Source organism: Enterobacter cloacae complex sp. S1 (assembly GCF_014930525.1).
Taxonomy (GTDB): domain Bacteria; phylum Pseudomonadota; class Gammaproteobacteria; order Enterobacterales; family Enterobacteriaceae; genus Enterobacter; species Enterobacter hormaechei_C.
The window spans coordinates 56,843-114,513 of sequence record NZ_JADBRE010000009.1 but is presented as its reverse complement, the minus strand read 5'-3'; the positions used below and the strand labels follow the sequence as shown (position 1 = coordinate 114,513).

The window sequence follows — 57,671 nt, the reverse complement described above, 5'->3', positions numbered from 1 at the left end:
GCTGCCGATCGTCGTATACACGCCGGAAAACGTGGATGTGAAATATCGCGTATGGAAGGCGGATGAGACGGTAGGACAAGCGGTAGTTCGTTAATAATAAGTCGGGTGGCGCTCTCGCTTACCCGACCAGGAAAGGGTGCGTTCTGGTGCCCTCACCCCAGCCCTCTCCCTCAAGGGAGAGGGGGCCGTCTTTGTGGGGAACCCTCAGCCCACCGGGAGAGGGAGAAAACACTAAAAACGGTAACGGATGTTACCGTTTTGCGTTTACCTTACAGCGCGATATCCGCTACCGGCTTGCTTTCCGCCTGAGGCTTCAGCTCTGCCTTTGGCGCAGAATCCGCAGCCTGCGGTTTGACGTATTGCAGTTGCAGAACGCGGCTGGTGTATTCCAGCTCTTGTTCCGTGGCTTCAACGTTACCGTTCAGCTTCGTACCGTAGGATGGAATAATGGTTTTCAGCTTCGCCTGCCATTCCGGGCTGGATACTTTATCCTTAAACACTTTTTCCATCAGGTGCAGCATGATTGGCGCAGCGGTAGACGCCCCCGGAGATGCCCCCAGCAGCGCGGCAATGGTGCCATCCTTATCGCTTACCACTTCGGTGCCCAGACGCAGCACGCCGCCCTCTTTCGGATCGCGTTTGATAATCTGCACGCGCTGACCCGCCTGCCACAGACGCCAGTCTTCTTTCTTCGCCTGCGGATAGTACTCTTTCAGCGCCTCGAAGCGTTCTTCATCAGAGAGCATCACCTGGCTAATCAGGTATTTCACCAGATCGAAGTTATCCAGCCCCACGTCCATCATTGGCTTGACGTTTGACGTCGTGGTCGCGCTCAGCAGATCCCACAGGGAACCGTTTTTCAGGAATTTGGTGGAGAATGTGGCGAACGGCCCGAACAGCACTACGCGCTTACCGTCCAGCATGCGGGTGTCGATATGCGGAACGGACATCGGTGGTGCGCCCACAGAGGCCTGACCGTACACTTTAGCCAGATGACGGTTAACCACTTCCGGGTTTTCCGACACCAGGAACTGGCCGCCGACCGGGAAGCCCGCGTAGTCGTCCGCTTCCGGAATACCGGACTCCTGCAACAGTTTCAGCGCCGCGCCGCCCGCACCGATAAACACGAACTTCGCCTTAATCACATGCTCGGCTTCGTTATTTTTCAGATCGGCAACGGTCACGCTCCAGCTGTTATCCGCGTTGCGCTTGAAACCACGCACTTCGGAGCTGAGTTGCAGGTTAAAGTTCTCTTTTTTCTTCAGAGAGGACACCAGCTGACGGGTGATTTCACCGTAGTTAACGTCAGTACCAATTTCAGTGCGGGTCGCCGCTACTTTCTGGTTCGGATCGCGGCCTTCCATGACCAGCGGCGCCCACTCTTTGATTTGAGCGTGATCTTCAGAGTATTTCATCCCGCGGAAAAGCGTGCTCTGTTGCAGGGCAGCGTAGCGCGCGCGCAGGAAGTTGACGTTTTGATCGCCCCACACAAAGCTCATGTGCGGTACGGTGTTGATGAAGGAGTGCGGATTGTGCAACACACCGCTGTTCACCTGGTGAGACCAGAACTGACGTGAGATCTGGAACGCTTCGTTGATCTCTACCGCCTTCTCGATACTAATGGAACCGTCCTTTTTCTGCGGCGTATAGTTCAGTTCCATGAGTGCCGAGTGCCCCGTCCCGGCGTTGTTCCAGCCGTTAGAGCTTTCCTGTGCCACGCCATCGAGGCGCTCGACCATGGTCATGGACCAGTTCGGCTCTAATTCCTGAAGATACGTTCCCAGCGTGGCGCTCATGATGCCGCCACCAATTAAAAGGACATCCGTTTCCTGCTCTTTTGGTGCGTCAGCCTTCGCCGCCAGCGAGACGACGTTCAGCCCCACGGCCAGAGAAAAGAGCACGGCAGTCATTTTTTTCATCATTTATGCCTTAGTTGAATAATGCTTGATGCGTGGAAATTACAGGTGAAACACGCTGCGGTGGCACGGTAGCAACTTTTAAATATTGTTTAAAGGTTACGAAATTATTGTAATTGTGAAATTTAATGATGGATTGTTTGTAGGGTTTTGGCAGACAGGCTGGCACCCGGCGATTTTCCTGGCTATCATGCTGCACTTTGTGATCGCGCGCACGGAAGCCTGCCCCTACCAGCGAATTGTTATGTCATTACCCCACTCGTCTGTACCTCAAGAAGGCCATGTCGCCACTGTTTTACGTTCGCCTCACCGTCTGATGCGCGAAACCCTGGCCGGTGTGATTACCGCGCTGGCGCTGATCCCGGAAGTGATTTCGTTTTCCGTGGTCGCGGGCGTGGATCCGAAAGTGAGCCTTATCGCCTCCGTAGTGCTCTGTTTCGCCCTTTCCCTGCTCGGCGGGCGTCCGGCCATGGTGACGGCGGCGGCAGGTTCCGTCGCGCTGGTGATTGGGCCGATGGTCCATCAACACGGCGTACAGTACATTCTGCCCGCGGTGGTGATGGCAGGCATGATTCAGATCCTGTTCGGCGCGCTGGGTATGGCGCGGCTGATGCGCTTTATTCCCCAGTCGGTGATGACCGGGTTTGTTAACGCCCTTGGCATTTTGATTTTCTTTGCCCAGGTGCCCCATTTCTGGAGCCGAAGCCCGCTGATTGTGGGCCTGTTCGTGCTGACGCTGCTGATTGTGCTCTGGGTGCCACGCTATATCAAAAGCGTGCCCTCCCCGCTGATTGCCATTGTGCTGCTGACTTTGTTCACCGTCACCAGCGGGCAAATCCTGCCGACGGTAGGGGATGAAGGTTCCATGGGCGGCGGTTTGCCGGGCTTTACGCAACTGCTGGTGCCGCTCAATCTGGAAACCCTGAGCATCATCTGGCCGTGCGCGCTAAGTATCGCTTTCGTTGGCCTGCTGGAATCCTTGTTGACGGCAAAACTGGTGGACGAGCTGACCGCTACCCCCTCCAGTAAGCGCCGCGAGAGCATCGGGCTGGGCGTGGGCAATATTATGGCCGGGTTCTACGGCGGCATTGCGGGCTGCGCGATGATTGGGCAGACCATCGTTAACGTGGAGATGGGGAAAGGCAGAAGCCGTATCTCCACCCTTGCGGCAGGCATCGTACTGCTGGTGCTGGTTACGGCGCTCAGCGAGGTGATGGCCAAAATTCCGATGGCGGTACTGGCGGGAATTATGGCCATTGTGGCCGTCAAGACCTTTAGCTGGCATAGCGTTCAGCCCGGAACGCTGAAAAACGCGCCGGTGGCTGAAACCGTAGTGATGCTGGTGACGGTTGTGGCAACGGTTTTCACCGGCAACCTGGCGATTGGCGTGCTGGGCGGGATTGTGATGATGTTCATCCTCCCTGCCCGACTTAAGCAAAAAGCGCTGGCTACAGAAGAAAAATCGTCGCCAGTCCAAGAAAAATAAAGAAACCGCCGGTATCGGTAATGGCGGTGATCATCACGCTCGACCCCACCGCGGGGTCGCGCCCCAGCCGGGTCATGGTCAACGGGATAATCACGCCCATCATCGCCGCCACCAGCAGATTCAGCACCATCGCCAGCATCATGACCCCGCCCAGCGCCATATCATCATACAGCCACCAGGTAATGCCGCCCATGATGCCGCCCCAGACCAGGCCATTAATAAGCGCGACGCCCATCTCCCTGAAAATCAGCCACGAGAAATTACCCGGCTGAATGTTTTCCAGCGCCAGGGCGCGAACGATCATGGTGATAGTCTGGTTACCGGTGTTCCCGCCGATCCCCGCCACAATCGGCATCAGCGACGCCAGGGCCACCAGCTGGGAAATGGTATGTTCGAAGCCGTCAATAACGCGGGACGCCACGAACGCGGTGCATAAATTGATGGCGAGCCACGCCCAGCGCGTTTTGACGGCCTTGCCGACGGAGGCATGAACGTCATCTTCGGCACTGATCCCGCCAAGGGCACGCAGGTCGTTATCGGTCTCTTCATAGACCACGTCAACGATCTCATCGATGGTCAGACGCCCCATCAGCTTGCCCACCGAATCCACCACCGCCGCGCTCACCAGGTCATCACGTTCGAAGGTACGCGCCGCTTTTTCGGCATCGTCTTCCGGCGAGAAGACCATCGGCTCGGTTTCCATGACCTCACTCACCCGCTGCTGGGTGCTGTTCAGCAGGATCGTTTTCAGCTCCAGCTCCCCGAGCAGGGTTTTATCCCGCGAGGTGACGAACAGTTTATCGGTGTTGTCCGGCATACTGCCCAGGCGACGAAGATAGCGCTGCACCGTACCCAGGGTGACGTCCGGGCGCACGGTGATGACGCCAAACTCCATGATCGCGCCGACGCTGTTTTTCTCGTAGTGCATCACCTGACGCACGCGCGCCCGCTCTTCAGCAGGCAGGGAAGCCAGCAGGCGTCCGGTCAGGTTGCGCGGAAGATGCTGAACGAGGTAAATCTGCTCATCGATATCCAGCGTTTGCAGGGCGTCAAGAATGTCCCGGTCGCTCATCTCATCGATAAGGTCATCCCAGACGTTTTCCGAGGCTTCAAGCAATACCTGACCGCGCTCGTGATCCTGCACCAGCCGCCACAGGGCGTGGCGCTCCTCGGAAGGCAATGCCTCCAGGGTGTCCGCCAGGTCAGGGGGTGGTAAATGTGCAACCAGCGCACCTACCTCAGCAATATCGTCGGCCAACGTGCCGACATCATATTGCTCAGCCAGGGTTAGCTTACCCAATAACGTTGACGTGACCGCTTTATCGGTCGTCAGGAGCCAGATGAGCCGCGCACGCTCCTGGTCACGCTGCCTGGCGCTGTTTTTCTTTAATACCGACATCAATCATAAATCCATTAAATGAGTTGGCGTTAAGCATAGCGCGGGGATATGTAAATAAGAATAAACGGCGGGTCGGGATGGAGAAAAAAACGGCATATATGAAAAATTAGTGTGCCGGGCGCCACCCGGCACAATTGCAATCAGGCCGTACGCGCCACCGCGTCCCGTGACGCCGCATCGCGCTCATCGCCGGTCAGCTCGCTCAGCTTGCCGTCGCGCATCTCCAGCAGACGGTCGGCGTGAATGAAGTAGTGATCGTCATGGCTGATGGCAAAAATGGTTTTTCCCATCGCCTGCATCAGCGGCAGCAGGACCTGATAAAACTCGCGACGGAAGTGCGGGTCCTGATCGGCGGCCCACTCATCCAGCAGGATGATGTCACGCTCCTCGGCCAGGGCCAGCAGCAGCGCCACGCGCTTCTTCTGCCCTTTCGACAGCTTCAGATTCAGGATTTTACCATCCTGGAGCTCCAGCTTGTGCGACATTTGCAGGTGCGCAAGCCACTTCTCCACCAGCGCCGGATCCGCCTGCTGCCCTTCCGGTCCCAGCAGCCGGTCGAACAGCCAGACGTCGGTAAATACCGCCGAGAAGAGCTTGCGGTAGTCCTCCGGTTTCTCCGCGCTCAGCGCTTTACCATCCAGCAAAATTTCACCCGCCTGCGGCTGGTAGAGGCCCGTCAGCAGCATCGCCAGCGTAGATTTGCCGCTGCCGTTGCCGCCGATAAGGAACAGCAGTTCGCCGCGATGAATGGTCAGGTTTATCGGCCCTACGGAGAAGGCGTTATCCTGATAGCGGAAGGTAACGTTACGCAGCTCCAGCGTTTGCCAGTTCGGGAAGGCCTGCGGGCGCGGGAACTCAGCCTTAAACGGCGCAAGGTCGAATTTCTTCAGCTTGTTGAAGGCCACCTGAGCGCTCAGCAGCGTCGGCAGTGCGCCAACGGCCGACAGCAGCGGCGTGCGTAAAAACAGCAGCGTCAGGGAGTAGGTTGCCGCCACGTTGGTATCCGCCCACCCCAGGCTGTTCGCCATCCAGAACACCAGGCCAATGGCGCCCAGCATCATGATGTTGGACCAGTTCACGGCGCTCAGGTGGAACGTATCGGCGCGAATAATGTGATGACGATATTCGTGCGCATCCGGGATATAGAGATGGTTGAAGATATGCTCGGCACGCTCGCGGTTCAGCGTCAGCTCTTTGCGCCCTTCCAGCACCGTCTGATAATCGTTATAGAGCTTGTCTTCCGTTTCGCGCAGCACCGCCATGTGCTTATAGACGCGTGATACCAGCAGGAATCCGCCCCAGATGGTAATAACAATCCACAGCGCCGTTACCGCCAGCATTTTGCTGGAGAGCCAGGCGAGATAGGCTGCCGAGCCAAATGTCAGGATGATCCCCTGCACCAGCTCCGGCAGGCGCACAAAGGCGATGGTAATGGCGCGCACATCGCTGGTCAGCCCCGCCAGCAGAGAGGCACTTCCCAGCTGCTCGATGCGTTCCACCTGAGTATCAAGGATCCGTTTGATGAACTCACTGCGCAGACGGAAAACGAAATGGTGGCCGAGGGCGGTCAGCGCCAGCTGTGACCCGAGCGTGACTGCCATCAGCAGCAGCAGTAAACCCAGAAATTCCGGCAGGACGGAGAGTGACGTGTCGACCATTTCGATCAAACGCACGTTAATGAAGGCAATCAGGCCGATCCCCAGCGCCGCGCTGGCAAGGCTTAACGCCATCACCGCGATAAAAGGCCAGCGATACTGCCGCCAGACAAGAAGAAGTAGTTGCATGCAGAGCAATCCGGACAAGAAAAATCAGCCAGCAGTGTAAACTGCCTTTCACACACATCAAGAATAATTCTTATTTTTATTCTCTGTATGCCGCCTGACGGAACGTGAGGTTGTAGCGAAATGCCCCCGCCACCGGGTGATCGCCAGGTTTAAGCGGCTGAATACCGTGGTAAAAAAGCCGTGATTCACCGCCCCAGACCACCACATCACCATGCTCCAGCATCAGCCGTTTGAGCGGGTCGTTGCGCCGCAGGCCGCCAAACTGAAAGACAGCGGGCAGCCCAAGGGATACCGAGACGATCGGCGCGCGCAGGTCCGGCTCGTCCTTATCCTGATGCAAGGAGAGCTTTGCCCCAACGGCATAGCGGTTGATAAGACAGGCATCGGGTCGAAAATCAGGATAGCCGGCCGCCACGGCGGCGTCATGACACAGCGCCTGAAACGCCTCCGGCATCGGCGGCCACGGCTGATCCGTCAGCGGATCGTTCGCGGCATATACATAGCCCCGCTCATTCGTCGCCCATCCCAGTTCGCCGCAGTTGGTCATCGCCACGGACATGGTATACCCGCCCGGCGTAACCATATGGCGAAACGGCGAACAAGCGGTAACGGCATCAATACCGTCGAACAGCGCCGCCGCGCGGGAAAGCGCGAAGCGTCTCAGGATCGTCGCCCCCGGCGCGAGCGGCTCGTGCCAGGGTTCAGCATCAGCAAAAAGATCGAGCATTATCCCTCCGGGTTGTTCGCCTCACGTTTCAACAATAGCATCTTACGCGCTGCGCCCCAGCGATAACCCGACAGCGCACCGTCGTTACGCACCACGCGGTGACAGGGGATGACTATCGCCAGTTTGTTGGCACCGCAGGCCCCCGCCACGGCACGTACGGCATTGGGTTTACCAATGGCCTTCGCCACCTGCTGATAGCTTGCCGTTTCACCGCAGGGGATATCCCGCAGCGCCTGCCAGACCTGCTGCTGGAAGGCGGTACCACGGATATCCAGCGGCAGCGTCAGCGGCGTCGCGCGGCTGTCGACAGAGGCAATAACCTGTCGAACACGCCCGGCAAACGCGCCTTCCATCGGTTCACGGACGGCAAGCGGAAACAGTGACAGCAGCTCAGCCGTCAGCCCGGCGTCGTCATCACCCAGCAGTATTGCGCAGATCCCGCGCTCGCTTTCCGCCACCAGACAGCGGCCCAGCGAGCAGTCACTGATGGCATAGCGGACCGCAGCCTCTCCGTTGCGGTACTGTTTTGCCGTCATGCCCAGCGCGCCGTTGGCTTTACGGTAGTAACTGCTGCCGTCCGGAAAGCCAGCGGCCAGTACGGCGTCGGTGATTTTACCGCCCTGTGCAAGCAGGCTGCGCAGGCGTTGTTCACGCGCGGCCTGCTGCCATGCTTTCGGCGTCATGCCGGTGACGGATTTAAACAAGCGGTGGAAATGGAACGGACTCATGGCAACCTGCTGCGCCAGTGCCTCCAGGTTCAGCGCGGCATCCTGTTCAAGCAGTCGACAGGCCAGCGCAATGTTGGCCTTTTTCTGCGCCATAGGGTCGACCTGGTCCGGCCTACAGCGCTTACAGGGGCGGAAACCCGCCTGCGCGGCCTGGTGAGCATCAGGATAAAAGCAGACATTTTTACGCAGCGCGTGGCGGGCGCGGCAGGACGGACGACAATAAATGCCGGTCGTCTGCACGGCAAAGACAAACTGGTTATCCGCACGCGGATCGCGGGCCAGTACGGCCTGCCAGCGATCCTCATCGGTAAGATAGGTTGTGTTTTTCATTATCGGCTCCTCTTACAAGCATACGCTCAGCTTGCCTGAACGCCACCGAACAAAAACCCGCAACCTTGCTTTTTAATTTTTTTCGCTCACCAGGAAGCTGTTGAACTGCGGCGAACTCCAGGTTTTAAATCCGTCAGCCTCTTTGGTGATCATATAGACGGCCAGCCCTTCCTGACGCACCACCTCTTTGGCCTTCTCCGTGCCGAGCACCATCAATCCGGTATCCCAGGCATCCGCTTCCAGCGCGGTTGGGGCTATCACCGTTACGGACACCAGGTTGTGGGTAATCGGGCGTCCGGTTTGCGGATCAATCACGTGCGAGATACGTTTGCCATCCAGCTCGTAATAGTTGCGGTAGCTTCCGGAGGTGCTTATACCGTGCCCGTTGATGTCGACAATCGCCTGCACCGCGTTCTGCTGATCGGTTGGTTTTTGGATGGCCACTCGCCACGGCCTGCCGCTGGCGTTCATGCCCCGGCTGACGAGCGCGCCCCCGACGGAAACCAGATAACGCGGAATACCTTCCTGCGCCATCAGGGCCGCGAGATGATCCGCAGCATACCCCTCGCCTACCGTGGAGAGATCCACAAACAGGTCGGGAATATCTTTTTGCAGGTATTGCTGACCGTACTGGGAGATCACCGCCAGATGCTGTAACCCCGTACGGGCGCGGGCGTCGTCGATGGCGGCTTGATCGGGTGTAGTCACCGGCTGCTTGTTGGGGCCAAATCCCCACAGGTTCACCAGCGGCCCCACGGTCACATCCATTGCGCCGTTGGTTTTGTAGCCCACGCGCATGGATTCCGTGACGATATCGGCCATCGCTTCGCTCACCGGCCACAGCGAGGTGCTGCTGGAGCGATTGAAACGCATCAGCGCTGAGTCATTTTTATAGGTAGAGAGTAGCTGATCGTCGGCATCCAGCTGCGCCTGAATTTTACCGTGTAATTCTTCAGCGCGGGATTTATCAATATCAATCACGCTGACGCGCCAGAAGGTCCCCATGGTTTTCCCTTCCAGCACCGTCGCGGCGGGTGCGTCGATTTTTGTGGGCTGTGTGGAAGAGTCACACGCGGTCAGGAGTAAAAAAGTCGCCAGAACGCTGGCGCGTAAAAAAGTCATATCCATTGGTTATTATCCTCATGCCAGGGCGGCAAGAGTACACTAAAACAGCGTATTTGTAAGACCCTAAAAAAGCATGAAAAAAGGGGCCTGTCGGCCCCTTTGTCGCTGTATGAGCAATTAGAACTGGTAAACCAGACCCAGCGCGACGATATCGTCAGTACCGATACCTGCTGCGCGAGTGAAGTCGTTCTCATCAACCAGGTTGATTTTGTAATCAACGTAGGTGGACATGTTTTTGTTGAAGTAGTAAGTCGCGCCAACATCAACATATTTCAGCAGATCCTGGTCGCCGTAGCCGTTTTCCAGGTCCTTACCTTTAGATTGCAGGTACGCCACGGATGGACGCAGACCGAAGTCGAACTGATACTGCGCAACCACTTCGAAGTTCTGCGCTTTGTTAGCCCAGCCCAGGTCGCCCGCACGGGTCGCGTTGTAAGTCTGAGTATACTGTGCAGCCAGGTAGATGTTGTTCGCGTCGTATTTCAGACCACCGGTATAGGTCTCTGCGCGATCGCCTTCACCGTAGTAGCCCGCAGCGTTCTGGTCAGCAGTACGTTTAGAACTGGTGACTGCCGTACCGATAGCGAAGCCTTCGCCCAGATCGTAGGTCAGAGAGCCGCCGTAGCCATCACCGTTCTGACGCAGCGCGTCACGACCGTTGTTGGTCTGGCCTTCGCCGCTTGGGCTGCCGTTTTTACCCTGGTACTGCAACGCGAAGTTCAGACCATCAACCAGACCGAAGAAGTCCTGGTTACGGTAGGTCGCGAAGCCGTTACCACGCTGCTGCATGAAGTTGTCAGAACCGTAGGTATCGCCGCCGAATTCCGGCAGAACGTCGGTCCATGAAGTCACATCGTAAACAACGCCGTAGTTACGACCGTAGTCGAATGAACCCGCATCCGCGAATTTCAGACCTGCGAACGCCACACGCGTCCATGAGTTGTTTTCGTTCTCACCAGAGTTACCCTGGATCTGGTATTCCCACTGGCCGTAACCGGTCAGCTGGTCGTTAACCTGAGTTTCGCCTTTGAAGCCCAGACGCATGTAGGTCTGGTCGCCGTCTGCACTGTCGTCATCAGAGAAATAGTGCAGACCATCCACTTTACCGTACAGATCTAATTTGTTGCCGTCTTTGTTATAAATTTCAGCCGCATTTGCTGCGCCTGCCACCAGCAGAGCTGGTACCAGGAGGGACAGTACTTTAACTTTCATTTTATTAACCCTCTGTTATATGCCTTATTATTTACCACTGCTTACTGGTCAACCCTCTTAACCAGTCGGCAAGTTCATTCTCCTCAAAAATGCAGAATAATCCAACAGGAATATGATACGAAAACTTTGAAGATGTTTCACTTTACCATCAACATGTTTCAATTTGTAAATTTGAAGGAACTTTTACAGAGCATAAATAGTTTAAAAATATAGCACGGATAATCAAAACAAAAATATATTCTATTTAATACAAGTGATTAGCTTAAAAAACAGTACAGCACTGAATGACAAAAAAATTCCCTTCAACACCACTAAAATAACTCTCGCTATCATCATTAACTTTATTTATTACCGTCATTCAGTTCTGAATGTCTGTTTATCCCTAATTGAACCGGATGCTTCGCATTCGGTTTTTTTTTACCTTTCTTTACGTCAGCCTACATTTTATGTGCTACCCCTCAGAAATGATAACGACTATTAACTAAATCCAGCATCCGGCTTTCGCTGAATTCTTTTTTATGCTATTGAAATTAATTTCTTGTTTATTCGTGCTATTTTCCTGCCGGTGCGATCGCGTATTTATACATTTCACGGGGTTTTGTACACCTTTCATCCGGGGACGTTGAAGCCGGTTACCCGGATAAAAAGTCAAGGTCATACCGTTAACGACGCTGGAAATTCAGTTATTACCCTTTATACTGCCCTATCCCATTACCGCGCGGCCATTACGGGTTAAACACATCGATGAGTCAGACTGAAACTACCGCCCCGAGCAAATTCTCCCTTCTACCGGGCAGCATCACCCGTTTCTTTCTTCTGTTGATCGTTGTGCTGTTAGTCACAATGGGGGTGATGGTTCAGAGCGCCGTTAATACCTGGCTTAAAGATAAAAGCTATCAAATCGTCGATATCACCCATGCGGTGCATAAGCGCATTGATACGTGGCGCTATGCGACCTGGCAAATCTACGACAATATCGCTGCCGCGCCTGCCACCTCGTCAGGCGAAGGGTTGCAGGAAACGCGCCTTAAGCAGGATGTGTATTACCTTGAAAAACCGCAGCGCAAGACGGAAGCCCTGATTTTCGGCTCGCACGACAGCGCAACGCTTGAGATGACGCAGCGGATCTCCTCCTATCTGGACACCCTGTGGGGCGCCGAGACCGTACCGTGGTCAATGTATTACCTGAACGGTCAGGACAACAGCATGATCCTGATCTCGACCCTGCCGCTTAAGGATCTCTCCTCCGGCTTTAAAGAGACCACCGTTGGCAGTATTGTGGATTCCCGTCGGGCAGAAATGCTGCAACAGGCCAACGCGCTGGACGAGCGAGAAAGTTTCTCGTCACTTCGCCGTCTTGCCTGGCAGAATGGCCACTACTTTACGCTGCGAACCACCTTTAACCAGCCGGGCCATCTGGCGACCGTGGTTGCCTTCGACCTGCCGATTAACGATCTCATCCCACCGGATATGCCGCTGGACAGTTTCCGTCTGGAGCCAGACAACAGCACCCAAAATATGCGCACGCCGTCGGATAAAGAAGGCGCGGACAGCGTAGCGATCTCCTTTAATGGCTCAAAGATTGAGATTGCCTCATCGCTCAACTCAACCGGTATGCGTCTGGTGTGGCAGGTGCCTTTTGGCACCCTGATGCTTGATACTCTGCAAAACATTCTGCTGCCGCTGTTGCTGAATATTGGCCTGCTGGCGCTGGCGCTGTTTGGCTACAGCACCTTCCGTTTCCAGTCGGGCCGCCAGAGCGACTCGACGTCGGTATCAGCCGGGACCAGCAACGAGTTGCGCATTCTTCGTGCCCTGAATGAAGAGATTATTTCCGTGCTGCCGCTTGGGGTGCTCGTTCACGATCAGGAGGCAAACCGCACGGTAATGAGCAATAAAATTGCCGATCACCTTCTGCCGCATCTTAACCTGCAAAATATTACGGCCATGGCGGACCAGCACCAGGGCGTTATTCAGGCCACCGTTAATAATGAACTGTATGAAATCCGTCAGTTCCGCAGCCAGGTCGCCTCGCGCACACAAATCTTCATCATTCGCGATCAGGATCGCGAAGTGCTGGTGAATAAAAAGCTCAAGCAGGCGCAAAGGCTGTACGAGAAAAACCAACATGGCCGCGCGGCGTTTATGCAAAATATTGGCGATGCCTTTAAACAACCGTTGAAGTCACTCGCCACGCAGATTGCTGATCTGAGCACGCCGGAAAGCCGACAGCTAAGCAGCCAGGCCGACTCCCTGGTTCGTCTGGTGGACGAAATCCAGCTTGCGAACATGCTGGAAAATGATATCTGGAAGGGCACCCCTACGCTCTTCTCCATCCAGGACCTGATTGATGAGGTGGTGCCGGAAGTCCTGCCGGTGATCAAGCGCAAGGGACTCCAGCTGCTGATCAACAACCATTTACCGGCCAACGACGAACGTCACGGCGATCGCGATGCCCTGCGTCGCATCCTGATGATGTTGATACAGTATGCCGTCACCACGACGCAGATCGGCAAGATCACCCTTGAAGTCAGCACCGATGAGTCCACCGACGATCGTCTGACGTTCCGCATTCTGGATACGGGCGAAGGCGTCACAGTGAGCGAAATTGATAACCTGCACTTCCCGTTCCTGAACGATACCCAGCGCGACCACTACGGTAAGGCGAATGCCCTCACCTTCTGGCTCTGCGATCAGCTGGCGCGTAAGCTGGGCGGTCATCTGAACATTAAGGCCCGCGAATCCCTCGGCACCCGCTACTCTTTACACGTGAAAATGGCGGCGAATCCCCAGGAAGAGGATGAAGAGCGTCTGCTGGACGATGTGGTGGTGATGGTGGATGTGACCTCCAGTGAGATCCGTAATATCGTCGTTCGTCAGCTGGAAAACTGGGGGGCGTCCTGCATTACCCCGGACGAAAGGCTCGCGAGTCAAGAATTTGATCTATTTTTAACTGATAATCCGTCTAATCTTACTGCCTCAGGCTTGCTTTTAAGCGATGATGAGCCAGGCGTGCGGAAAATCGGCCCTGGGCAGCTGCGCGTCAACTTTAATATGAGCAATGCAATGCAGGAAGCTGTATTACAACTGATTGAAGAGAATCTGGCGCAGGAAGAGATCCTGGAGTCACCGTTAGGCGGCGATGAAAATGCCGAACTCCATGCCAGCGGATATTATTCGCTCTTCGTTGATACAGTACCAGATGATGTTAAGCGGTTGTATACTGAGTCCGCTGCGCAGGATTTTGCAGCGCTGGCACAGACAGCACACCGGCTTAAAGGGGTGTTTGCCATGCTTAATCTGGTTCCCGGCAAGCAGTTATGTGAAACGCTGGAACATCTAATTCGTGAGAAAGATGCCTCTGGCATTGAAAAATACATCAGCGACATTGACGCTTACGTCAAGAGCTTGCTGTAGCAAGGTAGCCTTATACATGAACAATATGAACGTAATTATTGCCGATGACCATCCGATTGTACTGTTCGGTATTCGCAAATCACTTGAACAGATCGAGTGGGTGAATGTAGTCGGTGAATTTGAAGATTCCACAGCCCTCATTAACAATCTGCCTAAACTTGATGCGCACGTGCTCATTACCGATCTCTCCATGCCTGGAGATAAGTACGGTGATGGGATCACGCTCATCAAATACATTAAACGCCACTTCCCGGACATTTCGATCATTGTTCTGACCATGAACAATAACCCGGCGATCCTGAGCGCCGTTCTGGATCTCGATATTGAAGGGATTGTGCTGAAACAAGGCGCACCTACCGATCTGCCAAAAGCGCTGGCGGCGCTACAGAAAGGGAAGAAATTCACTCCTGAGAGCGTCTCACGCCTGCTTGAAAAAATCAGCGCGGGTGGTTATGGCGACAAGCGTCTCTCGCCTAAAGAGAGTGAAGTACTGCGTCTGTTCGCTGAAGGTTTCCTGGTTACTGAAATCGCCAAGAAGCTGAACCGCAGTATTAAAACCATCAGTAGCCAGAAAAAATCCGCGATGATGAAGTTGGGTGTGGATAACGATATCGCCCTGCTGAACTATCTCTCTTCCGTGACGCTGAGCGCAACGGACAAAGATTGATCTTCGCTGTCTACGCCGGGTGGCGCTCGCGCTTACCCGGCCTACAGCCGCCGGAGAAATAAAAAAGGCCCTTTCGGGCCTTTTTTATTGTCTCGCTTTTCGTACCCGCTCCGCATACACGGACAGTGTCTGCTTCAGTACATCCAGCGTGACCGGCTTCGACAGGCAGCTGTCCATTCCCGACTCCAGACAGCGCTGCTTCTCCTCCGCCAGCGCGTTGGCTGTCACGCCCACCACCGGCAGCGTCAGCCCCAGCTGTCGGATACGCTGCGTCAGACGGTAGCCGTCCATGTTAGGCATGTTCACATCGCTGAGCACAATATCAATATGGTTCTTACTTAAGACATTCAGGGCATCCACGCCATCATTGGCCGTTTTACACTGATAGCCCAGAGAGCCAAGCTGGTCTGCGAGCAGACGACGGTTAATTGGATGGTCGTCGACGACCAGAATCATCATGTCGTCGTTCACCGACGCCAGCTCATCAGGGGAAGCCAGCACGGTCGCGCCGTCGCTGTCCTCAAGCTGCACGCTGTAAATACGCGCCAGCAAGCCCAGCAGCTCGTGCGGTGTCGCCACGCTGTGCACCCATACCCCAGGCGAACGCTCAATCGGGATACCGATATGACGGCGGCAGAACATCACCACGCCGCGCCCCGCCCACGCCTGCTCCGGCTCAACGTCGGTGATCAGCATGTCATCCGCATCCGGTGTCTGGCCTTCGTAGCGTGAAACCCGCACGCCGCTGCTGGTCAGCATTGAGGTCAGGAAATCATGTAAGGAGGCGTTGTGCACCGCCAGCCAGCAGTGCTTATCGCTCAGCCCGTCGACCGTAGTTTTCGCCGGATAGTGTGCCGAATAGAGCGGAATACGAATGGTGAACTGGCTGCCCATACCCGGCTCAGTATCGACGGAGATATCTCCATCCATCATACTGATAAGCTTCTCGCAAATCGCCAGACCTAGCCCGGTCCCCTGGAAATTACGCTGGACGCCGGTTCCCACCTGGAAGAACGGATCGAACAGGCGAACGACCTCTTTCGCCGGAATGCCAACACCCGTGTCGCGCACGCGAATGGTCAGGTACTCCCCTGCCCGACAGACGTGCAGCACAATACAGCCGATATCGGTGAATTTGATGGCGTTGCTCAGCAGGTTTGAGATGACCTGTTGCAGACGCATCGGATCGCCATGCAGCGTCAGCGGCACATCCGGCTCGATAAAGCAGTACAGCCCAAGCTGTTTACGCACCACCAGCGGCAGGTAGTTAGCGCAGATATGGTTCATCACTTCGCGCGGGGAGAACTCGCGCGGCTCTATTTTCAACTGCTCGGATTCAATTTTAGAGAAATCGAGAATATCGCTGATGATTTTCAGCAGCAGGCTGGACGAGTTGTTCATGGCCGTCACCAGCCGGTCGACCCCTTTCGGCAGCTCTTTGGTCTGGAGCAGGTCGAGGTTACCGATAATGCCGTACAGCGGCGTTCGCAGCTCATGGCTGACGGTCGCGAGGAACATCGATTTCGACTGACTGGCCTGCTCCGCCGCCTGCGCCATATCCTGCAATGACTCTTCCATTTTCACGCGCGCAGAGACGTCCACCAGCACGCAAATGGCCACGTTTTCATTGCGGTAGCGAGAATGGACGAAGCTGATTTGCAGGTTGGTGTGGGTGCTGGTCAGCACATCCACAAAGTTAACCTGCTGACCGCAGATGATCTGCGTTAACCGCTGGCGATCTTCATGCGTGAGCATGTTCAGGTAGTTATGGGCAAGCTCATTACTGAGGATATTTGTCCCGTCCTGAGTACGCAGGATGCAGATCCCCACCGGCGCCGAGGCGACAATTTTACGGTTAAACTGCTCATGCTCTTCCAGACGCTGAGCATCCGCTTCCGCCGGAATAAAGATCCGCCGCTCATACATTCTCGCCAGCATAAACAGCGCGACGCCTACCGCGATGTTCAGCAAAATGGCATTAAGGATCAGGATGCGAATGCGCTCCAGGACCTTGTCCACCGGCAGCGAGTAGACAATGCTCAGCGACGATGGCGGTAAACTTTTCTTCAGCACCAGCTCGCGGAACCCGGAGGTATAGCCAAACCATGACCGCTCCTGCATCCAGCTGGGTTCCACCTTCAGGCGGTTTTCAGGGCCGGTAAGGGAGATGAGCGGATGGCCGTTTTCATCCAGAATGGTCACGCCCATCGGCAGACTGCCCGGCGTGAAGAAGTTTTCCATGCGGATGGTTTGTTCAATCCCCAGCAGCGCTTGCAGGCGGTTTCCGAGGTAAACCGGAGTCAGGGCATAGAAATAGCCGACGCCCATGCGCGGCCCCTGACTTATCCAGAAGATGTTGTTCCCGCGCTCTTCCTGAGGCGCATTGCGGTATTTCACTATACGCTCATGCAGACTTTTCAGCGCGTCTTCGCGTTCGACGGGCATATCCCGCAGGCCGAAATCCGCCATGCAGAGATTTTCGTTGCCAATCAGGTAGACGCGGTTCAGGTCGTAGGCGGCCGAGAAGTTATCGCGCCAGTAGCGCATAAACCATGACAGGGACTCCAGCGAACCACGCCAGGCTTTGCCCATGGCGGAACAATCGGAGTCCGGGAAGAGCGGTTCGAAATCAGGTACTTCGGTTTTTTCATCCCGACCGCGGATAGCAAGAATGCCGTTCTCCGCCGTGAGTCGATTCTCAGCAATATACTTAAGCTCTTTCATCACGTCAGACGTGCGCTGGATATAGCGCTGAGCCTGATCCGAGCTTAAGTTAAACTCCTGGCGGATCTCCGCTTCTTTCTGGTGTAACGCGTTAACGATGTAAAACACCGAGAGCAGTGCCACCAGCAACCATAGCAGTAGCGCAAGCGCCCGAAACAGATAGCGAGAGACTTTTAACGTGGTACGAAAGGAGACGAGGTATTTCAAAGGGGCGAGGCTCCGCCGTCGGGGTCAAAAAGAATGTGGTTAAGGTAGCGGTAAACGCGGCTTGTCGCAACGTTCACTTGTCTGCTTGCGCAAAACAAAAGGGCCGGAAACCGGCCCTTTATGCGTCAGGAGACGTTACTCGTCAGCGTCATCCGCTACTTCATCATCGGTGTCCGCTTCCGGGGCGATTTCATCATCCCCTTCCGCAACGCTGCCGTCGATAGAGTCGAGCTCTTCGTCATCCACCGGCTCAGCAACGCGTTGCAGACCGACGACGTTTTCATCTTCCGCAGTACGGATGAGGATAACGCCCTGGGTGTTACGACCCACCACGCTGATCTCAGACACGCGGGTACGCACCAGCGTACCGGCATCGGTGATCATCATGATCTGGTCCGCGTCGTCCACCTGCACCGCGCCAACAACGGAACCGTTGCGCTCGGTCACTTTGATGGAGATAACGCCCTGCGTGCCGCGTGACTTGGTCGGGTATTCGCTTTCCGCCGTACGTTTACCGTAGCCGTTCTGGGTGACGGTCAGGATTGCGCCTTCGCCACGAGGAACGATCAGGGAAACCACGCTGTCTTCACCCGCCAGCTTGATACCACGCACGCCGGTCGCCGTACGACCCATTGCGCGCACGGCGTTCTCTTTAAAGCGCACCACTTTACCGGCCGCAGAGAACAGCATGACTTCATCAGAACCGGAGGTCAGATCCACGCCGATCAGCTCATCGCCTTCGTTCAGGTTCACCGCGATGATCCCGGCAGAACGTGGACGGCTGAACTCGGTCAGCGCGGTTTTCTTCACGGTACCGCTCGCGGTCGCCATAAAGACGTTCACGCCCTCTTCGTACTCGCGTACCGGCAGAATAGCGGTGATACGTTCGTTCGCTTCCAGCGGCAGCAGGTTGACGATAGGACGACCGCGCGCGCCACGGCTCGCTTCCGGCAGCTGATAGACTTTCATCCAGTACAGACGGCCCCGGCTGGAGAAGCAGAGGATCGTGTCGTGGGTGTTGGCCACCAGCAGACGGTCAATGAAGTCTTCTTCTTTAATACGTGCCGCAGATTTGCCTTTACCGCCACGACGCTGTGCTTCGTAGTCGGTCAACGGCTGATACTTCACGTAGCCCTGGTGAGACAGCGTCACTACCACGTCTTCGCGGTTGATCAGATCTTCAATGTTGATATCAGAGCTGTTGGCCGTGATTTCGGTGCGACGCTCGTCGCCGAACTGATCGCGAACCAGCTCCAGCTCTTCACGGATCACTTCCATCAGGCGCTCTGCGCTACCCAGGATATGCAGCAGCTCGGCAATCTGCTCCAGCAGCTCTTTGTACTCGTCGAGCAGTTTTTCATGCTCAAGGCCGGTCAGTTTCTGCAAACGCAGATCCAGAATCGCCTGGGCCTGCTGTTCAGTCAGGTAGTACTGACCGTCACGCACGCCGAATTCCGGTTCCAGCCACTCAGGACGCGCAGCGTCATCACCGGCACGTTCCAGCATTGCCGCCACGTTGCCCAGATCCCATGGACGCGCAACCAACGACGCCTTCGCTTCTGCCGGCGTCGGCGCACGGCGGATCAGCTCGATGATCGGGTCGATGTTCGCCAGCGCAACGGCCAGTGCTTCAAGGATATGGGCACGGTCGCGCGCTTTGCGCAGTTCGAAGATGGTACGGCGAGTCACCACTTCACGGCGGTGACGCACAAACGCGCTCAGGATCTCTTTCAGGTTCATGATCTTCGGCTGGCCATGGTGCAGCGCAACCATGTTGATACCGAAGGAGACCTGAAGCTGAGTCTGGGAGTAAAGGTTGTTCAACACAACTTCACCCACCGCGTCGCGCTTGATTTCAATCACGATGCGCATACCGTCTTTATCAGACTCGTCACGCAGCGCGCTGATGCCTTCAACGCGTTTTTCTTTTACCAGCTCGGCGATTTTTTCAATCAGTCGCGCTTTGTTCACCTGATACGGGATCTCGTGAACAATAATGGTTTCACGGCCGGTTTTAGCGTCCGCTTCCACTTCGGCGCGGGCACGGATGTAAATCTTGCCGCGACCGGTGCGGTACGCTTCTTCAATACCGCGACGGCCATTGATGATTGCCGCCGTCGGGAAGTCCGGGCCCGGGATGTGTTCCATCAGCCCTTCAATGCTGATGTCTTCATCGTCAATGTAGGCCAGGCAGCCGTTGATCACTTCCGTGATATTGTGCGGTGGAATGTTGGTTGCCATACCGACGGCGATACCGGACGAACCGTTCACCAGCAGGTTTGGGATCTTCGTTGGCATAACGTCAGGAATTTTTTCCGTGCCGTCGTAGTTATCAACGAAATCAACCGTCTCTTTTTCCAGGTCAGCCATCAGCTCATGGGCAATCTTCGCCAGACGGATTTCCGTATAACGCATTGCCGCGGCGGAGTCGCCGTCGATAGAACCAAAGTTACCCTGACCATCTACCAGCATGTAACGCAGCGAGAAGGGCTGCGCCATACGGACAATGGTGTCGTACACCGCGGAATCACCATGAGGATGGTATTTACCGATTACGTCACCAACGACACGGGCAGATTTTTTGTAGGCTTTATTCCAGTCATTGCCCAATACGTTCATGGCGTATAGTACGCGACGGTGTACCGGCTTCAGGCCATCGCGGACGTCCGGCAGCGCACGGCCAACAATGACCGACATCGCATAGTCCAGATAGGAGCTTTTCAGCTCTTCCTCGATGTTAACCGGTGTAATTTCTCTCGCAAGGTCGCTCATCTAACCGCTATCCCTCTACTGTATCCCGGATTCAAAGGTCGCAAATTATAACACAGCCGCGGTGATACAGGTAAACCTATACGCTTTATTCACAGGGATTGCCTGATATACTCATTTGTCTTGCTAAATAAGGAGTAAAAGCGCCCATGAATGCCGAAAAATCCCCGGTGGCTCACAACGTTGACCACGAAGAGATTGCCAAATTTGAAGCGGTGGCGTCCCGCTGGTGGGATCTCGAAGGTGAGTTCAAACCTCTGCATCGTATTAACCCGCTGCGTCTGGGCTATATCGCGGAGCGTTCCGGCGGTCTGTTCGGTAAGAAAGTGCTCGACGTCGGCTGCGGCGGCGGCATCCTGGCGGAAAGTATGGCGCGTGAAGGGGCCACCGTCACCGGTCTGGACATGGGCTTCGAACCTCTACAGGTTGCGCGTCTTCATGCGCTGGAGTCCGGCGTACAGGTAGAATATGTCCAGGAAACCGTGGAAGAGCACGCGGCAAAACATGCGCACCAGTATGACGTGGTGACCTGCATGGAGATGCTGGAGCACGTTCCCGATCCGCAGTCGGTGGTCAGCGCCTGTGCAAAACTGGTGAAACCGGGTGGACAGGTCTTCTTCTCGACCATCAACCGCAACGGCAAAGCCTGGCTGATGGCCGTGGTAGGCGCGGAATACGTGCTGCGCATGGTGCCGAAAGGGACGCACGACGTGAAGAAGTTCATCAAGCCTGCCGAACTGCTGGGCTGGGTTGACCAGACATGGCTTAAGGAGCAGCACATGACGGGTCTGCACTACAATCCGCTGACGGATAAATTCAAACTTGCCCCAGGTGTGGATGTTAACTATATGTTGCACACAACCGCCAAAAACGACTAACGTCATCCGTTATTCTTATAATGATTGCGCGACATCATGTTGCGCAATTCTGACCTCCCGTTGAAGAAATCAGCACTCGATCAAATTTTGAATTTTTTTTCTTAATTATTGACATCTCTTCCAGGCCTTACGGCACGAGGACTTAGCCTTTTTTACCCTTTCACAACCTCAATTTAACGTCAAAATCAACCCTTGTGCTGAAAAGATTCGATACTAGAATACTCACCATATAGCGTTCTTCTTATCGCAAAACCCCTATATGTAGTATTTATCCACAGAGTTAGTCACAAGACGGTTCTGTGGATAAGCGGGGGATATTTTTTTATTTCACGGACAGGTAAAAACCCACATGAATCAGAGTCTGCTGGTGACAAAGCGCGACGGTACCACCGAGCGTATCAATCTGGACAAAATCCATCGAGTTCTCGACTGGGCAGCAGAAGGACTGAACAACGTATCTATCTCCCAGGTTGAACTGCGTTCTCACATTCAGTTCTACGACGGCATCAAAACGTCTGATATCCACGAAACCATTATCAAAGCCGCGGCAGATCTGATCTCCCGCGACGCACCGGATTATCAGTACCTCGCTGCGCGTCTGGCGATTTTCCACCTGCGTAAAAAAGCCTACGGCCAGTTCGAGCCGCCGAAGCTTTACGATCACGTAGTGAAAATGGTCGAGCTGGGCAAATACGACACGCATCTGCTGGAAGACTATACGGAAGAAGAGTTCGAGCAGATGAACGGGTTTATCGATCACTGGCGCGACATGAACTTCTCCTACGCGGCGGTGAAGCAGCTCGAAGGCAAATACCTGGTTCAGAACCGTGTGACGGGCGAAATCTACGAGAGCGCCCAGTTCCTCTATATTCTGGTGGCCGCCTGCCTGTTCTCTAATTACCCGCGTGAAACCCGTCTGGACTACGTGAAGCGTTTCTACGATGCGGTCTCTACGTTCAAGATTTCTCTGCCGACGCCAATCATGTCCGGCGTGCGTACCCCTACCCGTCAGTTCAGCTCCTGCGTACTGATCGAGTGTGGTGACAGCCTGGATTCTATCAACGCGACCTCCAGCGCCATCGTGAAATACGTCTCCCAGCGTGCCGGTATCGGCATCAACGCCGGCCGTATCCGTGCGCTGGGCAGCCCGATCCGCGGCGGTGAAGCGTTCCACACCGGCTGTATTCCGTTCTACAAGCACTTCCAGACGGCAGTAAAATCCTGCTCTCAGGGCGGCGTGCGTGGTGGTGCAGCGACCCTGTTCTACCCAATGTGGCACCTGGAAGTGGAAAGCCTGCTGGTTCTGAAAAACAACCGCGGCGTGGAAGGCAACCGCGTGCGTCACATGGACTACGGCGTGCAGATCAACAAGCTGATGTACACCCGTCTGCTGAAAGGGGAAGACATCACCCTGTTCAGCCCGTCCGATGTCCCGGGCCTGTACGACGCGTTCTTCGCCGATCAGGACGAGTTCGAACGTCTGTACACCAAATATGAAAAAGACGACAGCATCCGCAAGCAGCGCGTGAAAGCGGTCGATCTGTTCTCCCTGATGATGCAGGAACGTGCTTCTACCGGCCGTATCTACATCCAGAACGTTGACCACTGCAACACCCACAGCCCGTTCGATCCGGTGGTTGCACCAGTGCGCCAGTCCAACCTGTGCCTCGAGATCGCCCTGCCGACCAAACCGCTGGAAGACGTAAACGACGAAAACGGTGAAATCGCGCTCTGTACGCTGTCCGCGTTCAACCTGGGTGCGATTAAGAGCCTGGACGAGCTGGAAGAGCTGGCGGTGCTGGCGGTTCGTGCGCTCGACGCCCTGCTGGATTACCAGGATTACCCAATCCCGGCGGCAAAACGCGGCGCAATGGGCCGTCGCACTTTAGGTATCGGCGTGATCAACTTCGCCTACTGGCTGGCGAAAAACGGCAAGCGTTACTCCGACGGCAGCGCCAACAATCTGACGCACCAGACGTTCGAAGCGATTCAGTACTACCTGATGAAAGCCTCTAACGAGCTGGCGAAAGAGCAAGGCGCGTGCCCGTGGTTCAACGAAACCACCTACGCGAAAGGCATTCTGCCGATCGACACCTACAAAAAAGATCTGGATGCGATCGTCAGCGAGCCGCTGCACCTCGACTGGGAAGGCCTGCGCGAGTCCATTAAAACTCACGGCCTGCGTAACTCCACGCTCTCTGCCCTGATGCCGTCCGAGACCTCTTCGCAGATCTCCAACGCCACCAACGGTATTGAGCCACCGCGCGGCCACGTCAGCATCAAAGCGTCGAAAGACGGCGTGCTGCGTCAGGTGGTGCCGGATTACGAAACGCTGGGTGACAACTACGAGCTGCTGTGGGAAATGCCAAACAACGACGGCTATCTGCAACTGGTGGGTATCATGCAGAAGTTTATCGACCAGTCGATCTCTGCCAATACCAACTACGACCCAACGCGCTTCCCGTCTGGCAAGGTTCCGATGCAGCAACTGCTGAAAGACCTGCTCACCGCCTACAAATTTGGCGTGAAAACGCTGTACTATCACAACACCCGTGATGGTGCGGAAGACGCCCAGGACGACCTGGTGCCGTCAATTCAGGACGATGGCTGCGAAAGCGGCGCATGTAAGATCTAATAAATTCCCTCACCCTAACCCTCTCCCACAGGGAGAGGGAACTCTTTCCCCCTCTCCCTGTGGGAGAGGGCCGGGGTGAGGGGAAATAACACCACAGGACTCACCGCAATGGCATATACCACCTTTTCACAGACGAAAAACGACCAGCTCAAAGAGCCGATGTTCTTCGGCCAGCCGGTCAACGTGGCACGCTACGATCAGCAAAAATATGACATCTTCGAAAAGCTGATTGAAAAGCAACTCTCCTTCTTCTGGCGTCCGGAAGAAGTTGACGTTTCCCGCGACCGTATCGATTTCCAGGCGCTGCCGGAACACGAAAAGCACATCTTCCTCAGCAACCTGAAGTACCAGACGCTGCTGGACTCCATCCAGGGTCGTAGTCCAAACGTGGCGCTGCTGCCGCTGATCTCGATTCCTGAGCTGGAAACCTGGGTAGAGACCTGGGCGTTCTCCGAGACGATCCACTCCCGCTCTTACACCCACATCATCCGCAACATCGTGAACGATCCGGCGGTGGTGTTTGACGATATCGTCACCAATGAGCAGATCCAGAAGCGCGCGGAAGGCATTGCGCACTACTACGACGAGCTGATCGAGATGACCAGCTACTGGCATCTGATGGGCGAAGGCACGCATAACGTGAACGGCAAAACCATTACCGTAAACCTGCGGGCCCTGAAAAAGCAGCTGTACCTGTGCCTGATGAGCGTCAACGCGCTGGAAGCAATCCGCTTCTACGTAAGCTTCGCCTGCTCCTTCGCTTTTGCCGAGCGCAAGCTGATGGAAGGTAACGCCAAAATTATCCGCCTGATCGCCCGTGACGAAGCCCTGCACCTGACCGGCACCCAGCATATGCTGAACCTGCTGCGCAGCGGCGCGGACGACCCGGAAATGGCTGCGATTGCCGAAGAGTGCAAGCAGGAATGCTACGATCTGTTCGTGCTGGCCGCCCAGCAGGAGAAAGAGTGGGCAGACTACCTGTTCCGCGACGGCTCCATGATTGGCCTGAACAAAGACATTCTGTGCCAGTACGTGGAGTACATCACTAACATCCGCATGCAGGCTGTGGGTCTCGATCTGCCATTCCAGACGCGCTCTAACCCGATTCCGTGGATCAACACCTGGCTGGTGTCCGATAACGTGCAGGTTGCGCCGCAGGAAGTGGAAGTGAGTTCTTATCTGGTCGGTCAGATTGATTCTGAAGTCAACACCGACGACCTGAGCGATTTCCAGCTCTGATGAGCCGCGTAACGCTGAGCCTTTCTGGTACAGAGGTGTTGTGCCAGGAAGAGCACCCTTCTCTGCTGGTGGCGCTTGAAGCGCATCAGGTAGAAGTAGAGTACCAGTGTCGTGAAGGCTACTGCGGCTCCTGCCGCTGCCGTCTGGTCGCAGGCCAGGTAGACTGGCTGACCGAACCGCTGGCCTTTATCAGTGAAGGGGAGATTTTGCCCTGCTGCTGCCGGGCAAAAGGCGATATTGAGATCGAGATGTAATTATGTCGGGTGGCGCTTCGCTGACCCGACCTACAAAACCGCAGTTCGTAGGCCGGGTAAGGCGCAGCCGCCACCCGGCAATTTCAGCGTTTATCCTTCAAAAAGCTCACCGCTTTATCCGGGAAATCCGTAAACAACCCGTCCACATCCGCCTGGTTATACAGCACGTCGTAAAGCTGATTCACGTCCGTCGCATACTCCGGCAGCTGGTCTGCGCGTACGGTATACGGATGCACCTGCATCTTGCTCGCATGCGCCTCTTTCACCATCGCCGTCAGCTTCACGTGACCCGGCGTTGAGCCTTCCGCCACCAGCATGTGGTAATCCGGCCCGATGCCGTCGGCGTACTGCGCAATCTGCTTCATCGCGCCCGGCTTAAACATCCAGTCGTAGCTGTAGTTCACCCACTTCCCGTCCGGCTGTTTTTCCTGGGTTTCATTCCAGTCGGTATACGCAATCAGCTGCACCAGATTGAGATCCATCCCCATTTTCGGCTCCAGCTCGGTTTTGATGCGCTTCAGTTCCGCGGCGTCGAAACATTGCAGGAAAACCTTATCCTGCTTGCTGGTGTAGCCGTACTTTTTCAGTACCTCCAGCGTCTTCGCGGCAATGTCCTTCCCTTCCTGATGGTGGAACCACGGCGCTTTGATTTCCGGGTAGATACCGATATTTTTGCCTGTCGAGTGGTTCAGCCCCTGAACAAACTCGATCTCCTCTTCGAAGGTGTGAATACGGAAGTCAGACTTGCCCATCGGGAAACGTCCCGGATAGACCTGTACTTTCTTACCGTTTTCAATCTCGAAGCCCTCGGTAAACTTCAGCGAGCGGATCTCCGCCAGCGTGAAGTCGATGGCGTAGTAGCGACCATCTTTACGGGCGCGATCCGGGAAACGTTCCGCCACGTCCGTCACGCGGTCAAGATAGTGGTCATGGAGAACGACCAGCTGGTCGTCCTTCGTCATCACCAGATCCTGCTCCAGATAATCCGCGCCCTGGGCATAGGCCATCGCTTTTGCCGGCAGCGTATGCTCCGGCAGATAACCGCTGGCGCCACGGTGGGCGATCACGATCTTATCCGCCGCCAGCGCGGAGCTTGTCATCAGGCCCGCCAGCAGCAGACCTGTCGCTAACTGAGTTAATTTCATCGCAATGCTCCTTATTGACGACGCGCCAGCACTTCGGCGTGGTGACGTTTTTCACCAATCATCACAACAACCAGCAGCAGAACAGCCAGCACGCTGCCGCCAATCATCACCATAAAGCCGCCATCCCAGCCGAAGAAGTCGACGGTGTAGCCGACGATGGCGCTCGCAGCGACCGAACCGCCGAGGTAGCCAAACAGACCGGTAAAGCCTGCCGCCGTGCCTGCCGCTTTCTTCGGCGCCAGCTCCAGGGCATGCAGACCAATCAGCATAACCGGACCATAAATCAGGAAGCCGATGACGATCATACAGGCCATATCCACACCCGGATTCCCCGGCGGGTTAAGCCAGTAAACGACCGTCGCGATGGTGACCAGCGTCATAAAGAACACGCCCGTCGCCCCACGGTTGCCCTTAAACACTTTGTCCGACATCCAGCCGCAGATCAGCGTGCCGGGAATGCCCGCGTATTCATACAGGAAATAGGCCCAGGAGGATTTATCCAGCGCGAAGTGCTTCACCTCTTTCAGGTAGGTTGGCGACCAGTCGAGGATGCCGTAACGCAGCAGGTAGACAAATACGTTCGCCACCGCGATGTACCACAGCAGCTTGTTTGGCAGCACATACTTCATGAAGATCTGCTTTGCCGTCAGCTCTTCTTCGTGCTTCTCGCTGTAATCATCCGGGTAGTCGTTTTTGTACTCTTCAATCGGCGGCAGGCCGCAGGACTGTGGGGTGTCGCGCATCAGAGCGAAGGCGATAATCGCCACCAGAATGGCGCCAAAGGCAGGCATGTAGAGCGCCGCGTGCCAGTCGTTGAACCAGGCCATCCCCAGCAGGAACAGCAGCGGCGGAAGCCCGCCCCCGACGTTATGCGCACAGTTCCAGACCGATACAATTCCACCACGCTCTTTCTGTGACCACCAGTGAACCATGGTGCGTCCGCATGGCGGCCACCCCATCCCCTGGAACCAGCCGCAGAGGAACAGCAGCACGAACATGGTGGCAATGCTGGAGGTCGCCCACGGCACAAAGCCCATGAACAGCATCACCGCTGCCGCGAGGATCAGACCGGCGGGCAGGAACACGCGCGGATTCGAACGATCCGACACCGACCCCATAATAAACTTCGAAAAACCGTACGCGATGGAGATCCCCGACAGCGCAAATCCCAGATCGCCGCGAGAGAAGCCCTGCTCCACCAGGTACGGCATGGCGAGCGCAAAGTTTTTACGTACCAGATAGTACGCCGCATACCCGAAGAAGATCCCGAGGAAGATTTGCCAACGCAGACGGCGGTAGAGAGGATCAATCTCTGCCTCTGGCAGTCGCGCCCGATGTGGCGCAGGTTTAAAGATACTGAGCATAACAGCCTCCGTGGCCTTTCAAAAAATGACCGGGCATCTCGCGCCCGGCTACAGAGGCGGCGATGTTAAGAAATCACGGTGAATGTTACTGTGAATCAACGCACAGATTGTTACAGAAATATGACAGAATGCGCAAAAAAGCGCATGAAATCACGTTTCACTTTCGAATTTCGCGCGTTTATGTTCGAAATCAAACAAACCACACGATCAATGTGGCTAAATGCTAAAAAACGAACATAGAGGAAAGGCAATGACAATTCACGATCCACGCTTCAGCGATGTGATTATCATTGGCGGTGGCGCGACGGGTGCCGGCATCGCACGCGACTGCGCCCTGCGGGGATTGAGCGTCACGCTTCTGGAACGCCACGATATCGCCACCGGCGCGACGGGACGTAATCACGGTCTGTTGCACAGCGGCGCCCGCTATGCGGTCACTGACGCTGAGTCAGCACGCGAGTGTATCGCTGAAAACCAGATCCTCAGGCGCATCGCCCGCCACTGCGTTGAACCGACCAACGGTCTTTTTATCACCCTTCCAGAAGATGACCTCGGCTTTCAGCAAACCTTTATCACCGCCTGCACGGCGGCAGGCATTCAGGCCGAGGCGATCGATCCTGCGCAGGCGCGCCGTCTTGAACCCTCGGTAAACCCGGCGTTACTGGGCGCGGTAAAAGTACCGGACGGAACCGTTGATCCTTTCCGCCTGACCGCCGCCAATATGCTCGACGCGCGGGAACATGGCGCCCAGATCCTGACCGGGCATCACGTCACCGGGCTTATTCGTGAAGGTAATACCGTGCGCGGAGTGCGCGTGTTTGATGCGCAGTACAACGAGCACCGCGAGCTGTATGCCGCCGTCGTGGTCAACGCGGCGGGGATCTGGGGCCAGCGCATCGCGGAATACGCGGACCTGTCGGTGCGCATGTTCCCGGCGAAAGGCTCGCTGCTGATCCTCGACCACCGCATCAATAACCATGTCATCAACCGCTGCCGTAAACCGTCTGACGCCGATATCCTCGTGCCGGGGGACACCATTTCGTTAATCGGCACGACCTCAATGCATGTGGACTACAGCGAAATTGATTACAACCGCGTCACCGCTGAAGAGGTGGATATCCTGCTGCGCGAAGGGGAAAAGCTGGCCCCGGTGATGGCGCAGACGCGTATTCTGCGTGCCTACGCGGGCGTGCGTCCCCTCGTCGCCAGCGATAACGATCCGAGCGGGCGTAACGTCAGCCGCGGCATCGTGCTGCTCGATCACGCCGAACGCGACGGCATGGACGGGTTTATCACCATTACCGGCGGCAAGCTGATGACCTACCGGCTGATGGCCCAGTGGGCCACCGATGCCATCTGCCGTAAGCTCGGCAACACCACGCCGTGCGTGACGGCGGAACAGGCTCTGCCCGGCTCGCAGCAATCGACAGAAAAAACGCTGCACAAGATCATTTCACTCCCTGCCCCGCTTCGCGGTTCGGCGATTTACCGCCACGGCGACCGCACCCCAACCTGGCTCGGTGAAGGGCGACTCAGCCGCAGCCTGGTGTGCGAATGCGAAGCCGTGACCGCAGGCGAGGTGCAGTATGCCGTGGAAAACCTGACGGTGAACAACCTGCTCGATTTACGCCGCCGCACGCGCGTCGGGATGGGCACCTGTCAGGGGGAGCTGTGCGCCTGCCGTGCCGCCGGGCTGCTGCAACGTTTTCACGCCACCACGTCAACCCAGTCGCTTGCCCAGCTCAGCGATTTTTTAAACGAGCGCTGGAAAGGCATTCAGCCCGTCGCCTGGGGCGATGCCCTGCGCGAAAGCGAGTTTACCCGCTGGGTCTATCAGGGGCTTTGCGGTCTGGAGAAGGAGCACAACCATGAAATTTGATACCGTGATTGTGGGTGGGGGGCTGGCGGGCCTGCTGTGCGGCCTCAAACTGACGCAGCGGGGTCTGCGCTGCGCCATTGTTACTCGCGGTCAGAGTGCCCTGCACTTCTCCTCCGGCTCGCTGGATTTACTGGGCGCGCTATCGTTCGCCGATCTGCCGCCTGAACATCCCTACCGCCTGACGGGCGCAGAGAATATGGCCCGCTTTGCCTGCGAAACCGAACACCTGCTCACCACCTGCGGCGCACGCATGCAGGGTGACGCCGAGCAAAATCATCAGCGCGTCACGCCGCTCGGCACCCTGCGCGCCGCCTGGCTTAGCCCGGAAGAGGTGCCTGTCGCCCCCATCGCTGCCGAGCGCGTGCGGGTGGTGGGGATCAGCGGCTTCCTCGATTTCCAGCCGCATCTGGCCGTCGCGTCTCTCAGACAGCAGGGTGTTCAGGTGGATACGGCGGAGATTGACCTCCCTGAACTCGACGTGCTGCGCGAAAACCCCAGCGAGTTTCGTGCGGTGAACATTGCCCGCCTGCTGGATAATGAAAGTTACTGGCCGCAGCTGTACGCGGCGCTTCAACCGCTCGGCGAGACCTGCGACGCCCTGTTTATGCCCGCCTGTTTTGGCTTAACGGACAACCGGCTCTGGCGCTGGCTCTCGGCGCGCCTGCCCTGTACGCTCGGTTTACTGCCGACGCTCCCCCCTTCCGTGCCCGGCATTCGTCTGCACACCCAGCTTCAGCGTCAGTTTGTTGCCCAGGGTGGCGTCTGGATGGCAGGCGACGAGGTGAAAAAAATCACCCTGGCTGAGGGCGCGGTAAGCGAAATCTGGACCCGCAACCACGGCGACATCCCGCTTCGCGCACGCTATACGGTGCTGGCAAGCGGCAGTTTCTTCAGTAACGGTCTGCTGAGCAGCCGGGATGGCGTGCGTGAGGCGATCCTCGGTCTGGACGTCCGGCAAAGCGCTTCCCGCGCGGACTGGTATCAAAGCGATTTCTTCACCCCGCAGCCCTGGCAGCAGTTCGGCGTGATCGTCGACAGCCAACTGCGCCCGCGGCTGGGCGGGGAACCGGTTGAAAATCTTTACGCCATCGGCTCGGTTCTGGGCGGGTACGATCCCGTGGCGCAGGGCTGCGGTGGCGGCGTCTGCGCCGTCACCGCGCTGTATGTCGCGGAGCAGATTATCCAGCGCAGGGAGGGAGCACAATGAACGACACCCGATTTGAAAGCTGTATCAAATGCACGGTCTGCACCACGGTTTGCCCGGTCAGCGGCGTCGATCCGCGCTATCCCGGCCCGAAACAGGCCGGTCCCGACGGGGAACGTCTGCGCCTGAAGGATGGCGCGCTCTACGACGAGGCGCTGAAATACTGCATCAACTGCAAACGCTGCGAAGTTGCCTGCCCGTCGGACGTGAAAATAGGCGATATCATCCAGCGCGCCCGCGCCCGCTACAGTACGCAAAAACCGACGCTGCGTGACGCGATACTGAGCCACACCGATCTGATGGGTAGCCTCTCGACGCCTTTCGCGCCGGTCGTCAATGCCGCCACCGCCCTGAAGCCGGTGCGCAGGCTGCTGGATGCGACGCTCAAAATCGACCATCACCGCAGTCTGCCGAAATATTCTCACGGCACCTTCCGCCGCTGGTATAAATCCGTGGCAGCAGAACAGGCGCAGTTCGCTGAGCAGGTCGCCTTCTTCCACGGCTGCTACGTGAACTACAACCATCCGCAGCTGGGGAAAGACCTGCTGAAAGTGCTGAACGCCATGGGAACGGGCGTTCAGCTGCTGAGCAAAGAAAAGTGCTGCGGCGTTCCGCTGATTGCCAACGGCTTCATCGACAAAGCGCGCAAGCAGGCGAGCAGCAACGTCACCTCTTTACGTGAGGCGATCGTCGACAAACGGATACCGGTACTGGCGACGTCGTCAACCTGTACCTTCACGCTGCGCGATGAATATCCGCATCTGCTGGAGGTGGATAACACCGGCCTGCGCGAGCACATTGAGCTGGCGACCCGTTTTCTCTGGCGCAAACTGGACAGCGGGCAGACGTTACCGCTGGGCAAATTGCCGCTGAAGGTGGTGTATCACACGCCATGTCATATGGAGAAGATGGGCTGGTCGATCTATACGCTTGAGCTGCTGCGGCTGATCCCCGGGCTGGAGCTGACGGTGCTGGACTCACGCTGCTGCGGCATCGCAGGCACGTACGGCTTCAAGCGTGAAAACTACCCAACGTCACAGGCCATTGGCGCGCCGCTGTTCCGGCAGATTGAAGAGAGCGCCGCAGATATCGTGGTGACGGACTGCGAAACCTGCAAGTGGCAGATCGAGATGTCCACCAGCAAACGCTGTGAACATCCCATTACCTTGCTGGCAAAAGCGCTGGCGTAACCGTTGCCGGGGACACGGCCCCGGCACACTCTCACTCCACGAACAGCGATTCGACGACGTTGATCCAGCCGTGCTCGCTGGCGACCTCTTTCCCGTTCAGCCAGCGGCGCAGCATGTTCAGCGCCATCATCGCGCACACCTCCTGACGCACGGCCAGGCTGTGGCGGGTAATGCTCATCCTGACCCGCAGGGCGTGCGTCCCTTCCGGCGTTGCCAGGGCAAAGTTGAGGTGCTCCTCATCCAGCCCGCCCACAAACAGCGCCAGCCCGGCGAAATGCTTCACTCTGCGCTCGGACGCCCAGCGCGCCGTCTGCGCCAGCGTCTCCTGCTGGAACGGCACCACTTCACTGGCCAGCAGCGGCGCACCCGCCCGGGTAAGCTGAAGCGCCAGAAGCCCACCGGTAAACTGCTCGCTTAACGTCACGCTCAACTGGCGGGACTGCAAATGCGCTGCGATCTGCGCCGGCAGCCCTTCCGTTCCTTCGAAAATCAGGCTTTCCCCGGCGACGCGCTGCACTTCCGGCCACAGCGCCAGCATGGCGGCTTTCTCTGACGCCGGTCCGGTCAGCTTCAGTTCAATAATCGGCATGGAGGAGCGATAGCCCATCGACACGCCGGGAGGCAGTTGCAGGTGATCGAGGCTCTGGGCCAGATCGCTTTCCGAGCGACCAAAGGTGGTCAGACGCAGGCACAGCGGCGGTTCAGGCAGCGTGAAGCGCGCGCGCAGGCGCGGCAGGATCTGCTGCTCGACCATCACTTTAAATTCCGACGGCACGCCCGGGGTGAAGAACATCAGGCAGCGGTTCAGTTGAACGGCAAACCCGCAGGCGGTGCCAACCGGGTTATCAATCAGTTCCGCGCTGGCGGGAATTTCAGCCTGCTTGCGGTTGCTGGGGGCCATCACGCGGCCACGCCCGGAGAAAAAGCGCTCCATCTGCGCCAGCCACGCCTCGTGCAGGACCAGGCCTTCGCCTTTGGCCGTGGCAGCGGCCAGCGCGCTGAGATCGTCGCTGGTGGGTCCCAGCCCGCCGTTCACAATCAGCACATCGCAGCGTTCGCTGCGCTCGCGAAGAACGTTGACCAGCGACTCAAGATTGTCACCTACGGTGTTGCGGCGCGTTAACGGTAATCCTTGCTCAAAGAAGAGATCGGCAAGCCAGGCGGCATTGGTATCAATGATTTGCCCATGCAGCACTTCGTCGCCAGTGGATAACATTTCCACATTTATCATTGTGTTCTCCCATTTCAATGGTCAAAACACTATAGCGCAATCGAAGACCGTGGGAAGAGAGAAACTGGCGCGACTGAACGCCGCGCCGAGAGGATTAGAAACCGGCGCTAACGCCGACGTACGGACCGTCTGCCAGGGCGTTGTCGCGGTTGCCGTCTTTACCGGCCAGGTTCAGATAGCGATAGCCCGCTTCGATGGTGATCGGACGCATGATGGTCCAGCGCGCGCCGGCATTAGCTTCCTGATAGCTGTCGATACCGCTGGAGAGGGAATCCGGGGAGTAGTAGTACTCACCGAACAGGCCAAAGCTGTCGCCAATTTTCCACTGCAAGCCGCCACCCACTGCCGCCGCGTAGCCTTCGTCGCCGTCGTTCGGGTTGGTGTAAATGCCTTTACCGCCGACGGTCGCCAGGAAGGGACCCAACGGCACGTTGAAGCCGAGGCCCAGGCTTGCCGCATCCCCATCGTCGTCGTTGTGCGTCCAGCCGCCGGTCATTGCCAGGCCTGCGCTATCCGTGCCAAGACCAAAGCCCAGATGGGTATAATCTTGTCCCGCCGAGCCGTTGAAGGAAATTGCGTTTGCCGCTGCTGAAACAAACATCAGGCCGCTTAAGCCCATTAATGCCACTTTTTTCATTGTCGTGATCCCGCACAATTTATTCAGAGATGTCCAAAACCGCGAGATTTTAACCTGACTGCCTGTGTGATCAATGGACTCCGCGTGCGGCGGGCAATTAGTTTGTAACGATTTGATAATATCGGCATTTATACCAGCATCAGAAAGCGCATTTTCACGCTCAGCCCACCCAGATTTTCACTGGGCATCAGCTGAAGATGGCTGCGGTGCAGGCGGGCAATATCGTTAGCCAGCGCCAGGCCAATGCCGGACCCGGCGGCATCGCCCACGTTATCCAGCCGATGAAACGGCAGCATGGCCTGGGAGATCTGGTCTTCAGCAATGCCCGGTCCGCTGTCCTCCACGCTCAGCTCAACGGCATCGTTAGCCGTGCGCAAGTACACCGTCACGACGCCCTGCTCCGGTGTGTATTTGATCGCGTTCTCCAGCAGGTTGGCGCAAAGTTCGCCCAGCAACACGTCATCCCCCTCAATCATTACCGGCTGCTGTACGCCGTCATAACCGAGATCGATACCCTTGCTGCGCGCCTGCGCCAGCCGGGAAAAGCAGCAGTTTTGCACCACCTGTACCAGATCGACAGGCGCAAACTGTCGCTCCCCCTGCTCTTTTCGCTTCACCGCCGAAAGCTGCAACAGCCTTTCCGTCAGCACGATGGTGTTATCCAGCGTGACGTTCATCGCCCGTAAGCTCTCCTGCCACAGCGCCGGATCGTTACGCGTCAGGGCAACCGATACCTGGGTTTTCAGCACCGCCAGCGGCGTTTTGAGCTGGTGTGAGGCGTCGGCGTTAAAGCGCGCCTGCCGCGAAAGTACGCCGCGCAACCTGTCGATATAGCGGTTAAATGCCACAATCAGCAGCCGCGTTTCCGACCAGGGCAGCAGCTCCGGCAGCGGGGCCAGCAGCCCGGGCTCACGGCGCACCATCAGCGAAGAGAGCTGCCGCATCGGGCGCAGCACACGACGCAGCAGCCACGCGGTCAGGACCAGCGTCAGCAGCACCAGCAGCCCCTGCGACACGAGCGAGGAAAACAGCAGCTGAGTGGCCAGATAGCGCCGCGACTGCAACGTTTCGGCGACGTAGATCTCCGCCATCCCGAACACACTGTCCTCGTTAACCGGCTGGAGCAGCTTCGCCACGCGGATCGCCTGCCCGCGATACTCGGTATGATAAAACCACGCCAGCGCCGGATAGTGTGTAGTGCGCGACGTGGAGGGAGGCATATTCGGCAGATCGTCGTAGCCGGAGATCGTCCGCCCGTCAGGGTCCACGACCTTGTAATAGAGGCGATCGTTCATGTTCAGCTCGAAGCTGTCGAGCACGACCCACGGCACGTTCACCTGGAGTTTACCATTGTGCACCACCAGCCGCTCTGACACCGTGCGCGCCGAGGATAACAGCGTGCGGTCATAGGCCTGCGTCGCCGCCTGTAGCGCGCTAACGTAGCTGTTAAAGGCTGACAGCCCCCATAACAGCAGCAGCGGCAAACCCAGAAAAAGCAAAAGTTGCAGGTAAAGCGACTGCGGCTTAACCCACTTCATCGCCGCACTCCAGCACGTAGCCCAGCCCCCGGAGGGTGGTGATCCGCACCCCGCTGCCGGTCAGCTTCTTGCGCAGGCGGTGAATATAGAGATCGATGCTCTCGGGGCTGACGTCGTCGTTCAGGCTGAACACCTGGTCGAAAAGCTGTTGCCGGGAGACGGGACGGGTCCGGCGGTGCATCAGCACCTTCAGCAAAGAGAGTTCGCGCGGCGTGAGGGAAAGGGATTCATCGCGCAGCAGAAAAAAGCCTTCATCATCGTACTCCAGCTCTCCCAGCCGCTGGCGCTCCTGGGTTCGTCCTTCGCTGCGGCGCAGCAGCGCGCGCAGGCGGGCATCAAGCTCCTCCAGCTCGAACGGTTTCGGCAGGTAGTCATCCGCCCCGGCATTCAGCCCCTTCACCCTGTCTGCAACGTTGCTGCGGGCGGTAAGAAACAGCACCGGCAGCGTCTGCCCGCGCTTTCTCAGGCGATGCACCACCTCCAGCCCGTCGAAGCCGGGCATGCCGATATCAAGGATCGCGACGGCATAGTTTTCTCCCTGCAAAAGATGATCGGCCGCCCGTCCATCGTTAACGCAATCCACGGCAAATCCGTTTTGTACCAGCGCTTTTTCCAGCCAGTGAGCCAGCTCACGATTATCTTCCGCCAGTAAGAGACGCATATCACATCCTGTAAAGTTGGTGTCGCAGTGAAAGGGAAATGAAAGGTTATTGTTTTAACAATCACGCAACGGAACCGCTACAAGGTGGTTCACATAATCAGAAAAAATACACCCGTACCCGTACTCCCGGTTCTCCGGCGTGAGGATAAACGATGAAAAAACAATTACTTTCTACCCTTGCTGCAAGCGTATTGCTGTTGAGTGCCTCTGTCGTCCAGGCGCAGGACGCGCCATCCCGTACCGAATGTATCGCCCCGGCCAAACCCGGCGGCGGCTTCGACCTGACCTGTAAGCTGATTCAGGTCAGCCTGCTGGAGACGAAGGCCATTGAGAAACCGATGCGCGTTACCTACATGCCCGGCGGCGTGGGCGCGGTAGCCTATAACGCCATCGTCGCGCAGCGCCCCGCCGAAGCGGGCACCGTGGTGGCCTTCTCCGGCGGTTCGCTGCTGAACCTGTCGCAGGGGAAATTTGGTCGTTATGACGTGAATGACGTGCGCTGGCTCGCCACCGTAGGCACCGATTACGGCATGATCGCCGTGCGCGCGGACTCTCCGTGGAAATCCCTGAAAGATCTGCTGACCGCCATGGAAAAAGATCCGAACAGCGTGGTCATTGGCGCGGGCGCCTCTATCGGCAGCCAGGACTGGATGAAAGCCGCGCTGCTGGCGCAGCAGGCCAAAGTGGATCCGCACAAGATGCGTTACGTGGCCTTTGAAGGCGGCGGCGAGCCGGTGACGGCGCTGATGGGCAATCACGTCCAGGCGGTATCGGGCGATCTCAGCGAAATGGTGCCCTACCTGAGCGGGGATAAGATCCGCGTGCTGGCGGTCTTCTCGGAAAACCGTCTGCCGGGCCAGCTGGCAGACGTTCCAACCGCCAAAGAGCAGGGTTATAACCTGGTCTGGCCGCTCATCCGCGGCTTCTTCGTCGGGCCAAAAGTGACCGACGCCGAGTACCAGTGGTGGGTGGATACCTTTGCAAAACTTCAGCAAACCGAGGAGTTCAAAAAACAACGCGATCTGCGCGGGCTGTTTGAGTTCAACCTGAACGGCAAGCAGCTGGACGAGTATGTCAAAAAACAGGTGAATGACTACCGCGATCAGGCGAAAGCCTTTGGTCTGGCGAAATAACCGGAGGCGCTATGAGCGATCGCATTTTTGCCGGGATTTGGCTGCTGCTCTGCATTGGCGGCATGTTCGTCGCCTGGCAGATCCACAGTGAATACAGCTATGAACCCGTGGGGCCACGCCCCTTCCCCGTCGGCATTGTCGGCCTGATGCTGCTCTGCTCGGTGGCGCTGCTGCTGCGCCATCCGGATACCGTGGAGTGGCCGCCACGCCGTACGCTGCAACGTCTGCTGGTAATGGTAATTGTTCTGCTGATGTATGCGTGGGGCTTTGAGTGGCTCGGCTTCCCGATTGCCACCGCCCTGCTGACGATGGTGATTGGCATACTGTTTAACGCCTCGCTGCCTGCGGCGGGGATCTCCGGGGTCGTACTGGGCATTTTACTCTGGTACGCCTTCGACCGCCTGCTGGACGTGACCCTGCCGCTCGGCGCATGGTTTAACTAACGGAGCACGCTATGGATACCTGGATCTATCTCTCTCAGGGGTTCGCGGTAGCGATGACCCCGGAAAACCTGGTGATCGCCCTGATCGGCTGTTTCGTCGGGACCATCGTCGGCCTGCTGCCGGGCCTTGGCCCTATCAACGGCGTGGCGATTTTACTGCCGCTGGCCTTTGCGCTACACCTGCCTGCGGAATCGGCGCTGATCCTGCTGGCGACGGTTTATATCGGCTGCGAATACGGGGGGCGTATTTCCTCGATTCTGCTTAACGTGCCCGGCGATGCCGCCGCCATTATGACCGCGCTGGATGGCTACCCGATGGCGCAGCAGGGGCGCGGCGGCGTGGCGCTCTCTATTTCTGCCGTCAGCTCGTTCTTTGGCTCCCTGATCGCCATTGGCGGCATCATCCTCTTCGCCCCGGCGCTGGCCCAGTGGTCGCTGGCGTTTGGACCGGCCGAGTATTTTGCCCTGATGGTGTTCGCCATCGCCTGTCTCGGCAGCATGATGGCGCAGAATCCGCTGAAGTCGTTTTTGTCTGCGTTGATTGGCCTCAGTCTGGCCACCGTCGGCGTGGATGCCAACACCGGGGTTTATCGTTTTACCTTCGACAGCGTTCATCTCTCCGACGGCGTGCAGTTTATCGTCGTGGTGATTGGTCTGTTCTCTGTCTCAGAAATCTTACTGATGCTGGAGCATACCAGCAGCGGGCAGACGCTGGTGCGTAAAACCGGACGTATGCTCTTTAATGCCAAAGAGGGGGCGCAGTGTGTGGGCGCCACCCTGCGTTCGTCGGTGATCGGTTTCTTCGTCGGCATTCTGCCCGGCGCGGGGGCTACTATCGCCAGCGCTATCACCTACATGACCGAGAAAAAGCTGAGCGGTAACAGCGACAGCTTCGGCAAAGGCGATATCCGCGGCGTGGCAGCGCCGGAGGCGGCGAATAACGCCTCGGCCTGCGGCTCGTTTATCCCGATGCTGACCCTCGGCGTGCCGGGCTCCGGCACCACGGCGGTAATGATGGGCGCGCTGACGCTCTATAACATCACCCCGGGTCCGGCGATGTTTACCGAGCAGCCCGATATCGTCTGGGGTTTAATTGCCGCCCTGCTGATCGCCAACGTGATGTTGCTGGTAATGAACATCCCGCTGATCGGCCTGTTCACCCGCATGCTGACCATTCCCCTGTGGTTCCTGGTCCCGGCCATCGCCGCCGTCTCTGCGGTTGGGGTGTACGCGGTGCACAGCACCACCTTCGACCTGGTGTTGATGGTGCTGCTCGGCGTGCTGGGCTACATTCTGCGCAAGATGCACTTCCCGATGTCGCCGCTGATTTTAGGGTTTGTGCTGGGGGAAATGCTGGAGCAGAACCTGCGCCGCGCCCTCTCCATCAGCAACGGCAACATGGGGATCCTGTGGGAGAGCAGCGTGACGAAGATCCTGCTGGCAATGGCGATTATGGTGATTGTCGTGCCGCCGGTGCTGCGCTGGGTCCGCCGACGCCAGCACAAACCGCAGCCGGATATCGGTTGATTAGCCCCTCAACAGGGCATTGACCCACTGCTTTAACGCCTGGCGGGAGATTTTAATCCCGCCATTTTTCAGTTCTGACGGCAGCGCCAGCCAGTGTACCGGCTGCTCAAAGCGCGCCAGCCTGCCCTGAACCCACTCCGGCAGCAGCGTGATATCCGTGCCCGGCTCGCATTCCACTACCGCCACCGGACGTTGCCCGTACTCGGCATCATCCAGCGGAACGACAAACGCCTGGCTTACCTGCGGATGCGTGGCGATAACGCGCTCCAGCGCTTCGGGCTGGATCCCTTCTCCACCGCTGAAAAAGAGATTGTCCATTCGGCCCAGAATGGTCAGGCGTCCGTCATGCCACTCGCCGCGATCGCGGGTGGCGAACCAGCCCTGCTCATTGACCAGAGGCAATAATGCGCCGTCTCGCCAGTAGCCCGCCGCCATGCTTTCCGCCCGGATCCAGACTTCACCATTCACCACCTGAACGTCTCTGCCCGGCAGCGCGCTGCCCACGTCCGGCGCGCCGTCGGCCTCTTTGGCGCAGACGGTGGAGGCGAACTCGGTCAGACCGTAGCCGCAGAACGTACGGATCCCCTGCTCGCGCGCCTGTTCGGTCAGCGCAACGGGGATTTCCGCCCCGCCGAGCAGCACGGCTTTCAGCGCGACGGGATGGTGTGAATTAAGCAGCCGCCACAGCTGCGTTGGCACCAGCGAGGCGTGGGTACAGCCCTGTAGCGCCTGCTCCAGCGGCTGTTTTTCACGCACGGTGAGACGGCCTCCGCCCTGCAACCAGCGCCACAAAATCCCCTGACCGGAGACGTGAAACAGCGGCAGAGAGAGCAGCCAGTCATCGCTACCGCCGTAAGGCATCAGCGCCAGCACGCCCTTTGCGCTGGCAAGGTGGGCGGCACAGGTGTGCACCGCCGCTTTCGGCAAGCCGGTGGAGCCAGAGGTGAGCGTCATTGAGGCCAGCCGTTCTGCCCGCCACGTCACGCCGCCCTGCCCCTCGCCCTCTCTTAATACCAGACCGGGCAGACCGTCATACTCACCGTTAAGCACCAGCGCAAAGCGCAGGGTCATCTGCGGCAGGAGGACGTCCAGCAGCGGACGGGGAAGCTGAGGGTTCACCGGCAAAATGCGGGCGCCGCACTGAAGCAGCGCCAGCCAGGCCAGCAGGGTCTGCGGGTGGTTGTGGGCGAGCAGCATGACGCCGTCACCGTCCGTAACGCCCTGAGACTGAAAACCGGCTGCGAGACGATCGATACGCTCGCCCAGCTGAGACCAGCTGAGCGTTATATCGTCTAAACGCAGCGCGGATTTATCGGCACGCCGGGTGCGCCAGTACCGCCACGGCCAGTCGGTAAAACTCATCGCAGTGGCTCCAGCGCCCCGACGTCGAGGCACGACAAGGTGCTGCCAGGCCACTGGCGAATCAGCTGGGCCTGCATCAGGTTTAGCGTATCGAGACCGGGAACGGTGTCCGGCGTTAACCATGCAGCGATGCGCGCCAGCTGCGTCAGGCCGAGGCTGGATTCGATGGATGAACTGATCACCGCCGTCAGCCCTGCGGCATGGGCCGCCGCAACCTGCTCGCGCACCTTGTCGAGGCTGCCGGTCAGCGTTGGCTTAATCACCACGGCCCTGACGCCCGGCTCGGCGGCAAACGCGAAATCGGCTTCGCGCAGGCTCTCATCCCAGGCAATGGCAATGCCGGTTTCCCGGGCAAAGGCGCGCGAGTCGTCGCGCGTTTTGCACGGCTCTTCGAGAAACGCGATGCGGCTGCGGTACGCCGGGTTGACGTACTTCGCAAACTGTTGCGCCCTGAGCGGCGTCCAGGCGCGGTTGGCGTCCAGGCGCAGGTGTAGATCGGGAATGGCTTCCAGTAACAGGTTAACCACCATTCCGTCGCGCACTGCTTCGTACAGGCCAACCTTTATTTTCGCCACCTTCTCGCCAGGCATCGCGGAAAGGAGCGCGAAAAGTTCATCCGGATCGCCGGTACAGAGCGGCGCGGCGCAATAGTTCGCCGCGTCTGGTAAACTGCCGTCCAGCTCTGCCAGCGCACAGCTGATGCCGAACGCGGCGGAAGGAACGTCCGGCAGCGCCGGATCTGCTCCCTCACGCCATTCGTACGTCCAGGCCATCAGCGCAGCCTGCGCCTCGTCCAGCGTTTCCAGGCTAAAACCCGGAAGCGGGGCGATTTCGCCCCACCCTTCCCGCTCGCCCTGCCGGAGATGCACGCAAAAGCCGTCACGGGTTTTTAACCGCCGTTCACGCAGCACCACGCCCGCGTCCATCGGTATCTGCCAGCGGTAAACCTGCGCGCAACGCATTACGGGTTCCGTTTGTATTTGCTGAAGTCCGGCTGGCGTTTTTCGTTGAACGCGTTGCGCCCTTCCTGACCCTCTTCGGTCATATAGAACAGCATGGTGGCGTTACCTGCCAGCTCCTGAAGGCCCGCCTGACCGTCACAGTCGGCGTTGAGGGCCGCTTTCAGGCAGCGCAGCGCCATTGGGCTGTTTTGCAGCATTTCGCGACACCAGCGCACGGTCTCTTTTTCCAGATCGGCGATCGGCACCACGGTGTTAACCAGCCCCATATCCAGCGCTTCCTGGGCGTTGTACTGACGGCACAGGAACCAGATTTCGCGGGCTTTTTTCTGACCGACAATGCGCGCCATATAGGACGCGCCCCAGCCGCCGTCGAAAGAGCCTACTTTCGGGCCAGTCTGACCGAAAATGGCATTTTCCGCCGCGATCGTCAGGTCACACATCATGTGCAGCACGTGACCGCCGCCGATGGAATACCCTGCCACCATCGCGACCACCGGTTTTGGACAGGTACGGATCTGGCGCTGGAAATCCAGCACGTTCAGGTGGTGCGTGCCCGCATCATCCTGGTATCCGCCGTAGTCACCGCGGACTTTCTGATCGCCGCCGGAGCAGAAGGCTTTCTCCCCTTCCCCGGTGAGGATGATGACGCCGATAGTGTCATCGTAGCGGGCATCCGCCAGCGCCTGGATCATCTCTTTTACGGTCAGTGGACGAAACGCGTTGCGCACCTGTGGACGGTTGATGGTGATTTTGGCGATACCATCGGCGGATTTGTGGTAACGAATGTCGGTGTAGCCTTCGGAGCAGTCCTGCCATTCAACCGGCGCGTAAAGCATGTGTTCATCAGGATAGATCATAGCGTGTCCTTTGTTCGATAACGCAGTATCTGAGCCAGACTCGCGGCAACCGCGTCCGGGTTGTCCCGGTGGGCGTTGTGTCCGGCGTGAGGGATAGCATGACGCGTGGCGTTAAGTTCAGCGGCGATAGCTGCAAACTTCCCGTCACGTTCGCCATAGAGAAAGTCAAAAGAAAAGTCACGCGCGGTGAGCGCGGGCCGTAAATCAGGCTGAACGGCAAGCGAGGTGGCTTCCAGCATCTCTGCCAGCCTCGGGCCGTTGTTCCGGCTGCGCAGCGCGATCAGCGCCCTGCGCTGATCATCCGTAAGTGAGGCAAAGACCGGCTGTTGATACCAGTCGGCAAAGACGGCCTCCAGCGGCTCACTGCGAAACCGTGACGCCCATCGGCGGTCAGAGATCAGCCGGGCCTGGCGCGCATCGGCGTCTTGCAGGCCCGGGTGCCCACCTTCCACAATCACCCCGTCTAACCCCGCAGGATGCTGGCAGGCATGGAACATCGCAATGCGGCCGCCGAGGGAGTACCCCACGAGCCAGTATCTTAGTATGTTGTAACTAACAAAGGTATGCGAGAGCAATTCACTTACCTCTGCAAACCCCGTCACGCCCGTATCCGCTGAACCACCGTGCCCGGGCAGGTCAAGGTAGAGCCGGGGGTAGTCATGCAGCGACGCCCCGACAGCCTGCCACTCGCGACAGTCGCCGGAAAAACCGTGCAGGAAAACCAGCCAGGGGTAACCTGGTTTTCCTGGCTGGGAGACGCCTGCGAGGATCACAGGTGACTCACCTGCGCAAGCAGATGTTGCAGCTTCTGCGCGCCGTCAGCATCGTTTACCACCAGCTCAATCAGCGTCGCGCCAGGCTGCCGCCAGGCGGTGTTCAGCGCCGTCTCCAGCGCGTCCCAGTTTTCCGGGCGATGGTACTTCAGGCTGAACATGGCGGCGGCGTGTTCGAACTGCACGTTTTGCGGCATCAGATAGAAGCGCTCACGCTCGCTTTGCGGCGTCGGCAGCAACGAGAAAATCTGCCCGCCGTTATTGTTCACAACAATCAGCACGAACGGGGCCGACGCCTGACGCAGGAGCGCCAGCGCATTGAGATCGTAGAGCGCTGAGAGATCCCCCACAATCGCCAGCGTGGATTTCGCGCTGGCCCGCTGTACGCCAGCGGAGGTGGAGATCAGGCCGTCAATGCCGCTCGCGCCCCGGTTGCTGTACACCGGATATCCCTCCGGCAGCTGCGAAAAGGCGTCAATCAGGCGCACCACCAGGCTGTTACCGACAAAAAGTTGTCCCTGTTCGGGAAGATATTTGCGGATACGGTGCGCAAGCCCGGCTTCACTGAACGCCTCGCACTGCGCTTTTGTGAGTTCCCACGCCTGACGTGACAGCGCCGGGATCTCCGCCGCCCAGGGTTTGCGTTTTTCCGCCGGATGCAATTCCAGCCAGCTGTCAATGTTGCTCACCAGGCGGCGGCCGCGATGGTGCGCCGGGTCAAGGCGTCCTTCGAGCGGATCCACCAGCCAGTACTCTTCTGGGGTACAGGTGGCCTGCCACTGGAGCAGACGCTTCCCCGTCAGGCTCGATCCCAGCTGGACGACAATCTGCGCCTGTGCCAGCTCGGTAACCGCTTTCGCGTTACCCAGCCAGAGGTCGGCGCAGGGCAGCGGCTGGCCCGTCTGGGAAAGCACGTCACCAATCAGCGGCCAGCCAAGCGTTTGTGCCCACTCCGCCGCCAGCTTGCCTTCCGCCGCACTCATCCGCCCGGCAATCACCACGCCGCGCTTCTGGCGCCAGAAGAACCAGTCGCGCTGTTTTGCGCTTTCCAGATGCGTCTGCTCGCGCAGCCAGGGTTTTTCGCTCTCCCACCAGTCACCCAGCTGCTGTTGCCAGACGAGGCCAGTATCGTTCATTTCGCCGTACAGCGGCTCGGCAAACGGGCAGTTAATGTGCAGCCCGCCGCTGCGCAGTGCGTTCATGGCGTGGTCGAGAGTTGAGACCAGCCAGCTGGCGGGAATGTCCTGAGTGGGGCGCGGCAACGAGACCGTCTGTGAAGGATGCGAGGCAAAAATGCCAGGCTGACGAATCGCCTGATTAGCACCGCAGTCAATAAGTTCCGGGGGACGGTCGGCAGTGAGTAAAATCAGCTTTTCGCCGGTTAATCCCGCTTCTATCAGCGCCGGATAGAGGTTCGCCACCGCCGTGCCGGAGGTGACTATCACCGCCACGGGCGCTTTGCTGACTTTCGCCAGCCCGAGCGCCAGATGGCCCAGACCCCGCTCATCAAAATGGGTGTGGTGAATAAAAGCCCGGTTTTCCGCGGCAGCAAGGGTGAGCGGCGTGGAGCGAGAGCCCGGGGCAATACACACATGCCTGACACCATGACGGGTCAGGGCTTCAAGGATCACCGCCGCCCAGCGTCGGTTAAAAGAACTTACTGACATGAGATTGTCCAGTATCAAGAATGCGACACAGTATAAATAATAGAAAAAGTCAGAATTTTGATATGAATCGGGATTGCACGAATCAGTATTAATCCCTTAGGAGAAGGGAACGCAGCCCGGCGGCCTTGTTTTCGATCTCCTGCCACTCCTGCTCCGGATCGGAGCCGCTGACGATGCCCGCCCCCGCATAAAGACGCAGCGCAGCGTCGTGAACGCGGGCGGAGCGTAATGCCACACAGAATTCGCTTTGATCGCGCGATAAATAGCCCGCCGACCCGGCGTACCACTCCCGGTCAAACGGCTCCACTTTCGCAATAAATTCTCGCGCCGCCTGTCGCGGCAGCCCGGCCACCGCCGCCGTCGGTTGCAGAATATGCAGGCACTGCTCGTCGTCAGGCTGTTTAAGTTCGGTCCAGATACAGCGGCGTAAATGCTGCACCTTGCGCAGACGCAGCACCTGCGCAGGCAGGATCTCCAGCGTCCGGGTATGGTGCTGAAGACGCTGGCAGATATCTTCCACCACCAGCATATTTTCCCGCTGATTTTTGTCGTCATTCATCAGCCAGTCGCCCAGACGCTGGGCCTGCTTATCGTCAGAATGGCTGGCGACGGTGCCTGCCAGCGCTTCAGTGCGCAGCAGCGTGCCGCGTCGCCGCCACAGGCGTTCAGGCGTCGAGCCGAGGAACGCGTTGCTGGCGTCAAAGACCATACAAAAATGATAGCAGTTGAGGTTTAGCGCGCGGCTGGCAGCCATCAGCGCGATGGCGTTCACGGGCTGCTGGCAATGCACGTCTGTAGCACGTGCGAGGACCACTTTCTCAAAATCGCCGCGAGCAAGGGTATCCGTCGCCTGACGAATCAACGCCAGCCATTCCGGTTTTTCCGGATGATGGGTTTCCTGCACAATCTGCACGGACAACGGGCGGATCGGCGCGGCGTCGCGCAGGTTATCGACAAAATTCAGCGCCTCACGGGCATCTTCCCGCAGCGACGTTTCGCTCCACAGTTGCAGACGCAGCGTGGCGACCCCGCCAGACCGTCGCCAGAGAAGGCGCGGTAAAAACAGCTTGCCCTGCGCCGGGTTGAAGGCGTTCAGGCCGCAGATACGGGTGTCATTGGCTACGTCGTGGGTGTGCAAAAACCGCGAGGCCGAGGCCAGAGAATCAAAATGGGCGAGGCTTCCGAGCGCGGCAAGTTCTTCATCGCCGCTGCGCTGTTGCCAGTAAAACTGAGGATAGCATCGCTGCACACCGAGCCAGGCCAGCGGATCGAAGGCGTCGTTTAACGGGAAAGAGACATCGAAATGGCGTAAACCGGGTGTAGCTGGCAACGCTTGCGCAAGCTGAGTACGCAGGCTTTGCAGCGCGAGGAAAATCGAGTGCACGCGAACCTCTCCCTGTTAAAGCCTTATATTATACGGGGTACTGACGATAAATAGCAGTACCCACGTGTAGGGAGTGGTTTACCGGCTTAACGACGGGCTAACAGCAGACCCAGCACCAGCCCTACGGCCGCACCGACCCCAATGCCCTGCCACGGTTTTTCATGCACATAATCGTCGGCACGATAAACCGCCTGCTTGGCGCGGTAGTAGTAATTGTCGGATGCGTTACTGACGCGGTTTTTCACGTCATGCAGCGCCTGCTCGGCGCGGGCTTTGAGCTCAATGTACTTCTGATCGGCAGGATCGCCTGAAGAGCGCAGCACTTCTTCCAGCGTTTCGCTTAGCAGTGTCAGGTCGTCGTCGACTCGGGTATCCCAGGATTGAAATGACATATTTTTCTCCATGTTAGTACACCAGTCCGGTAACTATAGACAACGTATTGCTATTGCGCCTGTTTCGCTTCGCGTGCCATGCCGATGTGTGGGATGCCGTCTTCGTCGTAAATGTCCGTGACCGGGGTGAAACCAAAATGGCCATAGAATGATTGCAAATGCGCCTGCGCGCCCAGGTATAACGCCTTGTCCGGCCACTGTTTCTGGCATGCGTCCAGCGTTTTTTCCATCAGCTGATAGCCCAGCTTTTCACCGCGCGCGCGGCCGCTGATAATGACGCGGCCAATGACGACAGGGTCAAAATCCTCTTCGCTTTTCAGAATCCTCGCATACGCCACCAGCTCGTTATCGCGCCAGCCGAGGATGTGCCGGTTCTCGCCGATCAGGTCATCGCCGTCGATATCCTGATACGGGCAGGTTTGTTCAACCACAAAGACTTCGCAGCGCAGCTTGAGCAGGGCGTAGAGTGAATGCACGGTCAGTTCGCTGTGGTGTAGATCTTGCCACTGGATCATGTGTTTCTCCTTCCTGGTGTTCATCACGTTATACTAAACCCCTTCCCATTCGGCAAAGGGCTGATTGCGTTATGGAACTGATTTTTCTGGGTACGTCCGCCGGGGTGCCAACCCGCTCACGAAACGTGACGGCGATTCTGCTGGATCTTAAGCATCCTACCCGCGGTGGGCTGTGGCTGTTTGACTGCGGCGAGGGTACGCAACATCAGCTGCTGCATACCTCATACCACCCGGGGAAAGTGGATAAAATATTTATCACCCATCTGCACGGCGACCATCTGTTTGGCCTGCCGGGCCTGCTGTGCAGCCGTTCGATGGCCGGTAACGCTAACCCGCTGACCATTTATGGCCCCGCGGGTATTCAGGAATTCGTTGAAACCACGCTGCGCCTGAGCGGCTCGTGGACCGATTATCCGCTGGAGGTGTTAGAGATCGGCGAGGGTCTGGTGTTCGATGACGGAGATTACCTGGTGCGCGCTTACCCGCTTAACCATCCGGTGGAATGCTACGGCTATCGCGTTGAGGAGCATGACAAGCCCGGGGCGCTGAACGCCGCCGCGTTGCAGGCCGATGGGGTGAAACCAGGCCCGCTGTTCCAGCGTCTGAAGCACGGCGAGACCGTCACGCTGGAAGACGGGCGCGTCATCAACGGTCAGGATTACCTCGCCCCACCGCAGCCGGGCAAAAATCTGGCTATTTTTGGGGATACCGCCCCCTGCCCTTCGGCGCTCAGGCTTGCCAGAGGTGTAGATGTGATGGTGCATGAGGCGACGCTGGAAGCGGCGATGGAAGAAAAAGCCAACAGCCGGGGGCACAGCTCTACGCGTCAGGCGGCGCAGCTGGCACGTGAGGCTGGCGTCCGGAAACTGATTGTTACTCACGTCAGCTCACGCTATGACGTCCGCGGCGCTGAAAGCCTGCTGGCAGAGTGCCGGGAAGTATTTCCGGCATGCGAGCTGGCGGAAGATTTTGCTCAGGTCAGCGTTTAGTCCTTCATTTTTCCCTCAGCGTGCCGATAACGATTAAAAGGCCAGCATTTCTCTTGAGGGTAGAATGGATAATTTCCAGAAAGATATTGATGACAGGGCAAACCTGACCCTGTCCAACCGTTTTGAACTGTTGCTGTTCCGTCTTGGCACCTCTCTGAACGAAAATAAATCCGAGCTGTTCGGCATCAACGTATTCAAATTGCGCGAAATTGTGCCGATGCCGACCTTCACCAAACCGGCGGGAATGAAGTCTCCGCTGATGGGGATGGTGAACATTCGTGACCAGGTGATCCCGGTGATCGATCTGGCCGCCGTCGCCGGCTGCAAACCAGCCACCGGGCTGAACATCCTGCTGATCACCGAATATGCCCGCAGCGTGCAGGCGTTTGCCGTAGAATCGGTGGAAAACATCATGCGTCTGGACTGGAAGCAGGTGCACGCCGCGGAAACCGCCGTCAGCGGTCGCTACATCACCAGCATTGCCTGTCTGGACGAGAAGACCGATACCAACGATCTGGCGATGGTGCTGGACGTGGAGCAGATCCTGTACGACATCACCCCGGCGAACCACGATCTGCACGCCACCCATCTGGAAACCACCAAATTCAACATCAAGCCTGGCTCTGTCGCGATTGTTGCAGAAGATTCAAAAGTAGCGCGCTCAATGCTGGAGAAGGGATTGCAGGCGATGGAGATCCCGGCCCAGCTGCATATCACCGGCAAAGACGCGTGGGAGAAAATCACTCAGCTGGCCGCGCAGGCACAGGCCGAGGGCGTTCCCGTTACCGATAAGATTGCCCTGGTATTAACCGACCTCGAAATGCCGGAGATGGACGGCTTTACGCTGACGCGCAAAATCAAATCCGACCCGGTACTGAAAGATATTCCGGTGGTGATCCACTCGTCTCTTTCCGGCAACGCGAACGAAGATCATATTCGCAAAGTGAAGGCGGACGGCTATGTGGCGAAGTTTGAGCTGAATGAGCTGTCGTCGGTGATTGAAGAGGTGCTGGATCGGTCTATGAAGAAGATTGACGGGCCGTTGATTAGCCGCAAGCAGCTGGCTTAGTCGGGTGGCGCTACGCTTACCCGACCTACAGGACCCGTAGGCCCTGCAAGCGTAGCGCCGCTGGGCATGTTTTACTCTGTGCGGGCTGGTGCCCTCACCCCGGCCCTCTCCCACGGGGAGAGGGAGAAAACAATAAAAAACCCGCCGAGGCGGGTTTTTTGTTTTTACATCAGCGGCATCGCGCGCTGCACGATATCAATCAGCGGCTGCGGATAGATACCGAAGATCAGCACCAGCAGCGCGGAGATCAGCACCACGATACCGCCGGCGCTGTACTGCCAGTTGGACGGCGCATCGCGGTTGAGCTGCTGAGGCGCGCTCAGGTACAGGCTCACGGCAACGCGCAGGTAGTAATAGAGACCAATCGCGGAGCCGATAACGACACCCGCCGTCAGCCACCACAGACCCGCCTGCACACCGACGGCCAGCACGTAGAACTTACCGATAAAGCCCAGCGTCATCGGGATACCCGCCAGAGAGAGCATCATCACGGTCATTACCGCAGACAGAATCGGACGGTGCCAGAACAGACCACGGTAGGAGAACAGGGAATCCGCATCCGGGCCACGGTACGGGCTGGACATCAGGCTCACCACGCCGAACGCGCCGAGGCTGCTGAACAGGTAACCGGCCAGATAGACGCCCACGGTTTCCATCGACATCTCACCGCTTTGCAGCGCAATCAGCGCCACCAGCAGGTAACCCAGATGGGAGATAGAGGAGTAGCCCAGCAGACGCTTGATGTTGGTCTGGCTCAGCGCCATCAGGTTACCGAAGATGATGGAGACGAACGCGATGATGCCCAGCACCACGCGAACCGCTTCGCTGTCACCCACCGGGGCGTACAGGAACAGACGCATGACCACACCGAAGATAGCGATTTTGCTCGCCGTCGCCAGAAAGGTCGAGACCGGAGCCGGAGCGCCCTGGTATACGTCTGGCGTCCACAGGTGGAACGGAACCAGAGAGAGTTTAAAGCCAAGGCCAACAATCATCATGCCCAGACCCGCCAGCAGCAGCGGCTCATGCAGCATGCCGTCGCCGAGGCTCTTACCGAGCGCCATGAAGGAGAGGTTCCCCGTCTGTGCGTACAGCAGCGCGATACCGAACAGCAGGAACGACGACGCGGCAGCAGACAGGATCGTGTACTTGATACTCGCTTCCAGAGAGCGCTTCTGGCGGAAAGCGTAACCAATCAGGCCGAACAGCGGCAGTGAGATCAGCTCAATACCGAGGAACAGCGCGGCCAGGTGGTTCGCGTTCGCCAGCAGAATACCGCCCAGTGCGGCAATCAGTACCAGCAGGTAAAACTCTTCTTTGTTGTCGTTGTAACCTTCGAGCCACGGGTACGCAAAGGTACAGGTTGCCAGGCTCGCCAGCAGCACCAGACCGGTGTAGAGCATGGCGTAACCGTCAACGCGCATCAGCGGCGTGACGTCCATCGCTCCCGCCTGGCCAACAAACCAGAGGGAGACTAACGCAGCGTTCAGACCCAGAACGGACAGGGTCGCATTCAGGAAGTGATTGCGTCGCCACGCAATGGAGAGCATCACAACCACCACCGTCAATCCGACGATCAGCAGCGGTAGCAGCGCGATCAGTTGTTGTGGAGTTATTGTCATGGCGAATTACGGCCTTGTAGTAGAAGCAGAATTAACAAACCACTGCTGGATGTTACCCATCGCGGAGTGCGAGGTATCCAGAATCGGCTGCGGATAGAAGCCCAACAGCACCAGCAGTACGACCAGCAGCAGGATGATGAACAGCTCACGCAGCGACATCCCCGGCAGTTCTTGTGCAGCAATTTCACTCTTCGCTTTACCGAAGTAAGCGCGGTGCAGCATCGCCAGCGAGTACACGGAGGCAAATACCAGACCAAAGGTGGAGATGACGGTGATCGTCGGTACCACGTTGAAGCTGCCGAACAGGATCATAAACTCGCCGACGAAGTTACCGGTACCCGGCATACCCAGAGTCGCCACCGCGAAGAACATGGAGAGCGCCGGCAGCCATTTCATTTTGCCCCACAGGCCGCCCATCATACGCATGTCGCGGGTATGCAGACGTTCGTACAGCTGACCACACAGGATGAAGAGACCGGCAGCAGACAGGCCGTGCGCAATCATCTGGATCACCGCGCCCTGGTACGCCAACTGGCTGCCGGTGTAGATGGCAATCAGCACGAAGCCCATGTGGGAAACGGAGGTGTAAGCAATCAGACGTTTGATGTCGTACTGCGTGAAGGCCATCCACGCACCGTAGAAGATACCGATCACGCCAAGCCACATGGCAATCGGCGCGAACTCTGCGGAGGCGTTCGGGAACAGCGGCAGGGAGAAACGCAGCAGACCGTAGGCCGCCGTTTTCAGCAAGATACCCGCCAGGTCAACGGAACCCGCCGTTGGCGCCTGAGAGTGCGCGTCCGGCAGCCAGCCGTGCAGCGGTACGACCGGCATTTTCACCGCGAAGGCGATGAAGAAGCCGAGCATCAGCAGGTATTCCACGCCGTGGGACATCGGGGTCTTCAGCAGATCTTCATAGTTGAAGGTCCAGACGCCGGTCGCATTGTAATGCACGAATACCAGCGCCAGGATGGCAATCAACATCACCAGACCACTCGCCTGGGTGTAGATGAAGAACTTGGTGGCCGCCGTGATACGCGTTTTACCGTCGGATGCCTTGTGGCCCCACAGCGCGATCAGGAAGTACATCGGCACCAGCATCATCTCCCAGAAGAAGAAGAACAGGAACATGTCGATGGCCAGGAACACGCCGATCACGCCGCCCAGGATCCACATCAGGTTCAGGTGGAAGAAGCCCTGATATTTTTCGATTTCTCGCCAGGAGCAGAGTACCGCCAGAACGCCGAGCAGACCGGTCAGCACGACCATCAGCAGTGACAGACCGTCAATCGCGAGGTGGATCGTAATACCAAAACGTGGGATCCACGGCAGAATGAACTCAGACTGCCACTGCGGAAGGCCCGCAGACTGAGTCAGTGAGTAGCCACCCTGCAACCAGAGTTGCAGACCAAGCGCGAGCGTCAATCCCATGGTGATCAGCGCGATCCAGCGCGGCATCTTCACGCCAAAGCGTTCGGTCTGCCAGCACAGGAAGCCGCCGATGAAGGGAATTAATATTAGCCAGGGTAGTAACATGGCGATTTACATTCCTTTTTAAGGCCCCCAGCAGGGGCCTGATTTTCAACGAATTCGAATAAAATTCACGTTTGAGTGCGGGGCCTTTTGCCCGGTGGCGCTTCGCTTACCGGGCCTACGGTCCGTAGACAATCCCCGCTAACTCAAAATCAACGCAACACCATCAGCAGCGCCAGTACGACAACCGCACCGATGCTCATGGACGCCACATACCAGCGCAGATAACCGTTCTCGCTGAACAGCAGGCCTTTACCTGCAAAGCGAGAGAGGATCGCGGGGATATTCATCAGGCTGTTCAGTGGATCGCGCTTCAGCAGCCACGCAATACCCAGGAACGGCTTCACGAAGATCATGTCGTACAGCCAGTCGAAGCCCCATGCGTTGTACCACCAGGTGCCCAGCAGACGGCCCGGCGCGCTGTTGGCAACGGCAGTCACCAGCGTGCGTTTGCCCAGCCACAGCCATGCGGCAATCAGGATGCCCGCGATAGCCACTACGCCGGAGGTGATTTCAAGCGTCAGAACGCGACCGTGCTCAAGCTCGGTTGTCGCCGGCAGTACGCCCTGCAACGGTGGCACAATCATCGCGCCAACGAAGGTGGACAGGACCAGCAGCACAATCAGCGGCAGGTGGTGGGTAATCCCCTTCCCTGCGTGAGCGTGAATTTGTTCTTTACCGTGGAAGACGATGAAAATCATACGGAAGGTGTACAGGGAGGTCATAAACGCACCGACCAGACCCGCAACCATCAGATTGATATGACCATTCGCCATGGCGCCCGCCAGGATTTCGTCCTTACTGAAGAAGCCTGCGGTAATCAGCGGCAGTGCCGCCAGCGCCGCGCCGCCTACCAGGAAGCAGACATACACCAGCGGGATAGACTTACGCAGTCCGCCCATTTTGAAGATGTTCTGCTCGTGGTGGCAGGCCAGGATCACCGAACCGGATGAAAGGAACAGCAGCGCTTTAAAGAACGCGTGCGTCATCAGGTGGAAAATGGCGGCGTCCCACGCCTGAACGCCCAGCGCCAGGAACATGTAACCAATCTGGCTCATGGTGGAGTACGCGAGCACGCGCTTGATGTCGGTCTGCACCAGCGCGGCAAAGCCTGCCAGCACCAGCGTAACCGCACCGACAATACCCACCAGATGCAGAATTTCCGGGGTCATCAGGAACAGGCCATGGGTACGCGCAATCAGGTAGACACCGGCGGTGACCATGGTCGCGGCGTGGATCAACGCGGAGACAGGGGTTGGACCCGCCATCGCGTCGGCCAGCCATGTCTGCAACGGCAGCTGCGCGGATTTACCCACAGCGCCACCCAGCAGCATCAGCGTTGCCCACCACAGCATGTTGTTGCCTGCTTCGAAGTGCGCCGGCGCCAGTTCCACCATTTCGCGGAAGTTTAGCGTGCCCAGTTCGTTGTAAAGAATGAACAGCGCGAAAGCGAGGAACACGTCACCCACGCGGGTCACGACGAACGCTTTCATGGCCGCTGCGCCATTCTTCGGATCGGTGTAGTAGAAACCGATCAGCAGGTAGGAACACAGACCCACGCCTTCCCAGCCCAGATACATCAGCAGCAGGTTATCGGCCAGCACCAGAACCACCATGCTGGCGATAAACAGGTTGGTGTAGGCGAAGAAGCGGGAGTATCCCTCTTCACCGCGCATGTACCAGGAGGCGAACATGTGGATCAGGAAGCCGACGCCGGTAACTACGGAGAGCATGGTCAGAGACAGACCATCCAGCACCAGGTTGAAACCGATGTTGAAGTTACCGACCGACATCCAGTTCCACAGCGGTACGCTGTAGGCCTGACGTCCATTGTTAAAGAAGTCGATACCCGCATACGCTGTGACCAGCGCAGCCAGGCCGATAGAGCCAATGCCCACGGTGGCAGACAGATTCTCAGACCAGCGGCCGCGAGAAAACGCCAGCAGCACGAAGCCAATCAGCGGAAAAATAATGGTTAAGGCAAGCATGTTCATCCACGCAACTCACTTACTGAATCGATGTTCAGGTTCTGGCGGCGACGATGGAGCTGTAGCAACAGCGCCAGGCCAATACTCGCTTCAGCAGCCGCGAGGCTGATGGCGAGAATGTACATCACCTGACCATCGGTCTGGCCCCAGTAGCTGCCGGCGACCACAAAGGCCAGCGCGGAAGCGTTGATCATGATTTCCAGACCGATCAGCATAAACAGCAGATTGCGGCGGATAACCAGACCAGTTAAGCCCAGAACGAATAAAATCGCAGCGAGGATCAGTCCATGTGTTAAGGGGATCATGCGCGTTCCTCCGTTTTTCTTTTCGCGCGGTCGTCAGTGCGGTTGCTCAGCACCTCGCCGACACGCTCTTCGCGGCCAACGTGGAAGGCCACAACCAGACCCGCCAGCAGCAGCATTGAGGCCAGCTCAACCGCCAGAACGTACGGACCAAACAGGGTGATACCCACGGCTTTCGCGCTGATTGGCGTCCCGTCGATACCCTGGTCGTTGACGCCCAGAATGGCGTAAACAATCACCGCCAGCATGATGGCCGACAAAATTGCCGGACCAATCCACACCTGCGGTTTTAACCACTGACGTTCCTGCTCAATTTCAGAGCCGCCCAGGTTCAGCATCATCACCACGAACACAAACAGCACCATGATGGCCCCGGCGTAGACGATGATTTCCAGCGCACCAGCGAAGTGCGCGCCCAGCGCAAAGAACACCCCGGAAATAGCCAGCAGCGAAATGATTAAATACAGCAGCGCATGCACCGGATTGGTGTGCGTGATCACTCGCAGCGTAGCCAGGATGGCGATAAGGCCACAGATATAAAAAGCGAATTCCATTGCCCTCTCCTTACGGTAACAGGCTCTTGACGTCGATAGGCTTAGCTTCGTTCTCTGCTTCGCCTTTATCTTTGCCGTCGATTGCCATACCCGCCATCCGGTAGAAGTTATATTCCGGGTATTTGCCCGGACCGGAAATCAGCAGATCCTCTTTCTCGTACACCAGATCCTGACGCTTGTACTCACCCAGCTCGAAGTCTGGAGTCAGCTGAATCGCCGTGGTTGGGCACGCTTCTTCACACAGACCGCAGAAAATGCAGCGTGAGAAGTTGATGCGGAAGAACTCAGGGTACCAGCGGCCGTCTACCGTCTCTGCTTTTTGCAGAGAGATACAGCCCACCGGACACGCTACCGCACACAGGTTACAGGCAACGCAACGCTCGGAACCGTCCGGGTCGCGCGTCAGCACGATACGTCCACGGTAGCGCGGCGGCAGATATACCGGCTCTTCCGGGTACATCCGGGTTTCGCGTTTGGCAAACGCATGCAGGCCGATCATCCAGATACTGCGTACCTGAGTGCCGAAACCTACCAATAATTCTTTTAAGGTCATGATCTCAAAGCCCCTTATGGCTGCTGCCAGAGAATGACAGCCGCCGTTACCAACAAGTTGACGAGCGTCAGCGGCAGGCACACTTTCCAGCCGAAGGACATTACCTGGTCATAACGCGGACGCGGTAACGCTGCGCGAATCAAAATGAACATCATCATGAAGAACGCGGTTTTCAGCGCGAACCAGATGAACGGCGGTAAGAACGGGCCATGCCAGCCACCAAAGAACAGCGTTACCATCAACGCGGAAATGGTGACGATACCGATGTACTCGCCCACAAAGAACAGACCGAACTTCATACCGGAATATTCAATGTGGTAACCGTCGGCCAGTTCCTGTTCGGCTTCTGGCTGGTCAAACGGGTGACGGTGACACACCGCCACGCCCGCGATGGCAAAGGTAATAAACCCAAAGAACTGCGGGATAACGTTCCAGATGTCGGCCTGGTTGTTGACGATGTCGGTCATGTTAAATGAACCGGCCTGCGCCACCACGCCCATCAGGGAGAGCCCCAGGAACACTTCGTAGCTCAGCGTCTGCGCGGAAGCACGCATCGCACCCAGCAGCGAGTATTTGTTGTTACTGGACCAGCCTGCGAACAGCACCGCGTAAACCGCGAGGCCTGCCATCATCAGGAAGAACAGAATGCCGATGTTCAGGTCAGCCACCACCCAGGTCGGGCTGACCGGAACGATAGCAAACGCCAGCAGCAGCGAGGTGAAGGCAATCATCGGCGCCAGCGTAAAGATCACGCGGTCCGAGAAGCGCGGAACCCAGTCCTCTTTAAAGAACATCTTGATCATGTCCGCGACCAGCTGGAGTGAACCACCCCAGCCCACGCGGTTCGGTCCGTAACGGTTCTGGAACAGACCGAGCAAACGACGTTCACCAAAGCTCATGAACGCGCCGCAGGTGACGACCACCAGCAGAATCACAACCGCTTTCAGAATGCTCAGCAGGATGTCGATAAGATCCGGCGTTAACCAACTCATGCTTTTGCCTCCTGAAGGTTATCAAGATGCGCACCCGCCAGGACCGGCGCGATGCCAGGCATACCCATCGGCAGACCCACCTGCCCTGCTGACAGGCGTTCAGAAATAATCAGCGGCAGGCTGATTGTCTGGCCGTCGTAGCTAAAGGCAATGTTCGCACCCGCGTTAACGCCAAGCTTCGCGGCATCCGCCGGGTTGAGCTTGATGTACGGCTGCGGCATACGCTGCTGGAATACCGGAGAACGCTGGGACATTTCGTCGCTACCGAACAGATGGTAGTACGGTGCAATACGCCAGTGACCTTCCTGCGCCTGGAAGCTCGCCGGAACGGTGGTGAAGAAGTCCAGACCGGTTTCGGAGGCTTCAATCAGACGCACGCCCGGATCGCCGTGGCGCAGGTGACCGCCCACTTCAGCCTGGAACTTGTTCCATGCCTGCGGGGAGTTCCAGCCCGGTGCCCATGCAAACGGGATTTGCGAACGCGGCGCAGACGGCTGGTTGTTCCCTTCCATCGAGAAGGCAAACATGGTGTCTTTGTCCTGCGGCTGACGCGGTTCGTGCACGCTGATGTTGGCGCGCATCGCGGTACGACCGCTGTAGCGGTGCGGCTCACGCGCCAGTTTCTGGCCGCGAATGCGGAAGCTTGCGTCAGGCGCGGCGTCTTTAATACCCGCCAGCTGAGGCAGTTTCTCAACAACCGCGTCAATAA

General features: G+C 57.7%; 47 protein-coding genes (2 of these 47 running past the window's edge). 16 read left to right on the top strand and 31 right to left on the bottom strand.

Annotated features, from left to right (window positions below):
• On the top strand, positions 1-94 hold the 3' portion of the coding sequence (gene eco / locus IM290_RS08300; protein WP_032103230.1) for a serine protease inhibitor ecotin. The gene continues 416 nt to the left of window position 1, outside the view; 94 of the gene's 510 nt are visible here — the last part of the coding sequence; its start codon lies off the left edge, out of view; it ends in the stop codon at positions 92-94.
• 175 nt (positions 95-269) lie between these two features.
• Here eco and mqo read toward each other — a convergent pair whose 3' ends face one another.
• Entirely contained in the window at positions 270-1,919 is a 1,650-nt protein-coding gene (gene mqo / locus IM290_RS08295; RefSeq protein WP_048247073.1) for a malate dehydrogenase (quinone), read from the bottom strand.
• Positions 1,920-2,106: 187 nt separating this feature from the next.
• Here mqo and IM290_RS08290 point away from each other — a divergent pair, with 187 nt between their 5' ends.
• Positions 2,107-3,402 (top strand): SulP family inorganic anion transporter, encoded by a 1,296-nt coding sequence (locus tag IM290_RS08290; protein ID WP_126291554.1) that lies wholly within the window; start codon positions 2,107-2,109, stop codon positions 3,400-3,402.
• Here IM290_RS08290 and mgtE read toward each other — a convergent pair.
• The 6 genes from mgtE to IM290_RS08260 all read right to left on the bottom strand — a co-directional run bounded on the left by mgtE (position 3,365) and on the right by IM290_RS08260 (position 10,707).
• Positions 3,365-4,801 carry a magnesium transporter gene (gene mgtE, locus IM290_RS08285; protein WP_006811337.1) on the bottom strand — a complete coding sequence of 479 codons (1,437 nt, stop codon included), beginning with the start codon at positions 4,799-4,801 and terminating at the stop codon, positions 3,365-3,367. The genes IM290_RS08290 and mgtE overlap by 38 nt on opposite strands.
• A gap of 140 nt (positions 4,802-4,941) precedes the next feature.
• Positions 4,942-6,585 (bottom strand): multidrug ABC transporter permease/ATP-binding protein, encoded by a 1,644-nt coding sequence (locus tag IM290_RS08280; protein WP_017383408.1) that lies wholly within the window; start codon positions 6,583-6,585, stop codon positions 4,942-4,944.
• Positions 6,586-6,661: 76 nt separating this feature from the next.
• Positions 6,662-7,312: a DNA oxidative demethylase AlkB gene (gene alkB, locus IM290_RS08275; protein WP_003859395.1), complete on the bottom strand. Its 651-nt coding sequence runs from the start codon at positions 7,310-7,312 to the stop codon at positions 6,662-6,664.
• Positions 7,312-8,370, bottom strand: a complete 1,059-nt coding sequence (ada, locus tag IM290_RS08270; protein ID WP_193042305.1) for a bifunctional DNA-binding transcriptional regulator/O6-methylguanine-DNA methyltransferase Ada — start codon at positions 8,368-8,370, stop codon at positions 7,312-7,314. Before ada ends, alkB begins: the two co-directional genes overlap by 1 nt.
• A 72-nt stretch (positions 8,371-8,442) precedes the next feature.
• Positions 8,443-9,498 carry an FAD:protein FMN transferase ApbE gene (gene apbE / locus IM290_RS08265; RefSeq protein ID WP_193042306.1) on the bottom strand — a complete coding sequence of 352 codons (1,056 nt, stop codon included), beginning with the start codon at positions 9,496-9,498 and terminating at the stop codon, positions 8,443-8,445.
• Positions 9,499-9,612: 114 nt separating this feature from the next.
• Entirely contained in the window at positions 9,613-10,707 is a 1,095-nt protein-coding gene (locus IM290_RS08260) for a porin OmpC (protein ID WP_039270334.1), read from the bottom strand.
• 744 nt (positions 10,708-11,451) lie between these two features.
• On the opposite strand from IM290_RS08260, the gene rcsD reads away from it, so the two are divergent.
• Both rcsD and rcsB read left to right on the top strand, forming a co-directional pair.
• Positions 11,452-14,124 carry a phosphotransferase RcsD gene (gene rcsD, locus IM290_RS08255; protein WP_017383411.1) on the top strand — a complete coding sequence of 891 codons (2,673 nt, stop codon included), beginning with the start codon at positions 11,452-11,454 and terminating at the stop codon, positions 14,122-14,124.
• Between the two features lie 16 nt (positions 14,125-14,140).
• The gene (gene rcsB, locus IM290_RS08250) at positions 14,141-14,791 is read left to right on the top strand and encodes a response regulator transcription factor RcsB (RefSeq protein WP_003859405.1); all 651 of its coding nucleotides are present in this window, start codon (positions 14,141-14,143) and stop codon (positions 14,789-14,791) included.
• 84 nt (positions 14,792-14,875) lie between these two features.
• On the opposite strand, the gene rcsC is transcribed toward rcsB, so the two are convergent.
• Both rcsC and gyrA read right to left on the bottom strand, forming a co-directional pair.
• On the bottom strand, positions 14,876-17,722 hold the full coding sequence (rcsC, locus tag IM290_RS08245; protein ID WP_193042307.1) for a two-component system sensor histidine kinase RcsC: 2,847 nt from the start codon (positions 17,720-17,722) through the stop codon (positions 14,876-14,878).
• A gap of 135 nt (positions 17,723-17,857) precedes the next feature.
• Entirely contained in the window at positions 17,858-20,494 is a 2,637-nt protein-coding gene (gyrA, locus tag IM290_RS08240) for a DNA topoisomerase (ATP-hydrolyzing) subunit A (RefSeq protein WP_017693022.1), read from the bottom strand.
• Positions 20,495-20,640: 146 nt separating this feature from the next.
• On the opposite strand from gyrA, the gene ubiG reads away from it, so the two are divergent.
• From ubiG to yfaE, 4 genes are all read left to right on the top strand, one after another.
• A complete protein-coding gene (gene ubiG, locus IM290_RS08235) occupies positions 20,641-21,369 on the top strand; it encodes a bifunctional 2-polyprenyl-6-hydroxyphenol methylase/3-demethylubiquinol 3-O-methyltransferase UbiG (RefSeq protein ID WP_006811346.1) in 729 nt (242 codons plus the stop codon).
• A gap of 349 nt (positions 21,370-21,718) precedes the next feature.
• Positions 21,719-24,004: a class 1a ribonucleoside-diphosphate reductase subunit alpha gene (nrdA, locus tag IM290_RS08230; protein WP_023295072.1), complete on the top strand. Its 2,286-nt coding sequence runs from the start codon at positions 21,719-21,721 to the stop codon at positions 24,002-24,004.
• Positions 24,005-24,112: 108 nt separating this feature from the next.
• Positions 24,113-25,243, top strand: coding sequence for a class Ia ribonucleoside-diphosphate reductase subunit beta (gene nrdB / locus IM290_RS08225; RefSeq protein WP_032620274.1), 1,131 nt, complete (start codon positions 24,113-24,115; stop codon positions 25,241-25,243).
• The gene (gene yfaE, locus IM290_RS08220) at positions 25,243-25,497 is read left to right on the top strand and encodes a class I ribonucleotide reductase maintenance protein YfaE (RefSeq protein ID WP_003859419.1); all 255 of its coding nucleotides are present in this window, start codon (positions 25,243-25,245) and stop codon (positions 25,495-25,497) included. The genes nrdB and yfaE overlap by 1 nt, the downstream gene beginning before the upstream one ends.
• An 83-nt stretch (positions 25,498-25,580) precedes the next feature.
• On the opposite strand, the gene glpQ is transcribed toward yfaE, so the two are convergent.
• Positions 25,581-26,642: a glycerophosphodiester phosphodiesterase gene (gene glpQ / locus IM290_RS08215; RefSeq protein WP_047719282.1), complete on the bottom strand. Its 1,062-nt coding sequence runs from the start codon at positions 26,640-26,642 to the stop codon at positions 25,581-25,583.
• 11 nt (positions 26,643-26,653) lie between these two features.
• Positions 26,654-28,006 (bottom strand): glycerol-3-phosphate transporter, encoded by a 1,353-nt coding sequence (gene glpT, locus IM290_RS08210; protein WP_193042308.1) that lies wholly within the window; start codon positions 28,004-28,006, stop codon positions 26,654-26,656.
• A gap of 250 nt (positions 28,007-28,256) precedes the next feature.
• Here glpT and glpA point away from each other — a divergent pair, with 250 nt between their 5' ends.
• The 3 genes from glpA to glpC are packed head-to-tail and all read left to right on the top strand — an operon-like array spanning position 28,257 to position 32,279.
• On the top strand, positions 28,257-29,885 hold the full coding sequence (glpA, locus tag IM290_RS08205; protein WP_193042309.1) for an anaerobic glycerol-3-phosphate dehydrogenase subunit A: 1,629 nt from the start codon (positions 28,257-28,259) through the stop codon (positions 29,883-29,885).
• The gene (gene glpB, locus IM290_RS08200; RefSeq protein WP_193042310.1) at positions 29,875-31,092 is read left to right on the top strand and encodes a glycerol-3-phosphate dehydrogenase subunit GlpB; all 1,218 of its coding nucleotides are present in this window, start codon (positions 29,875-29,877) and stop codon (positions 31,090-31,092) included. Before glpA ends, glpB begins: the two co-directional genes overlap by 11 nt.
• Positions 31,089-32,279 carry an anaerobic glycerol-3-phosphate dehydrogenase subunit GlpC gene (gene glpC / locus IM290_RS08195; RefSeq protein WP_193042311.1) on the top strand — a complete coding sequence of 397 codons (1,191 nt, stop codon included), beginning with the start codon at positions 31,089-31,091 and terminating at the stop codon, positions 32,277-32,279. The genes glpB and glpC overlap by 4 nt, the downstream gene beginning before the upstream one ends.
• 31 nt (positions 32,280-32,310) lie before the next feature.
• Here glpC and IM290_RS08190 read toward each other — a convergent pair whose 3' ends face one another.
• The 4 genes from IM290_RS08190 to tctD all read right to left on the bottom strand — a co-directional run bounded on the left by IM290_RS08190 (position 32,311) and on the right by tctD (position 36,346).
• A complete protein-coding gene (locus tag IM290_RS08190; RefSeq protein ID WP_017693016.1) occupies positions 32,311-33,510 on the bottom strand; it encodes a nicotinamide mononucleotide deamidase-related protein YfaY in 1,200 nt (399 codons plus the stop codon).
• 94 nt (positions 33,511-33,604) lie between these two features.
• A complete protein-coding gene (locus IM290_RS08185) occupies positions 33,605-34,147 on the bottom strand; it encodes a YfaZ family outer membrane protein (RefSeq protein ID WP_003859436.1) in 543 nt (180 codons plus the stop codon).
• Positions 34,148-34,275: 128 nt separating this feature from the next.
• A complete protein-coding gene (locus IM290_RS08180; RefSeq protein ID WP_023295078.1) occupies positions 34,276-35,685 on the bottom strand; it encodes a sensor histidine kinase in 1,410 nt (469 codons plus the stop codon).
• Complete coding sequence (gene tctD, locus IM290_RS08175; protein ID WP_193042312.1) at positions 35,672-36,346, bottom strand: transcriptional regulator TctD; 675 nt, start codon at positions 36,344-36,346, stop codon at positions 35,672-35,674. Before tctD ends, IM290_RS08180 begins: the two co-directional genes overlap by 14 nt.
• 152 nt (positions 36,347-36,498) lie before the next feature.
• On the opposite strand from tctD, the gene IM290_RS08170 reads away from it, so the two are divergent.
• The 3 genes from IM290_RS08170 to IM290_RS08160 are packed head-to-tail and all read left to right on the top strand — an operon-like array spanning position 36,499 to position 39,448.
• Positions 36,499-37,479: a tripartite tricarboxylate transporter substrate binding protein gene (locus IM290_RS08170; RefSeq protein ID WP_193042313.1), complete on the top strand. Its 981-nt coding sequence runs from the start codon at positions 36,499-36,501 to the stop codon at positions 37,477-37,479.
• Between the two features lie 11 nt (positions 37,480-37,490).
• Positions 37,491-37,922, top strand: coding sequence for a tripartite tricarboxylate transporter TctB family protein (locus IM290_RS08165; RefSeq protein ID WP_003859443.1), 432 nt, complete (start codon positions 37,491-37,493; stop codon positions 37,920-37,922).
• A gap of 11 nt (positions 37,923-37,933) precedes the next feature.
• Positions 37,934-39,448, top strand: a complete 1,515-nt coding sequence (locus IM290_RS08160) for a tripartite tricarboxylate transporter permease (RefSeq protein ID WP_104469198.1) — start codon at positions 37,934-37,936, stop codon at positions 39,446-39,448.
• Here the strand turns inward: IM290_RS08160 and menE are convergent, their stop codons facing one another.
• The 8 genes from menE to IM290_RS08120 form a co-directional block, all read right to left on the bottom strand.
• Positions 39,449-40,810, bottom strand: a complete 1,362-nt coding sequence (gene menE, locus IM290_RS08155) for an o-succinylbenzoate--CoA ligase (protein ID WP_045349096.1) — start codon at positions 40,808-40,810, stop codon at positions 39,449-39,451.
• Positions 40,807-41,772 carry an o-succinylbenzoate synthase gene (gene menC, locus IM290_RS08150; RefSeq protein ID WP_193042314.1) on the bottom strand — a complete coding sequence of 322 codons (966 nt, stop codon included), beginning with the start codon at positions 41,770-41,772 and terminating at the stop codon, positions 40,807-40,809. Before menC ends, menE begins: the two co-directional genes overlap by 4 nt.
• The gene (gene menB, locus IM290_RS08145; RefSeq protein ID WP_003859452.1) at positions 41,772-42,629 is read right to left on the bottom strand and encodes a 1,4-dihydroxy-2-naphthoyl-CoA synthase; all 858 of its coding nucleotides are present in this window, start codon (positions 42,627-42,629) and stop codon (positions 41,772-41,774) included. Before menB ends, menC begins: the two co-directional genes overlap by 1 nt.
• On the bottom strand, positions 42,626-43,402 hold the full coding sequence (gene menH / locus IM290_RS08140) for a 2-succinyl-6-hydroxy-2,4-cyclohexadiene-1-carboxylate synthase (RefSeq protein WP_193042315.1): 777 nt from the start codon (positions 43,400-43,402) through the stop codon (positions 42,626-42,628). Before menH ends, menB begins: the two co-directional genes overlap by 4 nt.
• Positions 43,399-45,069 (bottom strand): 2-succinyl-5-enolpyruvyl-6-hydroxy-3-cyclohexene-1-carboxylic-acid synthase, encoded by a 1,671-nt coding sequence (gene menD, locus IM290_RS08135; protein WP_193042316.1) that lies wholly within the window; start codon positions 45,067-45,069, stop codon positions 43,399-43,401. Before menD ends, menH begins: the two co-directional genes overlap by 4 nt.
• An 88-nt stretch (positions 45,070-45,157) precedes the next feature.
• A complete protein-coding gene (menF, locus tag IM290_RS08130; RefSeq protein ID WP_017693007.1) occupies positions 45,158-46,453 on the bottom strand; it encodes an isochorismate synthase MenF in 1,296 nt (431 codons plus the stop codon).
• A gap of 86 nt (positions 46,454-46,539) precedes the next feature.
• Positions 46,540-46,845 carry a stress response protein ElaB gene (gene elaB / locus IM290_RS08125; RefSeq protein WP_017693006.1) on the bottom strand — a complete coding sequence of 102 codons (306 nt, stop codon included), beginning with the start codon at positions 46,843-46,845 and terminating at the stop codon, positions 46,540-46,542.
• Between the two features lie 50 nt (positions 46,846-46,895).
• A complete protein-coding gene (locus IM290_RS08120) occupies positions 46,896-47,360 on the bottom strand; it encodes a GNAT family N-acetyltransferase (RefSeq protein WP_023295084.1) in 465 nt (154 codons plus the stop codon).
• A gap of 71 nt (positions 47,361-47,431) precedes the next feature.
• Between IM290_RS08120 and rbn the strand changes: the two genes are divergently transcribed.
• Positions 47,432-48,349, top strand: coding sequence for a ribonuclease BN (rbn, locus tag IM290_RS08115; RefSeq protein ID WP_111962576.1), 918 nt, complete (start codon positions 47,432-47,434; stop codon positions 48,347-48,349).
• A gap of 64 nt (positions 48,350-48,413) precedes the next feature.
• Positions 48,414-49,418 (top strand): chemotaxis protein, encoded by a 1,005-nt coding sequence (locus IM290_RS08110; protein WP_023304150.1) that lies wholly within the window; start codon positions 48,414-48,416, stop codon positions 49,416-49,418.
• A gap of 164 nt (positions 49,419-49,582) precedes the next feature.
• Here the strand turns inward: IM290_RS08110 and nuoN are convergent, their stop codons facing one another.
• The 8 genes from nuoN to nuoG all read right to left on the bottom strand — a co-directional run.
• Complete coding sequence (nuoN, locus tag IM290_RS08105; protein ID WP_193042317.1) at positions 49,583-51,040, bottom strand: NADH-quinone oxidoreductase subunit NuoN; 1,458 nt, start codon at positions 51,038-51,040, stop codon at positions 49,583-49,585.
• 6 nt (positions 51,041-51,046) lie between these two features.
• Entirely contained in the window at positions 51,047-52,576 is a 1,530-nt protein-coding gene (gene nuoM / locus IM290_RS08100; protein ID WP_003861498.1) for an NADH-quinone oxidoreductase subunit M, read from the bottom strand.
• Positions 52,577-52,725: 149 nt separating this feature from the next.
• Positions 52,726-54,567 carry an NADH-quinone oxidoreductase subunit L gene (nuoL, locus tag IM290_RS08095; protein WP_003861497.1) on the bottom strand — a complete coding sequence of 614 codons (1,842 nt, stop codon included), beginning with the start codon at positions 54,565-54,567 and terminating at the stop codon, positions 52,726-52,728.
• Entirely contained in the window at positions 54,564-54,866 is a 303-nt protein-coding gene (gene nuoK, locus IM290_RS08090; protein ID WP_003861496.1) for an NADH-quinone oxidoreductase subunit NuoK, read from the bottom strand. The genes nuoL and nuoK overlap by 4 nt, the downstream gene beginning before the upstream one ends.
• Positions 54,863-55,417: an NADH-quinone oxidoreductase subunit J gene (gene nuoJ, locus IM290_RS08085; protein ID WP_003861493.1), complete on the bottom strand. Its 555-nt coding sequence runs from the start codon at positions 55,415-55,417 to the stop codon at positions 54,863-54,865. Before nuoJ ends, nuoK begins: the two co-directional genes overlap by 4 nt.
• Positions 55,418-55,427: 10 nt before the next feature.
• Positions 55,428-55,970 (bottom strand): NADH-quinone oxidoreductase subunit NuoI, encoded by a 543-nt coding sequence (gene nuoI / locus IM290_RS08080; protein WP_003861491.1) that lies wholly within the window; start codon positions 55,968-55,970, stop codon positions 55,428-55,430.
• Between the two features lie 14 nt (positions 55,971-55,984).
• Positions 55,985-56,962: an NADH-quinone oxidoreductase subunit NuoH gene (nuoH, locus tag IM290_RS08075; protein ID WP_003861490.1), complete on the bottom strand. Its 978-nt coding sequence runs from the start codon at positions 56,960-56,962 to the stop codon at positions 55,985-55,987.
• On the bottom strand, positions 56,959-57,671 hold the 3' end of the coding sequence (nuoG, locus tag IM290_RS08070) for an NADH-quinone oxidoreductase subunit NuoG (protein WP_032102731.1). Its footprint extends 2,011 nt past the window's final position; the window shows 713 of its 2,724 coding nt (coding positions 2,012-2,724); its start codon lies off the right edge, out of view; its stop codon occupies positions 56,959-56,961. Before nuoG ends, nuoH begins: the two co-directional genes overlap by 4 nt.

Coding starts and splice junctions, on each gene's coding strand:
- rcsD (WP_017383411.1), top strand. CDS start 11,452: ATGAGTCAGACTGAAACTACCGCCCCGAGCAAATTCTCCCTTCTACCG.
- IM290_RS08260 (WP_039270334.1), bottom strand. CDS start 10,707: ATGAAAGTTAAAGTACTGTCCCTCCTGGTACCAGCTCTGCTGGTGGCA.
- IM290_RS08165 (WP_003859443.1), top strand. CDS start 37,491: ATGAGCGATCGCATTTTTGCCGGGATTTGGCTGCTGCTCTGCATTGGC.
- mgtE (WP_006811337.1), bottom strand. CDS start 4,801: ATGTCGGTATTAAAGAAAAACAGCGCCAGGCAGCGTGACCAGGAGCGT.
- nuoN (WP_193042317.1), bottom strand. CDS start 51,040: ATGACAATAACTCCACAACAACTGATCGCGCTGCTACCGCTGCTGATC.
- nuoM (WP_003861498.1), bottom strand. CDS start 52,576: ATGTTACTACCCTGGCTAATATTAATTCCCTTCATCGGCGGCTTCCTG.
- nuoK (WP_003861496.1), bottom strand. CDS start 54,866: ATGATCCCCTTAACACATGGACTGATCCTCGCTGCGATTTTATTCGTT.
- IM290_RS08280 (WP_017383408.1), bottom strand. CDS start 6,585: ATGCAACTACTTCTTCTTGTCTGGCGGCAGTATCGCTGGCCTTTTATC.
- IM290_RS08160 (WP_104469198.1), top strand. CDS start 37,934: ATGGATACCTGGATCTATCTCTCTCAGGGGTTCGCGGTAGCGATGACC.
- menC (WP_193042314.1), bottom strand. CDS start 41,772: ATGCGTTGCGCGCAGGTTTACCGCTGGCAGATACCGATGGACGCGGGC.
- ubiG (WP_006811346.1), top strand. CDS start 20,641: ATGAATGCCGAAAAATCCCCGGTGGCTCACAACGTTGACCACGAAGAG.
- nrdB (WP_032620274.1), top strand. CDS start 24,113: ATGGCATATACCACCTTTTCACAGACGAAAAACGACCAGCTCAAAGAG.
- apbE (WP_193042306.1), bottom strand. CDS start 9,498: ATGGATATGACTTTTTTACGCGCCAGCGTTCTGGCGACTTTTTTACTC.
- IM290_RS08180 (WP_023295078.1), bottom strand. CDS start 35,685: ATGAAGTGGGTTAAGCCGCAGTCGCTTTACCTGCAACTTTTGCTTTTT.
- menE (WP_045349096.1), bottom strand. CDS start 40,810: ATGAGTTTTACCGACTGGCCGTGGCGGTACTGGCGCACCCGGCGTGCC.
- ada (WP_193042305.1), bottom strand. CDS start 8,370: ATGAAAAACACAACCTATCTTACCGATGAGGATCGCTGGCAGGCCGTA.
- gyrA (WP_017693022.1), bottom strand. CDS start 20,494: ATGAGCGACCTTGCGAGAGAAATTACACCGGTTAACATCGAGGAAGAG.
- IM290_RS08185 (WP_003859436.1), bottom strand. CDS start 34,147: ATGAAAAAAGTGGCATTAATGGGCTTAAGCGGCCTGATGTTTGTTTCA.
- nuoH (WP_003861490.1), bottom strand. CDS start 56,962: ATGAGTTGGTTAACGCCGGATCTTATCGACATCCTGCTGAGCATTCTG.
- nuoI (WP_003861491.1), bottom strand. CDS start 55,970: ATGACCTTAAAAGAATTATTGGTAGGTTTCGGCACTCAGGTACGCAGT.
- nuoJ (WP_003861493.1), bottom strand. CDS start 55,417: ATGGAATTCGCTTTTTATATCTGTGGCCTTATCGCCATCCTGGCTACG.
- nrdA (WP_023295072.1), top strand. CDS start 21,719: ATGAATCAGAGTCTGCTGGTGACAAAGCGCGACGGTACCACCGAGCGT.
- glpT (WP_193042308.1), bottom strand. CDS start 28,006: ATGCTCAGTATCTTTAAACCTGCGCCACATCGGGCGCGACTGCCAGAG.
- rbn (WP_111962576.1), top strand. CDS start 47,432: ATGGAACTGATTTTTCTGGGTACGTCCGCCGGGGTGCCAACCCGCTCA.
- alkB (WP_003859395.1), bottom strand. CDS start 7,312: ATGCTCGATCTTTTTGCTGATGCTGAACCCTGGCACGAGCCGCTCGCG.
- elaB (WP_017693006.1), bottom strand. CDS start 46,845: ATGTCATTTCAATCCTGGGATACCCGAGTCGACGACGACCTGACACTG.
- rcsB (WP_003859405.1), top strand. CDS start 14,141: ATGAACAATATGAACGTAATTATTGCCGATGACCATCCGATTGTACTG.
- menB (WP_003859452.1), bottom strand. CDS start 42,629: ATGATCTATCCTGATGAACACATGCTTTACGCGCCGGTTGAATGGCAG.
- IM290_RS08190 (WP_017693016.1), bottom strand. CDS start 33,510: ATGATAAATGTGGAAATGTTATCCACTGGCGACGAAGTGCTGCATGGG.
- yfaE (WP_003859419.1), top strand. CDS start 25,243: ATGAGCCGCGTAACGCTGAGCCTTTCTGGTACAGAGGTGTTGTGCCAG.
- menD (WP_193042316.1), bottom strand. CDS start 45,069: ATGTCAGTAAGTTCTTTTAACCGACGCTGGGCGGCGGTGATCCTTGAA.
- nuoL (WP_003861497.1), bottom strand. CDS start 54,567: ATGAACATGCTTGCCTTAACCATTATTTTTCCGCTGATTGGCTTCGTG.
- mqo (WP_048247073.1), bottom strand. CDS start 1,919: ATGAAAAAAATGACTGCCGTGCTCTTTTCTCTGGCCGTGGGGCTGAAC.
- IM290_RS08110 (WP_023304150.1), top strand. CDS start 48,414: ATGGATAATTTCCAGAAAGATATTGATGACAGGGCAAACCTGACCCTG.
- IM290_RS08290 (WP_126291554.1), top strand. CDS start 2,107: ATGCTGCACTTTGTGATCGCGCGCACGGAAGCCTGCCCCTACCAGCGA.
- glpC (WP_193042311.1), top strand. CDS start 31,089: ATGAACGACACCCGATTTGAAAGCTGTATCAAATGCACGGTCTGCACC.
- glpA (WP_193042309.1), top strand. CDS start 28,257: ATGACAATTCACGATCCACGCTTCAGCGATGTGATTATCATTGGCGGT.
- IM290_RS08170 (WP_193042313.1), top strand. CDS start 36,499: ATGAAAAAACAATTACTTTCTACCCTTGCTGCAAGCGTATTGCTGTTG.
- glpB (WP_193042310.1), top strand. CDS start 29,875: ATGAAATTTGATACCGTGATTGTGGGTGGGGGGCTGGCGGGCCTGCTG.
- IM290_RS08120 (WP_023295084.1), bottom strand. CDS start 47,360: ATGATCCAGTGGCAAGATCTACACCACAGCGAACTGACCGTGCATTCA.
- tctD (WP_193042312.1), bottom strand. CDS start 36,346: ATGCGTCTCTTACTGGCGGAAGATAATCGTGAGCTGGCTCACTGGCTG.
- glpQ (WP_047719282.1), bottom strand. CDS start 26,642: ATGAAATTAACTCAGTTAGCGACAGGTCTGCTGCTGGCGGGCCTGATG.